Annotated in this window: 52 protein-coding genes and 2 pseudogenes (1 of these 54 only partly in view); 31 read left to right on the plus strand and 23 right to left on the minus strand. The window is 69.5% G+C overall.

Going from position 1 to position 57,306, the window contains the following annotated elements; translation table 11 throughout:
• Positions 1-1,590: 1,590 nt before the first annotated feature.
• Positions 1,591-1,782 (plus strand): annotated as a pseudogene (locus tag G6R20_RS15170) (integrase core domain-containing protein); the annotation flags it as partial.
• 254 nt (positions 1,783-2,036) lie between these two features.
• On the plus strand, positions 2,037-2,666 hold the full coding sequence (locus G6R20_RS15175) for a TetR/AcrR family transcriptional regulator (RefSeq protein ID WP_206680941.1): 630 nt from the start codon (positions 2,037-2,039) through the stop codon (positions 2,664-2,666).
• A 28-nt stretch (positions 2,667-2,694) separates the two neighbouring features.
• On the opposite strand, the gene G6R20_RS15180 is transcribed toward G6R20_RS15175, so the two are convergent.
• Complete coding sequence (locus tag G6R20_RS15180; RefSeq protein WP_163376857.1) at positions 2,695-3,480, minus strand: SDR family oxidoreductase; 786 nt, start codon at positions 3,478-3,480, stop codon at positions 2,695-2,697.
• Between the two features lie 131 nt (positions 3,481-3,611).
• On the opposite strand from G6R20_RS15180, the gene G6R20_RS15185 reads away from it, so the two are divergent.
• Genes G6R20_RS15185 through G6R20_RS15195 form a run of 3 tightly spaced genes read left to right on the plus strand, consistent with a single transcriptional unit; the run spans position 3,612 to position 6,078 of the window.
• Entirely contained in the window at positions 3,612-4,613 is a 1,002-nt protein-coding gene (locus G6R20_RS15185; RefSeq protein ID WP_163376858.1) for an NADP-dependent oxidoreductase, read from the plus strand.
• An 11-nt stretch (positions 4,614-4,624) separates the two neighbouring features.
• The gene (locus tag G6R20_RS15190) at positions 4,625-5,578 is read left to right on the plus strand and encodes an NADPH:quinone oxidoreductase family protein (protein ID WP_163376859.1); all 954 of its coding nucleotides are present in this window, start codon (positions 4,625-4,627) and stop codon (positions 5,576-5,578) included.
• A complete protein-coding gene (locus G6R20_RS15195; protein WP_163376860.1) occupies positions 5,575-6,078 on the plus strand; it encodes a thioesterase family protein in 504 nt (167 codons plus the stop codon). The genes G6R20_RS15190 and G6R20_RS15195 overlap by 4 nt, the downstream gene beginning before the upstream one ends.
• Positions 6,079-6,167: 89 nt before the next feature.
• On the opposite strand, the gene G6R20_RS15200 is transcribed toward G6R20_RS15195, so the two are convergent.
• Positions 6,168-6,638 (minus strand): MaoC family dehydratase, encoded by a 471-nt coding sequence (locus tag G6R20_RS15200; RefSeq protein WP_163376861.1) that lies wholly within the window; start codon positions 6,636-6,638, stop codon positions 6,168-6,170.
• 108 nt (positions 6,639-6,746) lie between these two features.
• Here G6R20_RS15200 and G6R20_RS15205 point away from each other — a divergent pair, with 108 nt between their 5' ends.
• The 11 genes from G6R20_RS15205 (at position 6,747) to G6R20_RS15255 (ending at position 22,234) form a co-directional block, all read left to right on the plus strand.
• Positions 6,747-7,508 (plus strand): SDR family oxidoreductase, encoded by a 762-nt coding sequence (locus G6R20_RS15205; RefSeq protein WP_163376862.1) that lies wholly within the window; start codon positions 6,747-6,749, stop codon positions 7,506-7,508.
• Positions 7,509-7,519: 11 nt separating this feature from the next.
• Entirely contained in the window at positions 7,520-8,326 is an 807-nt protein-coding gene (locus G6R20_RS15210; protein WP_163376863.1) for an SDR family oxidoreductase, read from the plus strand.
• Positions 8,323-9,849 (plus strand): AMP-binding protein, encoded by a 1,527-nt coding sequence (locus G6R20_RS15215; protein WP_163376864.1) that lies wholly within the window; start codon positions 8,323-8,325, stop codon positions 9,847-9,849. The genes G6R20_RS15210 and G6R20_RS15215 overlap by 4 nt, the downstream gene beginning before the upstream one ends.
• 16 nt (positions 9,850-9,865) lie before the next feature.
• On the plus strand, positions 9,866-11,083 hold the full coding sequence (locus tag G6R20_RS15220; protein WP_163376865.1) for an acyl-CoA dehydrogenase family protein: 1,218 nt from the start codon (positions 9,866-9,868) through the stop codon (positions 11,081-11,083).
• Positions 11,076-12,245, plus strand: coding sequence for an acyl-CoA dehydrogenase family protein (locus G6R20_RS15225; RefSeq protein ID WP_163376866.1), 1,170 nt, complete (start codon positions 11,076-11,078; stop codon positions 12,243-12,245). The genes G6R20_RS15220 and G6R20_RS15225 overlap by 8 nt, the downstream gene beginning before the upstream one ends.
• Complete coding sequence (locus G6R20_RS15230) at positions 12,242-13,312, plus strand: acyl-CoA dehydrogenase family protein (protein ID WP_163376867.1); 1,071 nt, start codon at positions 12,242-12,244, stop codon at positions 13,310-13,312. Before G6R20_RS15225 ends, G6R20_RS15230 begins: the two co-directional genes overlap by 4 nt.
• A gap of 41 nt (positions 13,313-13,353) precedes the next feature.
• Positions 13,354-14,550 (plus strand): acetyl-CoA C-acyltransferase, encoded by a 1,197-nt coding sequence (locus G6R20_RS15235; protein WP_163376868.1) that lies wholly within the window; start codon positions 13,354-13,356, stop codon positions 14,548-14,550.
• Positions 14,551-14,577: 27 nt separating this feature from the next.
• The gene (locus G6R20_RS15240; protein WP_163376869.1) at positions 14,578-17,769 is read left to right on the plus strand and encodes a carboxyl transferase domain-containing protein; all 3,192 of its coding nucleotides are present in this window, start codon (positions 14,578-14,580) and stop codon (positions 17,767-17,769) included.
• Between the two features lie 17 nt (positions 17,770-17,786).
• Positions 17,787-19,463, plus strand: a complete 1,677-nt coding sequence (locus G6R20_RS15245; protein ID WP_131885666.1) for an AMP-binding protein — start codon at positions 17,787-17,789, stop codon at positions 19,461-19,463.
• A 262-nt stretch (positions 19,464-19,725) separates the two neighbouring features.
• A complete protein-coding gene (locus G6R20_RS15250; protein ID WP_163376870.1) occupies positions 19,726-21,096 on the plus strand; it encodes an MFS transporter in 1,371 nt (456 codons plus the stop codon).
• Between the two features lie 175 nt (positions 21,097-21,271).
• Positions 21,272-22,234 (plus strand): phosphotriesterase, encoded by a 963-nt coding sequence (locus G6R20_RS15255; protein ID WP_163376871.1) that lies wholly within the window; start codon positions 21,272-21,274, stop codon positions 22,232-22,234.
• A 93-nt stretch (positions 22,235-22,327) separates the two neighbouring features.
• Here the strand turns inward: G6R20_RS15255 and G6R20_RS15260 are convergent, their stop codons facing one another.
• Both G6R20_RS15260 and G6R20_RS15265 read right to left on the minus strand, forming a co-directional pair.
• Complete coding sequence (locus G6R20_RS15260; protein WP_163376872.1) at positions 22,328-23,137, minus strand: enoyl-CoA hydratase-related protein; 810 nt, start codon at positions 23,135-23,137, stop codon at positions 22,328-22,330.
• A complete protein-coding gene (locus tag G6R20_RS15265; RefSeq protein ID WP_163376873.1) occupies positions 23,134-24,525 on the minus strand; it encodes an MFS transporter in 1,392 nt (463 codons plus the stop codon). Before G6R20_RS15265 ends, G6R20_RS15260 begins: the two co-directional genes overlap by 4 nt.
• A gap of 53 nt (positions 24,526-24,578) precedes the next feature.
• Between G6R20_RS15265 and G6R20_RS15270 the strand changes: the two genes are divergently transcribed.
• From G6R20_RS15270 to G6R20_RS15280, 3 genes are read left to right on the plus strand one after another with little or no spacing between them, the layout of a single operon-like run.
• Complete coding sequence (locus G6R20_RS15270; protein ID WP_163376874.1) at positions 24,579-25,256, plus strand: HAD family phosphatase; 678 nt, start codon at positions 24,579-24,581, stop codon at positions 25,254-25,256.
• A 30-nt stretch (positions 25,257-25,286) separates the two neighbouring features.
• Positions 25,287-26,510, plus strand: coding sequence for an acyl-CoA dehydrogenase family protein (locus G6R20_RS15275; protein WP_063935502.1), 1,224 nt, complete (start codon positions 25,287-25,289; stop codon positions 26,508-26,510).
• Entirely contained in the window at positions 26,507-27,523 is a 1,017-nt protein-coding gene (locus G6R20_RS15280; RefSeq protein WP_163376875.1) for a phosphotransferase family protein, read from the plus strand. The genes G6R20_RS15275 and G6R20_RS15280 overlap by 4 nt, the downstream gene beginning before the upstream one ends.
• A gap of 776 nt (positions 27,524-28,299) precedes the next feature.
• On the opposite strand, the gene G6R20_RS15285 is transcribed toward G6R20_RS15280, so the two are convergent.
• Positions 28,300-28,818 (minus strand): CGNR zinc finger domain-containing protein, encoded by a 519-nt coding sequence (locus G6R20_RS15285; RefSeq protein WP_163376876.1) that lies wholly within the window; start codon positions 28,816-28,818, stop codon positions 28,300-28,302.
• Between the two features lie 247 nt (positions 28,819-29,065).
• A pseudogene (gene tal, locus G6R20_RS15290) lies at positions 29,066-29,863 on the minus strand (transaldolase); the annotation flags it as partial.
• Between tal and G6R20_RS18860 the strand changes: the two are divergent.
• Positions 29,825-30,037 (plus strand): hypothetical protein, encoded by a 213-nt coding sequence (locus G6R20_RS18860; protein ID WP_275898264.1) that lies wholly within the window; start codon positions 29,825-29,827, stop codon positions 30,035-30,037. The pseudogene tal and the gene G6R20_RS18860 sit on opposite strands and share 39 nt — an antisense overlap.
• Here the strand turns inward: G6R20_RS18860 and G6R20_RS18865 are convergent.
• A complete protein-coding gene (locus G6R20_RS18865; RefSeq protein WP_163376877.1) occupies positions 29,985-30,617 on the minus strand; it encodes a response regulator transcription factor in 633 nt (210 codons plus the stop codon). The genes G6R20_RS18860 and G6R20_RS18865 overlap by 53 nt on opposite strands.
• Entirely contained in the window at positions 30,614-31,906 is a 1,293-nt protein-coding gene (locus G6R20_RS15300) for a sensor histidine kinase (RefSeq protein WP_163376878.1), read from the minus strand. The genes G6R20_RS18865 and G6R20_RS15300 overlap by 4 nt, the downstream gene beginning before the upstream one ends.
• Before the next feature lie 168 nt (positions 31,907-32,074).
• Between G6R20_RS15300 and G6R20_RS15305 the strand changes: the two genes are divergently transcribed.
• The 9 genes from G6R20_RS15305 to G6R20_RS15345 all read left to right on the plus strand — a co-directional run bounded on the left by G6R20_RS15305 (position 32,075) and on the right by G6R20_RS15345 (position 41,031).
• Positions 32,075-33,127: an FtsX-like permease family protein gene (locus G6R20_RS15305; RefSeq protein WP_163376879.1), complete on the plus strand. Its 1,053-nt coding sequence runs from the start codon at positions 32,075-32,077 to the stop codon at positions 33,125-33,127.
• Positions 33,128-33,288: 161 nt separating this feature from the next.
• Positions 33,289-33,969 carry an ABC transporter ATP-binding protein gene (locus tag G6R20_RS15310; RefSeq protein ID WP_067713178.1) on the plus strand — a complete coding sequence of 227 codons (681 nt, stop codon included), beginning with the start codon at positions 33,289-33,291 and terminating at the stop codon, positions 33,967-33,969.
• A 127-nt stretch (positions 33,970-34,096) separates the two neighbouring features.
• Positions 34,097-35,581 carry a DUF1538 domain-containing protein gene (locus tag G6R20_RS15315; RefSeq protein WP_067713112.1) on the plus strand — a complete coding sequence of 495 codons (1,485 nt, stop codon included), beginning with the start codon at positions 34,097-34,099 and terminating at the stop codon, positions 35,579-35,581.
• Positions 35,578-35,928: a transcriptional regulator gene (locus G6R20_RS15320; RefSeq protein WP_067713109.1), complete on the plus strand. Its 351-nt coding sequence runs from the start codon at positions 35,578-35,580 to the stop codon at positions 35,926-35,928. Before G6R20_RS15315 ends, G6R20_RS15320 begins: the two co-directional genes overlap by 4 nt.
• A 52-nt stretch (positions 35,929-35,980) precedes the next feature.
• Entirely contained in the window at positions 35,981-36,370 is a 390-nt protein-coding gene (locus G6R20_RS15325) for a CBS domain-containing protein (protein ID WP_067713106.1), read from the plus strand.
• Positions 36,371-36,457: 87 nt separating this feature from the next.
• Positions 36,458-37,147 carry a phosphatase PAP2 family protein gene (locus tag G6R20_RS15330; RefSeq protein WP_069388386.1) on the plus strand — a complete coding sequence of 230 codons (690 nt, stop codon included), beginning with the start codon at positions 36,458-36,460 and terminating at the stop codon, positions 37,145-37,147.
• A 117-nt stretch (positions 37,148-37,264) separates the two neighbouring features.
• On the plus strand, positions 37,265-38,656 hold the full coding sequence (locus G6R20_RS15335) for an NAD(P)/FAD-dependent oxidoreductase (RefSeq protein WP_205475907.1): 1,392 nt from the start codon (positions 37,265-37,267) through the stop codon (positions 38,654-38,656).
• A 123-nt stretch (positions 38,657-38,779) separates the two neighbouring features.
• The gene (locus G6R20_RS15340) at positions 38,780-39,343 is read left to right on the plus strand and encodes a dihydrofolate reductase family protein (RefSeq protein WP_067713098.1); all 564 of its coding nucleotides are present in this window, start codon (positions 38,780-38,782) and stop codon (positions 39,341-39,343) included.
• Positions 39,344-39,606: 263 nt separating this feature from the next.
• Positions 39,607-41,031: an MFS transporter gene (locus G6R20_RS15345; protein ID WP_163376881.1), complete on the plus strand. Its 1,425-nt coding sequence runs from the start codon at positions 39,607-39,609 to the stop codon at positions 41,029-41,031.
• 204 nt (positions 41,032-41,235) lie between these two features.
• Here G6R20_RS15345 and G6R20_RS15350 read toward each other — a convergent pair whose 3' ends face one another.
• From G6R20_RS15350 to G6R20_RS15385, 8 genes are all read right to left on the minus strand, one after another.
• Positions 41,236-41,754 (minus strand): DUF308 domain-containing protein, encoded by a 519-nt coding sequence (locus G6R20_RS15350; RefSeq protein ID WP_240341502.1) that lies wholly within the window; start codon positions 41,752-41,754, stop codon positions 41,236-41,238.
• 139 nt (positions 41,755-41,893) lie between these two features.
• Positions 41,894-42,385, minus strand: coding sequence for a carbonic anhydrase (locus G6R20_RS15355; protein ID WP_163376883.1), 492 nt, complete (start codon positions 42,383-42,385; stop codon positions 41,894-41,896).
• A gap of 99 nt (positions 42,386-42,484) precedes the next feature.
• On the minus strand, positions 42,485-43,699 hold the full coding sequence (locus tag G6R20_RS15360; protein WP_163376884.1) for a 12-oxophytodienoate reductase: 1,215 nt from the start codon (positions 43,697-43,699) through the stop codon (positions 42,485-42,487).
• A gap of 146 nt (positions 43,700-43,845) precedes the next feature.
• Positions 43,846-44,757, minus strand: coding sequence for an NAD(P)H-binding protein (locus G6R20_RS15365; RefSeq protein ID WP_163376885.1), 912 nt, complete (start codon positions 44,755-44,757; stop codon positions 43,846-43,848).
• A complete protein-coding gene (locus G6R20_RS15370; protein WP_096906493.1) occupies positions 44,754-45,011 on the minus strand; it encodes an HPr family phosphocarrier protein in 258 nt (85 codons plus the stop codon). Before G6R20_RS15370 ends, G6R20_RS15365 begins: the two co-directional genes overlap by 4 nt.
• Before the next feature lie 64 nt (positions 45,012-45,075).
• Positions 45,076-47,151 (minus strand): fructose-specific PTS transporter subunit EIIC, encoded by a 2,076-nt coding sequence (locus G6R20_RS15375; protein WP_163376886.1) that lies wholly within the window; start codon positions 47,149-47,151, stop codon positions 45,076-45,078.
• Between the two features lie 111 nt (positions 47,152-47,262).
• Positions 47,263-48,222 carry a 1-phosphofructokinase family hexose kinase gene (locus G6R20_RS15380; RefSeq protein WP_163376887.1) on the minus strand — a complete coding sequence of 320 codons (960 nt, stop codon included), beginning with the start codon at positions 48,220-48,222 and terminating at the stop codon, positions 47,263-47,265.
• Positions 48,219-48,986, minus strand: a complete 768-nt coding sequence (locus G6R20_RS15385) for a DeoR/GlpR family DNA-binding transcription regulator (RefSeq protein ID WP_163376888.1) — start codon at positions 48,984-48,986, stop codon at positions 48,219-48,221. The genes G6R20_RS15380 and G6R20_RS15385 overlap by 4 nt, the downstream gene beginning before the upstream one ends.
• Positions 48,987-49,126: 140 nt before the next feature.
• On the opposite strand from G6R20_RS15385, the gene G6R20_RS15390 reads away from it, so the two are divergent.
• Together G6R20_RS15390 and G6R20_RS15395 are read left to right on the plus strand one after the other, a co-directional pair.
• Positions 49,127-50,896, plus strand: a complete 1,770-nt coding sequence (locus tag G6R20_RS15390; protein ID WP_163376889.1) for a putative PEP-binding protein — start codon at positions 49,127-49,129, stop codon at positions 50,894-50,896.
• Between the two features lie 113 nt (positions 50,897-51,009).
• A complete protein-coding gene (locus tag G6R20_RS15395) occupies positions 51,010-51,765 on the plus strand; it encodes a dienelactone hydrolase family protein (protein ID WP_240341503.1) in 756 nt (251 codons plus the stop codon).
• Positions 51,766-52,046: 281 nt separating this feature from the next.
• Here the strand turns inward: G6R20_RS15395 and G6R20_RS15400 are convergent, their stop codons facing one another.
• The 7 genes from G6R20_RS15400 to G6R20_RS15430 all read right to left on the minus strand — a co-directional run.
• Positions 52,047-54,218: a DUF2156 domain-containing protein gene (locus tag G6R20_RS15400; RefSeq protein ID WP_163376890.1), complete on the minus strand. Its 2,172-nt coding sequence runs from the start codon at positions 54,216-54,218 to the stop codon at positions 52,047-52,049.
• Positions 54,219-54,302: 84 nt separating this feature from the next.
• Positions 54,303-55,256: a dihydrodipicolinate synthase family protein gene (locus G6R20_RS15405; RefSeq protein WP_346010051.1), complete on the minus strand. Its 954-nt coding sequence runs from the start codon at positions 55,254-55,256 to the stop codon at positions 54,303-54,305.
• Positions 55,205-55,735 (minus strand): bifunctional adenosylcobinamide kinase/adenosylcobinamide-phosphate guanylyltransferase, encoded by a 531-nt coding sequence (locus G6R20_RS15410; protein WP_163376892.1) that lies wholly within the window; start codon positions 55,733-55,735, stop codon positions 55,205-55,207. The genes G6R20_RS15405 and G6R20_RS15410 overlap by 52 nt, the downstream gene beginning before the upstream one ends.
• Positions 55,732-56,028, minus strand: a complete 297-nt coding sequence (locus G6R20_RS15415) for a hypothetical protein (RefSeq protein WP_096906501.1) — start codon at positions 56,026-56,028, stop codon at positions 55,732-55,734. The genes G6R20_RS15410 and G6R20_RS15415 overlap by 4 nt, the downstream gene beginning before the upstream one ends.
• Positions 56,028-56,243: a hypothetical protein gene (locus tag G6R20_RS15420; protein WP_120285546.1), complete on the minus strand. Its 216-nt coding sequence runs from the start codon at positions 56,241-56,243 to the stop codon at positions 56,028-56,030. Before G6R20_RS15420 ends, G6R20_RS15415 begins: the two co-directional genes overlap by 1 nt.
• A 27-nt stretch (positions 56,244-56,270) precedes the next feature.
• Positions 56,271-57,191, minus strand: a complete 921-nt coding sequence (locus G6R20_RS15425; RefSeq protein ID WP_240341505.1) for a cytochrome c oxidase assembly protein — start codon at positions 57,189-57,191, stop codon at positions 56,271-56,273.
• A 6-nt stretch (positions 57,192-57,197) separates the two neighbouring features.
• Positions 57,198-57,306, minus strand: the 3' end of a protein-coding gene (locus G6R20_RS15430; RefSeq protein WP_163376893.1) for a DUF2243 domain-containing protein. 422 nt of this gene lie beyond the right edge of the window; 109 of the gene's 531 nt are visible here — the last part of the coding sequence; its start codon lies off the right edge, out of view; its stop codon occupies positions 57,198-57,200.

A 57,306-nucleotide genomic window follows, 5' to 3' on the forward strand; every position in this document is an offset into this window, starting at 1 on the left:
CTCCATGGCCGCGTCAGTGGTCACAGTGATCGTCATGCTGGGTTCTCCTTCTGCTCGCGCCCCAGCCTCTCAACCAGCCAGCCCGGGTGTCTCACCTCAGTCTGGCGGATAGGGAGGGTGCAAGCGAGTGCACACCCATCCGATTGGCCGCCCCTCATCAACCGCGACATCGACGTTCTCAGGTTCGTTGTCAAGCACTTCTGACAGGTCCTTGAGCTGCCTTTCGCGCCACCCATTTGGGTAGAACGCGCTGTACACGAAACCCGGCACTTCGTTCCTCACTATCGGGAAGACTGGTTTCCAAGCCCGGAGTGAGAGGTCTAGTAGCGCAGACCGGTGCTCTGGGGCGTAGCTGATGATTCGGTGCATCCAGATCTCCTAAGGTGGACACGCTCTCGAAAGAAAGCCACCGTGGCCGTGATGGTGTGACCTTCAACTTCGTTTAGAGGGATTTCTCAGCTTCATATGGCGGCACTTTTCTGATAGGCCGAGAAGCTCGAAGGTGAGCGCCTGTTGCACGCAATCTAGTCGGGCCGCTGACTGGTAGTCGCACCCGATCTGCTCAGGCCCAAGGTGAACGGATAGCCGAGACTCGCAGCGCTGCCGTACGGATAGCCCTGGCCGCAGGGAACGAGCGGTCCGGTCGAATGTCCAGGCCAGCGACCTTCGCGATTTCGTCGGCGACCTGTTGCACGGTCCGGTTGCCTGTGTCGATATGCACCCCGAACTCCGGCGCAGATAACGCATCGAGTGTGGCGTCAGCATGATGCTGGGCGTACGACGCGATCACGTCGCCACGAGATCGGAGTCGCCTACGCAGTTCGTGGAGTTGCAGTGACAGCGTGACGTGAACAACCCGGTGCTGCGATTCCCGTACGGGATCGAGTACATGAGATAGGAGAAGGCTGTCGGCGACAGTTTGGGGAGCAATGATSGTCGCCCCCGTGTGATCGAGAATGTCGATCAGAGTGGATGGGACGGCAGAGGTCCAGGCATCCAGGGTTCGGTAGTCAGGCCTCACTGTTCGCGGATACATCCGGCGTAAGCCGAAACGAACATGTTCCGGATCGGCGAGGTGGGGTGCGGCACACGACGGACCAGGTCAGCGGCAACATGAGTCTTGCCACTGCCATGGGCACCGTTGATCCATAGAAGCGTGCCGCGTCGCTGGTCACTCATTACGTAGTCAGTACTCAATTCGACTGAGACTGGGGCGCTGTTACAMGACATATCGATATGGGTACCAAGGTCCTTCGAGGTGGTTTACCGCTAACCCTTTGACCTCGGGATCGAAGGTGGGTGGGACCAGCCACTCTTGTGAAAGAAGGCTCCGGAGTCGGTCGAGCCGAACGAAGTGCAGCCCTCTCGGAGACGCTGGAAAAACTGTCAGGAACGAGGATTCTGCCAACTTCGTGACAATCGGCCTCTGAAAATTTGCTGACAACGTGCTGCTGGATCGGCACGAAGCTGACAAGTTGGATGAGAACCGACACTCGTCGTCGGTTGTCAAACAGTTTTGCAGTTTGCCAAACCCGTGTCAGTGAACCTCCCTGGATCTGTCGGAGGGTTCCGATCTAACAGGGAAGACGCGTCGGCGACGACTTGGACAACGCCCTCATGGAGTCCGCGATCGGGCTGTGCAAGACCGAGCTGATCGACCTGGAGACCACGCGCAGGTGGACCGGCCGCAACGAGGTCGAGCACGAGACCGCGGACTGGGTGAAGTGGTTCAACGACGAGCGACTGCACTCGGCGATCGAATACCGACCACCCATCGAGTAAGAGGAGATGTACTGTTCCAACCAGGCGACCGAACCTCAGGCCGCCTGATTCAGCAAGACCCTCCGACGGGGCCAGGGCGATTCAACCGAATCAAACCCTGCCTCTGACCATCCGCATACACAGGGATCTTGACAGGCTCCTCCGTGCAGCGCCTGACCCCCGACGAACAAGTAGAAACACCCGCTAGCATTATCGCCATGCCCGGCGACAGCGACACCAGCACGGAGGCCCCCGACCTCGTCGACGCCGCACGTATGGGCACCCAGCCGCAGCCGCAGACGGCGCGGGGTCGGCGCACCCGCGAGGCGCTCATCGCGGCGGCCCGCACGGTCTTCGAGCGCGACGGCTACGTCGACTCCCGGTTGATCGACATCGCCGCCGAGGCCAAGTGCTCGATCGGCAGCTTCTACACGTGGTTCGACAGCAAGGACGAGGTCTTCGCCGCCGTCCTCTACCAGGCGCAGAGCGACATGCTCCACCCCGGGACGGGCCGCATCGAGGCGAGCGATGACCCCGTGGCGATCATCGCCGCGAGCAACCGCGCCTACTTCGAGGCGTACCGGCGCAATGCCCGCCTCAACATGCTCCTCCAGCAGGTGGCGGCGCTCAACCCACGCTTCCGCGACCTGCGCAACGCGCGCTCGATGGCGTTCGTCACGCGCAACGCACGCGCCATCGCGGACCTGCAGGAGCGGGGTCTCGCCGATCGCGGTGTCGATGCCTCGATGGCCGCGATGGCCCTGTCCGGGATGGTCGCCCGACTGGCCTACGAGGCCTTCACCGGGGGCGCGGTCGTCGAGTCCGTCGACGACCTCGTCGAGACAGCGACCCGGCTGTGGACCAATGCCCTGGGGCTGACGACGCCGGAGCTGCGCGAGGATTGAGCCGTCCGGCGCGCAGCCCCGTGCGCGGTCAGCGGGCGATGGTGACCCCGCCGTCGACGGTGAGGGTGCTGCCGACGACGTAGTCGCCGGCGTCCGAGGCCAGGTAGACCGCTGCGCCCGCCATGTCCTCGGGGCGGCCGATGCGTCCGGAGGGGATCTGCCCGGTGATCTCGTCGCCGTGGTCGCGGGCCTCCTTGTTCATGCTCGAGGCGAAGGCGCCGGGGGCGATCGCGCTGACGATGATGCCCTCGGGCGCCAGGCGCACCGCCATCCGCTTGGTCAGGTGGACGATGCCGGCCTTGCTCGCGTGGTACGAGTACGTCTCCATCGGGTTGAGTGAGAGTCCGTCGATCGAGGCGATGTTGATGACCTTGGCCAGGTGGCCGGTCCGCTCGCGGCCGGCGAGCAGCAGGCCCTTGGCGGCCTGGGTGAGGAAGAAGGGTGCCTTGACGTTGAGGTCCATGACCTTGTCCCAGCCGCTCTCGGAGAAGTCGTCGAAGGGCTCGCCCCAGGCCGCCCCGGCGTTGTTGACCAGCACGTCGAGGTGGTCCTCGTGCTCGCGGAAGGCCTCCAGGAGGGCGGCGATGCCGGCGGTCGTCGAGATGTCGTGGGGGAGTGCGACGCACCGCCCGTCGCCGTGGATCGCGGACAGTTCGGCCGCGGTGGCCCGGCAGGCCTCCTCCTTGCGTGCGGTGATGTAGACGGTCGCACCCTGGGCGAGCAGGCCCTCGGCGATCATGCGGCCGATGCCGCGGGAGCCGCCGGTCACGAGGGCGACGCGTCCGTCGAGTGAGAAGAGGGCAGAAATGTCCATGGTGGTCCTTCGTGTCGGGTGGTGGTGGGTCGACGGTAGCCGTACTTGAAATGGGATTCAATAGTAGTTGAACCTCGATTCATGTTGTGGGAGGGTGGCGAGGACATCCGATCGAGCACAGGAGCCGCCCCATGACACGGACCTCGCAGGAGATCCGACTCGCCGCCCGCCCGCAGGGCCGCCCCGACGCGAGCACCTGGGACCTCACGACGAGCGAGGTGCCCGACCCCGGACCCGGCGAGATCCTCGTGCGCGTCGACCTCGTCTCACTCGACCCGGCAATGCGCGGCTGGCTCAACGACGTGCGCTCCTACGTCCCCCCGGTCGGCATCGGCGACGTCATGCGGGCCCTGGGCGCTGGCGAGGTCATCGCCTCGCAGCACCCCGACTTCGCCGTCGGCGACGTGGTCAGCGGCAGCTTCGGCGTATGCGAGTACGCCCTGTCGGACACGGACGGGGTCACCCACCTTGACCTCGACGTCGCGCCGATGGGCACCTGGCTGGGCGCACTCGGCATGCCCGGCATGACCGCATACTTCGGTCTCGTCGACGTCGGTCGGGTGCGGGCCGGTGACACCGTCCTGGTGTCCGCGGCAGCCGGCGCGGTCGGCAGTACCGTCGCCCAGCTGGCCAAGGCCATGGGGGCCCGGGTCATCGGCGTCGCCGGCGGCCCGGACAAGGTCGCCTGGTTGCGTGAGCTCGGTCTCGACGAGGTCATCGACCGGCGGGACGGCGACCTGCTGCGCCAGGTCCGCAAGGCGGCCCCCGACGGGATCGACGTCTACTTCGACAACGTCGGCGGCGAGCTCCTCGACGCCGCACTGGCCAACCTGCGCCGCGGTGCCCGGGTCGTCCTGTGCGGCGCGATCTCGGCCTACAACGACGAGACCCTCGCCGAGGGCCCTCGGCGCTACATGTCGCTGCTGGTCTTCCGCGCGACGATGCAGGGCTTCGTCGTGTTCGACTACGCGGACCGCTACCCCGAGGGCGTCGCCGAGATCTCCCGACTCATCGCCGAGGACCGCCTCGTCCCGACCGAGACCGTCCTCGAGGGCGGGGTCCCCGCCTTCCCCGACGCCCTGCTCGGCCTCTTCGACGGGGTCAACACCGGCAAGCTCCTCCTGAAGATCTGAAGGGACCCACCATGCGCGCCATCCACATCTCCTCGCTCGACGGCCCGGACGCCGTCGAGGTCGTCGACCTGCCCGACCCGCAGCACGGGGACCTCGTGACCATCGAGGTCAAGGCGGCCGGGGTCGCCTTCCCCGAGCTGCTCCAGACGCGCGGCCTGTACCAGGTCAAGCCCGACCTCCCCTTTGTCCCGGGGGCAGAGGTCGCCGGCGTCGTCACCGCCGCCCCCGAGGGCAGTGGGCTGTCCGTCGGTGACCGCGTCGCCGCCCTCACTCTGCTCGGGGGTTTCGCGGAGCAGGCCCTGGCCCGCCCCGACCTCACCTTTGTCCTGCCCGACGAGGTCGGCTTCGAGGAGGGGGCCTCCTTCATCTTCAACTACGCGACGGTCTACTTCGCGCTCGTCGAGCGCGGCCACCTCGCCCGGGGCGAGACCGTCCTCGTCCACGGTGCCGCCGGTGGCATCGGGACTGCGGCCATCCAGATGGCCAAGGCCTTCGGGGCGGGCAAGGTCATCGGAGTGGTCTCCACGCAGGAGAAGGGGGAGATCGCCCGGTCCGCGGGTGCGGACGAGGTGGTCCTCGCCGACGGGTTCCTCGAGGCCGTCGGCAAGGCGAGCGTCGACGTCGTGGTCGATCCCGTCGGTGGCGACCGGTTCACCGACTCGCTGCGCTCCCTGCGCGAGCACGGCCGCCTCCTCGTCATCGGGTTCACCGCCGGCTCGATCCCCGAGGTCAAGGTCAACCGGCTACTGCTCAACAACGTCTCCGTCGTGGGGGTCGGCTGGGGTGCTTACGCCCTGTCCCGTCCCGGCCACGTCGGTAAGGAGTGGGAGGCGATGCTCCCGCACCTGCGCAGTGGAGCCCTACGGCCCGTCGTCGGGGCTACTCACCCACTCGGGGACGCGGCGGCGGCGCTGCGCTCCCTCGAGGGCCGGACGGTCACCGGCAAGGTCGTGCTGGTGCCGTGAGCGGGAGTCTGCCCTCCATCGAGGAGGTCGACCGAATCCCGGCGGCCTGCAGCACCGTCGCCGGGCGCGAGTGGGAGGACGGCAACGGCCACGTCAACGTCGCCCACTTCTACGGCTTCCACATCCGGGGGGCCGAGGAGGCGCTGCGCCGGGTGGGGATCGACGACGCCTACCGCACCAGCCGGCGCCTGGGGGTCTTCAGCATGGAGCAGCACCTGCGCTTCTTCCACGAGGTGCACATCGGCGAGGAGGTCTCGGTACACGTGCGGTGGCTCGACCGCGGGGACAAGGTCTTCCACGGCATCTCGGTCCTCCTCAACCGCACGACCGGGCGCATCGCCAACACGCTCGAGGTGATCGAGGGCCACGTCGACCTCGCCACGCGCCGCGCCGCATCCTTCCCGGCCGACGTCGCGCAGCGGATCGACGACGAGGTGGCCGCCCACCGGGCCCTCGGGTGGCAGCTGCCGCTCTCGGGGGCCATGGGCGTGCGCCGCTGACCGGACCTCGGCCCTGACGAACGAGGACCGCACCTGCTCGGCAGGTGCGGTCCTCTCGTGTGTGCAGGGGTCTGACCGTGAAGTAGGGGTCAGACGGTGAAGCGGCCGATCGACTCGGCGATGAGGATCGGCTTGTCGATGCCCTCCGCCTCGACGGTCAGCATGGTGACGACCTTGACCGCGCCCGGTGACGTCTCCTCGACCGACGTCAGGCTGGCGCGCAGCCGGATCCGCGAATCCACCGGCAGCGGGTGGATGAAGCGGACCTTGTCGTAGCCGTAGTTGAGGCTGTGCGCGAACCCGTCGAAGGCCATGAGCTCCTCGAGGAAGGCGGGCGTGCGCGAGAGGCTGTAGAGGCCGTGCGCGATCGTCGACCCGAAGGGGGAGTCCGCCGCCCGCGCGGGGTCGACGTGGATCCACTGGTGGTCGCCGGTGAGGTCGGCGAAACCGTCGATGCGCGACTGGTCGACGACGTGCCACTCGGTGGGGCCGAGCTCCACCCCCACGAGGTCCTGGAGGTCCTGCACGGAGGTCGGGCGGCGCTGGGTGGTCTGGGTCACGATGAGCTCCTTCGGTCGCGGACGATTCTCCCCGAATCTAGTTGAACCTGAAGCCGGATTCAAGTATGTTTCGAGTCATCCGGCAGTCGAGACCACAGGAGTTCTCACATGACCACTGACCACCAGCGCATCGCCGTCGTCACCGGCGCGGCCCGAGGTATCGGCGCGGGCGTCGCCCGTCGCCTGGCCGACGACGGGATGGCCGTCGCCGTCCTCGATCTCGACGAGTCCGCCTGCGTGGGCGTCGTCGAGGAGATCGTCGCGAACGGGGGCCGGGCGCTCGCCGTCGGCGCCGACGTGTCGGATCCCGAGCAGGTTGAGGCGGCCGTCGCGCGCGTCGCCGACGAACTCGGTGCGCCCACGGTCCTGGTCAACAACGCCGGCATCATCCGCGACAACCTGATCTTCAAGATGTCCGTCGAGGATTGGGACGCCGTCATGGCGGTCCACCTGCGCGGGGCCTTCCTCATGACCAGGGCCTGCCAGGCGTACATGACGCAGGAGCGCTTCGGTCGAATCGTCAACCTCTCCTCGACGTCGGCGCAGGGAAACCGCGGCCAAGCCAACTACTCGGCCGCCAAGGCCGGCATGCAGGGTCTCACCAAGACCCTGGCCATCGAGCTCGGCAGGTTCGGCGTCACCGCCAACGCGATCGCCCCCGGCTTCATCGAGACCGAGATGACCGCGGAGACCGCGGCGCGCATCGGCATCGCCTTCGATGATCTGAAGAAGATGGCGAGCGAGCAGGCGGCCGTGGCCCGCACCGGCACGCCGCACGACATCGCGCACGCCGTCTCCTTCTTCGCGAGCGAGGGCGCCGGCTTCACCACCGGCCAGGTCCTCTACGTCGCCGGCGGGCCGTGCGACTGATGGGCGTCCCGATGCAGGTACACGACAAGGTGGCCGTGGTCACCGGCGCTGCCGGTGGCATCGGTGCCGCCCTCGCGGAAGCGCTCCTCGAGGCCGGCGCGCGGGTGGTCGTCTCCGACCTCGACGAGAACCGGCTGACCGCTACCGCTGAGCGTCTCGGCGCGATCGCGGTCGCGGGGGACGCCTCCCGCGAGGAGACGATCAGCGAGATGATCACCGCAGCGCAGGATCACTACGGCCCGGTCGATCTCTTCTTCGCCAACGCCGGGGTCGGCGACGGCTCCGGCCTGGCTGCCACGGACGAACAATGGCAGCTCGCACTGGACGTCAACCTGCTCGCACACGTGCGTGCCGCGCGACAGCTCGTACCGGGGTGGGTCGAGCGGGGGAGCGGGTACTTCGTCTCCACCGCCTCGGCAGCGGGATTGCTCACACAGGTCGGTTCGGCCACGTATTCCGTGTCCAAGCACGGCGCTGTCGGCCTTGCGGAATGGCTCGCCGTCACCTACGGCGCCGACGGTATCGGCGTCAGTTGTCTGTGCCCGATGGGTGTCGACACCGACATGCTCCGCTCCGGGATGAGTTCGACGGGCAGCGACGGTGGCACGGTGGCCGCGGCCGCCGTGACCAACGCAGGCGACGTCCTCGCTCCCCGCGATGTCGCCGATCAGGTCCTTGCGGCGATCGCCGAGGGAACCTTTCTCATCACGCCGCACGCGAACGTGCGGGAGTTCCTGAAACGCAAGGTGGACGACCCCGATCGTTGGATTCACGGCATGCAGCGATACCAGCAACAGCTCCGAGGAGGGACCCGATGAGCAACGCCGCCGGACTGGTGTGGAAGTGGGCAGACGAGACACCCGACGCCGTGGCGCTGCGAGAGGGGGAGAGGTCCCGGACGTTCTCGCAGCTGCGGTTCGAGATCGGCGGGGCGATGGCGAAGCTCGCCCACCTCGGCGTCGAGCCGGGCGACCGCGTCCTCATCGTGGTGCCGACGAGTGAGGAGTTCGTCCTGGCGTATCACGCGGTCCTCGCACTCGGCGCAACCGCCGTGACCGTCAATCCCCTGTGCACGCAGCGTGAGTTGCTCCACTTCGTAGAGGACGCGGGATGCACCTGCGTGCTCGGGTGGCATGAGAGTCGCGGGCCGGTGGAGGCAATCGCGGACACGTGCGGTCTCCCGCTGTGGCTGCTCGAGCCCGGATGCGTCACCGCTGCGCAGGAGCGGCCTGCCCTCGCCGACGTCTCGACCGAGGACGCCGCAGTGCTGCTCTACACCTCAGGGACCACCGGTTCGCCGAAGGGCGCCGTCCTGACCCACGGCAACCTGCTCGCCTGTGGCGCCGCCTTCGCCGACGCACTCGAAGTGACGAACGCGGACCGGATGGGCACCGCCCTTCCGCTGTTCCACGTCTTCGGCCAGGCCGCGGTGATGTTCACCGTGTACACGCCCGGCGGCAGTATGTCGCTGCTGCGGCCGTTCGATGCGGCTTCGCTGCTGCGCATGGCAGCCGATCAGAAGCTCACCGCTCTCGCCGGAGTCCCGACGATGTGGAACGCCATGCTCCACGCCGACACCGACGTCACCGCCGAGGATCTGAGCAACCTGCGGTTGGCCTGCTCCGGCGGCGCCGCTCTGCCTTTCAAGGTCGCCCGGGCTTTCCGCGACCGCTTCGGCGCGATGGTCCTCGACGGCTACGGGTTGAGTGAGACCACCGGGGCGGCGAGCTGCAACCGTGCCATCTATCCCCGCAAGGAGATGAGCGTCGGTCGGGCCCTCGCCGGGTGCCGCCTGTCGATCGTCGACGATGACCGCAACCACCTGCCTCCTGGTGAGGTCGGCGAAGTGGCGATCGCAGGCCCGGTGGTCATGCGCGAGTACTGGGGCAGGCCCGAGGCCACGGCCGCCGTGCGTGACGGCGAGTGGTTCTTCACCGGGGACATCGGTCGGATGGACGAGGACGGTGACCTGTGGATTCTCGACCGCATGAAGGACCTAGTCATCCGTGGTGGCTACAACGTCTATCCCCGCGAAGTCGAGGAGGTCCTCTACAACCACCCCGATGTCCTCGAAGCGGCGGTGATCGGAGTCCCCGACGAACAGCTGGGCGAGGAGATAGCGGCCGTGGTCACCCCGCAGCCCGGCTCGACGATCGTCCCCGCCGACCTGCGCGCGTGGCTCTCCGAGCAGCTCGCCGCCTACAAGGTCCCGCGGATCTACCGGGTAGTCGAAGCTCTCCCCAAGGGGGCGACCGGAAAGATCCTCAAGCGTCAGATCGACCGCGGCGACATCGCGACAACCGGTGAACGGCCCGCCCGGACCGCCACCCCCACCACCTGAACGAAGGGAGCGACCCGTGGATTTCACGACGGACGCCAGGACCGCCGAGCTGCAGGAGCAGCTCGACGTCTTCATGGATGAGCACGTGTACCCGATCGAGGCGCCCTACCAGGAGCAGCTCGACGCGGCCCCCGACCGCTGGTCGCCGCCGCCGATCATCGAGCAGGCGAAGGAAGAAGCCCGCCGGCAGGGATTGTGGAACCTCTTCCTTCCGGGGCGGGACGGCGCCGGATTGACCAACCTCCAGTACGCGCCGTTGTGCGAGACGCTCGGGCGCAGCCTGCACATCGCCCCGGTTGCGACCAACTGCGCGGCCCCGGACACCGGCAACATGGAGGTGCTGCACATGTTCGGGACCCCGGAGCAGAAGGAACAGTGGCTACAGCCGCTTCTCGCCGGGGAGATCCGATCGGCCTTCGCCATGACTGAGCCACGCGTGGCCAGTTCCGACGCGACCAACATCGAGAGTTCGATCGTCCGCGACGGTGATGAATACATCATCAACGGTCGAAAGTGGTACATCTCCGGTGCGATGAACCCCGATGCCAAGGTCTTCATCGTCATGGGTAAGACCGACCCCTCGGCCGCACGTAACAAGCAGCAGTCGATGGTCCTCGTTCCACGCGACACCCCGGGGGTCGACGTCCGCCGCGGGATGAAGGTGTTCGGTTATGACGACCGCGACCACGGTGGACATGCGGAGATCGACTTCACCGATGTACGGGTTCCGGTGAGCAACCTCATCGGCGAGGAGGGGGCGGGATTCGCGATAGCCCAGGCCCGGCTCGGGCCCGGCCGCATCCACCACTGCATGCGCCTCATCGGGATCGCCGAGCGCTCGCTCGAGCTCATGGTCGCCCGGGCCGCGAGCCGCGTCAGCTTCGGCAAGCCGTTGTCGGAGCAGGGAGTCGTCCGTGACTGGATCGCGGAGTCACGGGTGCGAATCGAGCAGCTCCGTCTACTCACCCTCAAGACCGCCTGGTTGATGGATACCGTGGGGAACAAGGGGGCTCACACGGAGATCCAGGCGATCAAAATCGCCGCGCCCGCCACGGTCGAATGGATCCTCGACAAGGCGGTTCAAGTGCACGGCGCCGGCGGTCTGAGTCAGGACTTCCCGGTGGCGGAGTGGTATGCCCAGGTCCGCACCCTCCGCTTCGCCGACGGTCCCGACGAGGTGCACAAGAATGCGCTCGCCCGCAACGAGATCCGCAGGATGACGGCCGATGTCTGATCTGCACGAGCGGGTCGAACAACTCCTCGCGAGCTACGACCCCCAGACCACGACGGGTGCAGAGTTCCTCGCCGCACAGTTCGACCAAGGGCTGGCCTGGGTTCACTTCCCCGAGGGGAAGGGCGGGCTGGGCCTGGCCCGGGGACGACAGCTGGAGGTCGACGCACTGCTCGACGCGGCGGGAGCGCCGCGACCGGACCTCGGACGCAACAGCATCGGCCTGGGTATGGCCGCACCGACGATTCTCGCGTTCGGTAGCGAAGAGATGCAGCAGCGCTACCTGCGGCCGTTATTCGCGGGCACCGAAGTCTGGTGTCAGCTGTTCAGCGAGCCCGGCGCCGGATCGGACCTCGCGGCCGTCGCCACCCGCGCGGTCCGCGACGGCGACGACTGGGTCGTGGACGGGCAGAAGGTGTGGACCTCCGGGGCTCATAACGCCGATCTGGCGATCCTCCTCGCCCGCACCGACACCTCCGTTCCCAAGCATGCAGGGATGACCTACTTCATTCTCGACATGACGGAGCCCGGCGTCGACGTACGGCCGCTGCGCCAGATCACCGGCGAGGCCGAGTTCAACGAGGTGTTCCTCTCCGGCGTCCGGGTGCCCGACAGCAACAGGGTCGGCGACGTCGGTCAGGGGTGGAAGGTGGCCACGACGACGCTCAACAACGAGCGTGTCGCCATCGGCGCCGGCAACGTCCGCGAGGCGGGCCAGATCGGTCTCGTGGCCCGGCGCTGGCGCGAGGACGTGTCCGTGCGCACGCCGGGCCACCACGCCGAGCTCATGCAGTGGTGGGTCGACACCGAGGTGACCCGGCTGGCCGGAGAGCGTCTGAGTCAGTCCCTCGAGGCGGGCCAGCCGGGCCCGGAGACCTCCGCGATGAAGCTCGCCTTCGCCCACCAGGCGCAGCAGGTGAGCGGATTCGCTCTCGAGGTAGCGCCAGAGGACGGTCTGACGTACCACGACTGGACGATGGTGCGGCCCGAGGGAGGTTCGTTCCTCGGGCACGGCCCCGGCTACCGGTACCTCCGCGCCAAGGGCAACTCGATAGAGGGAGGCACCAGCGAGATCATGCGCAACGTCATCGCCGAGCGAGTGCTCGGCCTGCCCGCCGACCACCGCCCTGACAAGGGGATCGCCTTCAAGGACGTGCCGCGATGATCGACCTACTTAATTCTGATGTCGAAGAGTCCCTGCGCCTGAGCGTCCGTTCCGCTCTCCGGCGCACTCACGATGACGCGCTTCTCACCCGTCTGGCCGACGAGCCGGATACCGACGTCACCACCATGTGGCGGGTACTCGCCGAGCAGCTCGGCCTCGCCGGCCTGCTCGTTCCCGAGAGCCTCGGGGGGTCTGATGCGAGCGCCCGCGAAGCCGCAGTCGTATTGGAGGAGCTGGGGGCCTCCGTCGCGCCCGTGCCCTTCCTCACCAGCGCGGTCATCGCCACCACCGCCCTCGTTCACGCTGGCGACGAGGTTCTCCTCCCGGCGCTCGCAGCGGGTGAGCGCACAGCTGCGCTCGTTCTGCCGTGGACCGCCCGGCGGGGGTCGTGGTCGCCGGTGGACCACGACGCTGCTCCGGTCGCCGGGGCGCTCGGGGCCGACCTGTTCCTCGTCCCGGTCCGGGACGCCGATGGCGGCACCTCCCTACGCGCCTACGACCGGGACGAAGTGGATCTCACGCCGATCGTCTCGCTGGACGTGACCCGGCCGCTGGCCCGGGTCGTCGTTGCGGGCGCCGGCACCGAGGTCGCTTCCGGACGCACGGCCACCGAGTCCGTCGACGCCGCCCTCGCGGCAGGAGCCGCGCTCCTGGCCTCGGAGCAGCTCGGACTGACCCGGTGGAGCCTGGAGGCCACCGTGGACTACACGAAGAACCGTGTGCAGTTCGCCCGGCCGATCGGTTCCTTCCAGGCGATCAAGCACCGGCTGGCCGATCTCTATCTGCTCCTCGTCAACGCCCAGGCGGTCGCCCGATATGCCGCCGCCACGCTCGCCGAAGACGACCCCGACCAGTACGTGGCCCAGGCCCTCGCCCAGTCTTTCTGCTCCGATGCGGCCGTTCGGGCCACGGAGGAGGCCCTGCAACTGCACGGCGGCATCGGCATGACGTGGGAGGCGCCGGTCCACACCAGGCTGAAACGAGCGAAATCTGATCAACTCGCCCTCGGCACGCCGGACCGTCACCGCACCGACCTCGCTGAACTCGTGGATCTCCCAGTGAGCTGACAACCCGTTCCGAGACCACTACACACCACAGAGGACCCACCATGCGTGAAGCAGTCATCGTCTCCACGGCCCGAACCCCGATCGGCCGCGCCTACCACGGCGCCTTTAACGACACCCAGGCCCAGGAGCTCATCGGCCATGCCGTGCGGCACGCCGTCGACCGCGCCGGCGTCGACGACGCGCGCGTCGAGGACGTCGTGATCGGCGCGGCCCTGCAGCAGGGTTCGACCGCGATGAACATCGGTAGGCAGGCCGCGATGCGTGCCGGGCTGCCGGTATCCGTCGCCGGTATGTCCGTCGACCGGCAGTGCGCCAGCGGCCTCATGGCCATAGCGACCGCGTCGAAGCAGGTCGTCATGGACGGAATGGACATCGTCGTCGGAGGAGGCGTCGACTCGATCTCGCTCGTACAGAACGAACACATCAACGACTACCGCGCGCAGGACCCGTGGCTCGTCGGACATGTGCCCGCGCTGTACATGTCGATGCTCGAAACGGCGGAGGTGGTCGCGCAGCGCTACGGCGTCAGCCGGGAAGCCCAGGACGAGTACGCGCTGCAGTCCCAGCAACGTACCGCATCGGCCCAGGCGGCCGGCGCCTTCGACGACGAGATCGTCCCGCTGCCGTCGACGATGCTCACGAAGGACCGCACGACGGGTGAGGTCGGGTCACGGCAGGTGACACTCGCCAAGGACGAGGGCAACCGCCCGGGAACAGCCATCGAGGACCTGCGCAAGCTCGATCCGGTCCTCGCCGGGGCAGGCTCGGAGGGAATGTCGATCACCGCGGGTAACGCATCGCAGCTCTCCGACGGAGCCTCCGCCGCGGTCGTCATGGAAGCCGCGGAGGCCTCACGTCTGGGACTGAGTCCGCTCGGTGCCCTGCGCGGCATCGCTGTCGCCGGATGCGAGCCCGACGAGATGGGCATCGGTCCGATCTATGCGGTGCCGAAGCTGCTCAAGCAACACGGCTTGACCGTCGACGACATCGACCTCTGGGAGCTGAACGAAGCCTTCGCCGTACAGACCCTCTACTGCCGCGACATCCTCGGCATCGACCCGGAGAAATACAACGTCAACGGCGGAGCCATCTCCATCGGCCACCCCTACGGCATGAGCGGTGCCCGTATGGCCGGGCACATCCTGATCGAGGGCCGTCGCCGTGGCGCCAAGTACGGCATCGTGACGATGTGTGTCGGAGGCGGCATGGGTGCAGCCGGCTTGTTCGAGATCTTCTGAGACGTCCAACCCTACTGAGGAGCCCGAGTGCCCGAGTCCGTTTTCGTTGCCAACCGTGGAGAAGTGGCCCTGCGCATCGTGCGGGCCGCCCGTGAGCTCGGTCTCGACGTCGTCGTCGCCGTCACCCGCGCCGAGGTCGACTCCCTCGCCGCTCGGCTCGCCACGGCGGTCCACGTCCTCCCGGGTGAGGGCGCGGCGGCCTACCTCGACGCCGACGCCCTCGTCGCCGGGGCGACGGAACACGGGTGCACCCTGCTGCACCCCGGCTACGGCTTCCTCAGCGAGAGTCCTGCACTCGCCCGGGCGTGTGCTGACGCGGGCGTCACCTTCGTCGGTCCGGATGCGTCGCTCCTCGAACTGTTCGGCGACAAGGGCAGCGCCCGGTCGGCGGCTCAGGAGGCCGGGGTGCCGGTTCTGCCCGCCACCGATGTCGGTGTCACACGCGAGCAGGCGGAGGCCTTCGCCCGCGAGCAGGAGCCCGCCGGCGTCATGATCAAGGCGGCGGCCGGAGGGGGCGGTCGTGGCATGCGCGCAGTCCCCTCCGGGGAGCAACTGGGTGAGGCATGGGAGCGGGCCCGGTCGGAAGCCGAGCGTGGTTTCGGCTCCGGGGCCCTCTTCGCCGAGCTCTACGTCGAGAGGGCGCGCCATATCGAAGTGCAGGTCATCGGGGACGGCGACAAGATCACCCATCTCGGCGAGCGGGACTGCACCGTGCAGAGACGTTTCCAGAAGATTGTGGAGGTCGCGCCCGCCCCCGGCCTGCCCGACGCGGTACGGGCCGATCTCCACGCGGCGGCCCGCCGGCTCCTGTCCGGCCGTGGCTACCGCGGTCTCGCGACGGTCGAGTTCCTCGTCGACGCCGACGATCCGACCCGTTGGTGGTTCATCGAGGTCAACCCGCGACTGCAGGTCGAGCACCCGGTGACCGAGTTCGTCACCGGTGTCGACCTCGTTCTCACCCAACTGCGTCTCGCGTTGGGCGGGACCCTGACCGATCTCGGTCTGGCATCGCCTCCCCGCGTCGTCGGTGCGGCTGTGGAACTGCGGGTGGCGGCCGAGCGCACGGGCAGCAACGGCGAGGTCCTCCCGGCGAGCGGCGTGGTCTCCGCCCTCGCCCTGCCGGCCGGGCCGGGGGTGCGCGTCGACACTCACCTCGTAGAGGGCACGCGCGTGGACGGCTCCTTCGATTCCCTCGTCGCGAAGATCATCACCCACAGCCAGGAAGGGCAGGCCGGGGCGCTTTCCAAGGCGCGCTGGGCTCTCGATGAGTACACGGTCGGGGGCCTGGACACCAACTTGGCCACGTTGCGCGAACTGCTCGCGCATGCCGACCTGCCCACGTGGTCGGTGACGACGACGTGGTTCGACTCCGCTGGCCTGACGCGGTCAGCGGGGCCGTCGGACCTGACGGACGGAGAGATTCTCGCCGAGATGAGCGGGACAGTCATCGCTGTGCTCGTCGAGGAGGGACAAGACGTCGCCGCAGGCACACCGCTCGTGATCATCGAAGCGATGAAGATGGAGCACCTCGTACCGGCGCCGGCTTCCGGGGAGGTGACGGCGGTCCAGGCCTCCGCAGGCGCGAGCGTAACCGCCGGCGACCTGATCGCGAGGCTCAGGCCGTCGGCGGACCAGTCCGCGGCCGGTGTCGCCGAGGACGGCCCCGACCTCGACTCGGAGCGGCCCGACCTCACGCGGCTGCTCGAGCGACGTGCCCGGCTCATGGACGACGCCCGGCCCGGGGCTGTCGCCAAGCGCCACACCCGCGGCCAGCGGACCGCTCGGGAGAACATCGCCGACCTCGTCGACGAGGGCAGTTTCGTCGAGTACGGCGGATTCGCCGTGGCGGCCCAGCGTGCCCGCCGGACCGAGGAAGACCTCATAGCGAACACACCGGCCGACGGCATCATCACCGGGATCGGCCGGGTCACGGCGGCGCCGGCGGAGGACACCCGCTGCGCAGTCCTCGCCTACGACTACACCGTACTCGCAGGCACCCAGGGGTACCTCAACCACAAGAAGACAGATCGCATGCTCGAACTGGCAGAGCAGCAGCGACTGCCCGTGGTCCTCTTCGCCGAAGGTGGCGGTGGTCGTCCCGGCGATACCGACACGACCGTGGTCAGTGGCCTCGACGTGCCGACCTTCGCGACGATGGGGCGCCTCAGCGGGCAGGTGCCCACGATCGGCATCGCCGCCGGCCGCTGCTTCGCGGGCAACGCCGCCCTCCTCGGGTGTTGCGATGTCGTCATCGCCACCCGCGACTCGACCATCGGGATGGGCGGCCCGGCGATGATCGAAGGCGGTGGCCTCGGGCTCTACTCTCCGGACGAGGTCGGCCCCATCGACGTTCAGAGCGGCAACGGCGTCGTCGACGTCGTCGTGGCCGACGAGGCGGAGGCGGTCGCGGTGGCCCGGCGCTACCTCGGCTACTTCCAGGGTGTGCAGCCGGAGTGGGCCGCAGTCGATCAGCGTGCACTGCGCCATGTCGTCCCAGGGAACCGGGTCCGGGCCTACGACATCCACGCCGCGATAGAGGCGCTGTCCGACGAGGGCTCGGTGCTGGAGCTGCGAGCAGGCTTCGCGCGTGGGGTGGTCACCTGCCTGGTGCGCATCGAAGGACGCCCGATGGGTCTTGTCGCCAACAACCCGCGCCACCTCGGTGGGGCGATCGACGCACCGGCCGCCGACAAGCTCGCCCGCTTTCTGCAACTCTGTGACGCCCACGGGCTACCCGTCGTCTCGCTGTGCGACACCCCGGGATTCATGGTGGGGCCCGATCACGAGCGCACCGCCACCGTGCGGCACTTCGCCCGTCTCTTCGTCATCGGGGCCCACCTGCGGGTCCCGATCGTCACCGTCGTCCTGCGCAAGGCCTACGGGCTGGGGGCGCAGGCGATGGCTGCCGGCGGATTCCACCGACCGGCCGCGACGCTCGCCTGGCCCACCGGCGAGGTCGGAGGGATGGGGCTCGAGGGGGCCGTGCGGCTCGGCTTCCGCCGCGAACTCGAGGCCATCGCCGATCCGGCCGAACGACGCGAGCTCGAAGAGAAATTGTTGGCCGACATGTACGAGCGCGGGCGGGCCGTCAACGCCGCTGCCGCTGTCGAACTCGATGACGTCATCGACCCGGCCGACACCCGCCGGTGGATTCTCACGGCGGCAGCGGCGACCCCGGCCGCGGTCGACACGTCTACCCGCTACATCGACACCTGGTGAAACGAAGGAGCGCAGGAGTGAACCACACCCGACACGTAGAGGACGTCCGACGGCGCCAGGAGAGAGTTCGTCCCGCGGACACACCGCGCGATGTCGTCCACCCCCTGGGCGATCTCACCGTGCCCGAGTATGTCGACGCGTGGGCCCGAGAGCGCCCCGATCGGCCAGCCGTCATTCACGGTGATGTCAGGATCGACTACCGTTCTCTCGCCGACCGTCATGCCCGGTGGGCCGGTTGGCTGCGGGCGCACGGGGTGCTACCCGGGGAGCGCGTGGGCGTTCACCTCGGTAACGTGCCCGAGTTCATCGTGGCTTTCCTCGGGACCCTGCGGGCGGGATGCGTGCACGTCCCTGTCAATCCGATGTTCCAACACGCCGAGCTCCGCCATGAGCTCGGTGATTCCGGTGCCCAGGTGGTCGTGACCAGCGCCGCCCTGGCGGACAGACTCTGCAGCATCGCCGCCGAGACCGAGGTGCGCACTGTGGTGGTTCTCGGGGGAGAGGGGGACCCACTGCCCTCCGTCGACGGGGTCGAGGTGGTCCGTTGGTCCGAGACGGTCGACGCGGAGCCGTTGTCCGAGCCCGCACGAGACCTCGACGCTCTCGCCGCGCTCAACTACACCGGCGGCACGACCGGGCTGCCCAAGGGATGCGAGCACACCCAACGGCACATGGTCTACACCGCGGTCAGCGGGGCGGGGGCCAACGGTCTCGTCGACGACGACATCGTGTCACTGTGTTTCATCCCGGTCTTCTGGATCGCGGGGGAGGATCTGGGCATCCTCATCCCGCTCGTGCTGGGGGGCACGACGGTCCTGCTCGAACGGTGGGACGCGGCCGCGGTCGTCGACCTCGTCGAACGGCACCGGGTGACCATGACGGCGGCGACCGTCGAGAACTTCCTCGACATCCTGCGCGTGCCCGGGGTTGAGGAACGTGACCTGACCTCTTTCGTCGCGCCCATGGCGATGTCCTTCATCCAAAAACTGACTCCCGAGATCCGTAGGCGATGGTCTGATGTCATCGGTGAAGGGTCGGTCTTGCGGGAGGGGTCCTACGGCATGACAGAGAGCCACACAGTCGACGTCGTGCCCTACGGCTTCCATCTGAACGACCACGACTTGCTGACAGAACCCGTCTTCTGCGGGTTGCCGGTTCCGGGGACCGATGTGATCGTCGTGGACCCGGTGACCGCCGACCCGATGCCCTTCGGTGAGGCGGGGGAGATCCTCCTCCGGAGCCCTTCGATCATGAACGGCTACTGGCGTAATCCGGAAGCCAGCGCCGCGCAGCTGCGCGATGGCTGGCTTCACACAGGTGACACCGGTTATCTCGACGACGACGGTTGCCTGCATTACCTGGCGCGAAGCAAGGACCTGATCAAGGTCAGGGGCATGAGCGTATTCCCCGCCGAGGTGGAGATGATTCTCGCTGACCATCCCGACATCGGCTCGGTGGCGGTCGTCCCGGCCGAGGACTCGGTGACGGGACAGCGGCCGGTCGCCTTCGTCAGTGCCCGAGCCGGCGGATCGCTGTCCGCGGAAGCGGTGGAGGAGTGGGCTCGCAGCCGGATGGCGAGTTACAAGGTGCCGCTCGTCGAAGTGGTCGAGTCCTTTCCGCTCACCGATACGGGCAAAATCCGCAAACTCACGCTGCTGACCCGTGCGCAGGAGCTCGCCGACACTCTGGACTGAGGGTTTCCCGCGTCGCGAATTCTCATGCCCATTCGAGGGCGAGGCGCCCACGCATGCCTTGGGAGTACGAGGGCAGACAGTCCTGCCCCATCCTGATCAGAACTGGTCAGGATGGTTCCGCCGTGTCTCCGGCACGTCACGGGCAGCCGTGTGGGGGAGGTGGTCTGTGCGCCGGGCGAAGTCGACTGATGTGACCCTTGACACAACCTGAATCTAGGTTCAATATTGGGACTTGAATCAGAATTCGAGTACAGGAGTCGGGATGACAGCACCAACAGCGGCGTCAGACATTGTGCACGCGAGGGCGACCAGGAAAGTTTTCCTGCGACTGGTGCCCCTGCTCATGGCGGCCTACTTCATGGCCTTCGTCGACCGGACCAACGTCGGTCTGGCCAAGAACGCGCTGGAAATCGACGCAGGGATCAACGCAGCGGCGTACGGGCTCGGTGCGGGCCTGTTCTTCATCACTTACGCGTTCCTCGAGGTGCCGAGCAACCTGATCCTGCACAGGATCGGGGCCAAGGTGTGGATTAGCCGCATCGCTGTCACCTGGGGCCTCATCACCATCGCGATGATGTTCATCTCGAGCCCCATGACCTTCTACATCCTGCGTCTACTGTTGGGCGCGGCCGAGGCCGGTCTCTACCCCGGGATCATGTACCTCATCACCACCTGGTTCGCGCAGAAGGATCGCGCCACGGCTGTCGGCCTCATCCTCACCGCCTCATCCGTCGCCTTCATCGTCGCCAACCCCATCGGCGGTGCAATCATGCAGTTGGACGGCATCGCGGGTCTGCACGGCTGGCAGTGGCTTTTCGTGCTCGAGGGCATCCCTACCGTGATCCTCGGCGTCATCTTGTTCTTCATGCTGCCCAATTCGCCGGAGAAGGCACCGTGGCTCGAACCGGAGGAGGCGCGTGAACTGACCCGCCGCGCCGTCGGGAACGAGACCGAGGAGTCGAACCCGGGCGCAATCGTCCGTACTGCGATGTCCAAGCCTTTTCTGCTGGCCATCGCGGGAATCTACTTCATCAACCAGATTGCGACCTACGGCGTGATCTTCTTCGTCCCTTCCATCGTCGAAGCCATGAATGTGACCGACAGCTTCATGATCGGGCTCATCTCGGGTGTCGTGGGCATCGGTGCCGTCATCGGCGTGGTGTTCATCCCCCGTGTACTCAAGCGCAATCCCGGCACGGAGGTGCGGCTCATCGGCATCACGACCGCGGCCGTGACCGTCCTGGCAATGCTGTTCATCTTGGTCGGGAATCCGGTGGCCAAGATGCTCATCCTCAGCGCGGCCATGCTCTTCATCGTGGGGGTTCAGCCTCTCTACTGGTCCGTCCTCATGGCTCGCCTGGGCGGTGTCGCCGCAGCTGCCGGCCTGGCCTTCGTCAACACCATCGGACTCACCGGTGCCTTTGTGGGGCCGTACGCCTTCGGGCTCGCGGAGACGGCGACCGGCTCACCGTCCTCCGGACTGTGGGTAGTCGTGGGCACGACCTTCCTCGGACTGTTGCTTGTCCCCCTGCTGAGGAAGCTGCTCGAGCGCCACGATAGTGAGAACCCGACGCAGGAGCTGGTCGAGCACAAGACCGAGAAGCCCGCGGTCATCCTTGGACACGCGCTCTGACCCGGCGGTTCGCCCACGATCTCGTACGGCGAATTCTGACAACCCACATGCCCGGCGATAGGACAACGGTCCCGAGCCGCGGGTGTGATCCTCGCGGAAACGCGGGCTCGACCAGCGCCTGTATCCCGCATTCAACTACCGCTTTTTTACACCTGAGAGCCAGAAGGAGAAAGCTATGGCGACCGTCCCGACAGTGACAGGGGATATCGACTCCGCCGATCTCGGCCGAGTGCTGGCCCACGAACACATCTTCGTGCTGGGGGAGGAGTACCGGGAGAACTACCAAGACGACTGGGACGAAGATGCCAAAGTCGCCGAGGCGGTAGCAGAACTCGGACAACTGCCCGACCTGGGAATCAACACGATCCTCGACCCGACCGTACTGGGACTGGGTCGCTACCTACCTCGAGTGCAGCGGGTAGCCGAACAGGTCGACGTCAACATCGTCGTCGCCACCGGCTTGTACACGTACAACGAGATCCCCTTCCAGTTCCACTACGCGGGCCCCGGTCTCCTCTTCGACGTCCCTGAGCCGCTGACGCAGCTCTTCCTCAAAGACCTGCGCGAGGGCATAGCCGACACGGGCGTGCGTGCCGGCTTCCTCAAGTGCGCCATCGAGGAGCAGGGTCTGACCCCGGGCGTCGAGCGGGCGATGCGGGCAGTCGGTGCCGCCAGCGCCGAAAGTGGCGCTCCGATCACGGTGCACACCAATCCACATACCGGCTCGGGCCTTGTGGCCCAGAGCGTGCTCGCCGAAGAGGGCGCCGACCTGTCGAAAGTCGTGATCGGTCACAGTGGGGACACCACTGACGTCGACTACCTCTGCGAGGTCGCTGATGCGGGGTCCTACCTGGGTATGGATCGGTTCGGCCTGGACGTACTCCTGCCCTTCGAGGATCGGGTGGCCACGGTGTTGGAGATGCTGCGCCGCGGCTACGCCGAGCGGATGGTTCTCGCACATGATGCGGCGTGCTTCATCGACTGGTTCGACCCCGAAGCCAAGCGCCAGGCGGTCCCGCGGTGGAACTACCGGCACATCAGTGAGGACGTCATCCCTGCGCTTCTCGAGGGCGGGGCGTCACAGGACGACATAGACACGATGCTCATCAAAAATCCGCGCGCGTACTTCGAAGGGTGATCCATTCTGTTTCTGCGGTGACGCCGAGTAGAGCCAACGTCCTGCCCCGCCCCGCCCCGACTCAGGCGGGGCGGGGCAGGAATCTGATTGCAGTCAGCGTGCGAAGACCGGGGGGCGCTTCTCGACGAACGCCCGGGCAGCCTCGACGTGGTCGTCGGTCAGTCCGCACTCTTTGTGTCGCGGCACCTCTCCCGACATGGACTCCGAGAGCGTCTGGTGCGGGGCCTCGCGCAGGTTGCTCTTGATGTACCGCAGGGTCAGTGCCGGGCCGTTGGCCAGACGGGTCGCGAGCTCTGTGGTCATCCGCGTGAGTTCATCTTCGGGGACGAGTTGGGTGAGCAGGTTCAGGTCGAGACATGCTTGTCCGTCGAGGCGGGGATTCAGCAGTAGCAACTCGTGAGCGCGCGCCGGGCCGACCAGTCGGTCGAGCAGCCACGCGACGCCGAAGTCGCCGGACAGTGCCACTGCGGCGAAAGCCGTCGCCATGACGGTCCGTGGTGTTCCGATCCGCAGATCGGTGGCGAGGGCCAAGCCCAGGCCGGCGCCGGCTGCAGCGCCGGGAATGGCCGCGATCGTCGGCTTGGTGAAGGCGTGCAGACGCCCGACGGTGAGTTCCTGGTGGCGGAGCTGCTCGGCGACCGCCTCGGGGTCGACCTCGGTGGCGCCGCCTCCTTCTCCGCCGTCCTCGTCGAACTGCTGGACGTCGCCACCAGCGCAGAATGCGCGTCCCGCGCCGGTGAGGACGAGAACGCGCACGGCGGGATCCTCGTCGGCGTGTGCGAGTAGTTCGCCGAGTCGCTCGATCATCGGCACGGACATGGCGTTGCGCCGGTCGGGCCGGTTGAGTGTGATCGTCGCGATGCCGTCGGTCAGCTCGTACAGGACGTGATCGGTAGTGGTCATGGGTTCTCCTGGGGTCGTGGTCGGGTTGACGGGAGTGGACGGGCAAAGGCGAGGGCGGCCGTCAGCGGGAGGACGGCCAGGACGAGCAGGGCGCGGGGAAAGCTGATGGCCTCACCGAGACCGCCAACCGCGGCTGCGCCCAAACTGCCGCCCAGAAGGAAGACCAAAGTCAGTAGACCGAGGGCCCCGCCACGGGTGTTCACGGGCACCGAGTCGGCTACGAGCGCGGTCATCGCGGGCTGCCCCAGGCCGAAGGCGAGCACGAGAACGAGTGTGGCAGCGATGAGGGCGACGGCGTCTACCCGGGCGGCTCCCATGGCGGCCAGCGCTATGGCCAAGGTGGTTCCGCTCGTCGCGAGAAGTTGGCTGCGCGGCGCGCCGAACCTGATGAGCAGCGGGCCGGTGATGCGCGGCGTGACGATACCGAGCGCGGCGCAGGGGACGAGAAGTAGTCCGACTCGCGCCCCGGACCATCCATCGGCGATGAGGACCGTGGGTACAGAAACCAGGATTCCGAACCACGCCGCTGGGAGGCTCACCGCGGTGAGCAGGCTCCGGCGGGCTATTCGGTCGCTGACGAGTCCGGCGGGCACGACCCCGTGCGGCCGCCAGCGCGAACGCAGGACCGCGGTGGGGCCGCAGACGAGTAGGAGCGCGCCACCTGCGGCCGCCACGATCGGGCCCAGCGTCGCTGCCTGAAGGGACATCACGGCTCCGATAGCCGCGCCCCCGATGAGGGCCACTCCGGAGGGGTCCAGCGTGGCGCCCGGCTGGGGATCTGTCGGCAGGTCGCGCCTCACGAGGGGAACGATGAGGAGGGTGAGCGCCGGAATGGCGACGACCGGCCGCCAGCCGAAGGGGTCGACGAGCAGGGCCCCGGCCACCGGACCGAGTGCGTTGATGGTCGCTCCGATGCCTGAGTACGTCGCCATGGCGCGCGCTCTCGAGTCGCCCGAGAACAGCGCTTGGACTGCGGCGATGGTCAGCGCCGGGACAGCTGCTGCTCCCAATCCCTGCAGGGACCGTGTAGCGATGAGGGCGGGTAGAGAATCGACGAGCGCGCCCGCGCAGGCCGCGGTGACCATGATCGACATTCCTACGAGAAGGGGCAGCCGGATGCCGAAAAAGTCGCCCAGGCGTCCGAAGAGCGCGCTGCCCACTGCGAGGGCCAGCGAGTAGCAACTGACGACGAGAGCGGCACGGCCGGCCGTGAGGTTGAGATCGTTCGCGATCGCCGGCAGGGCGACAGCGACCGCGGCACTTCCGAGGCCGGTCACGCCGAAGAGCACGGCGATGGCCCAGGCGAGCGTCCCGCGGTGCGGTGCCGGCGGCGGGCTGGCGCTGGGGATGGTGGCTCCTCGGGTAGCGGCGATCCGGGACTTGAACATGAATCTGAATTCAAGTATACCTGTAGCCAGACCAACCGTGAAGGAGCCCCGCTATGACGTCGATGTCCCCGGTGACGGCCCCGTCCGACGAGCGCCGTGTGCGGGCAATTCTGATCGACTACGGGGGAGTGCTCACAGCTCCGCTGGGTTCAGCCTTCCGTGGAATCGCCGCCGACGCGGGACTCGAACCGAGTCAGGTGATTGGCGTCCTCGGCACCCATGAAGGGGCACGCTGTGCGCTAGTGGAGCACGAGGTGGGACAGCTGGATGATGAGGGTTTCGAGGATGCGTTCGCGGCAGCCCTAGTCGAGGCAGGGGGAAAGGTCGAGGCGCGGGGGCTGCTGGCCAGCCTGGGCGCCCACCTCGAGCTGGACCTGCCGATGATCGACATGGTCCGCCGGATCCGTGCTGCAGGCGTACCGGTGGCGCTCGTCTCCAACTCCCTCGGTCAAGATTGTTATTCCCGCATCGACCTCGACGAACTCTTCGATGTCAGTGTGATCTCCGCTCAGGTGGGTGTACGTAAACCATCACGCGAGATCTACCGCATCGCGTGTTCTCGGCTCGGTGTCGCACCGGATGAGTGTCTGCTCGTCGACGACCTCGAGCACAACCTCGTCGGTGCTGCCCGTCTGGGAATCACCGGCGTCCTCCACCGAACCGCCGAGGAGACGATCGGCGTCGTTCACGAGCTCTTGCACCTGCCCGCCCCATCCGTCATCGGCCAGTAGCCGGCACACCATCAGAAAAGGACCACCACGATGTTTGAACTCAGCGAGCGCGGACAGGACTACCGCGACCGTCTCCTCACCTTCATGGAAGAGCACGTCTATCCCGCGGAGAGCGTCTACCACGAGCAGATGCGTGCATCAAACGACGCGAACCACCAGCCGCAGGTGCTCGAAGACCTCAAGGCCGAGGCTCGTAGCCAGGGTCTGTGGAATCTGTTCCACCCGCATCCGGAGTGGGGACCGGGCCTGACCAACCTCGAGTACGCGCACCTGGCCGAGATCACCGGCCGCAGCCTCGAGATCGCACCCGAGGCCATCAACTGCAACGCCCCGGACACCGGCAACATGGAGGTGCTCACCCTCTTCGGCACCGAGGAGCACAAAGAGAAGTACCTGCGGCCGCTTCTCGCGGGCGAGATGGCCTCCGCGTTCGCCATGACCGAGCCCGCCGTCGCGAGCTCCGACGCGACCAACATCGAGACCCGCATGGAGCGCGATGGTGACGAGTATGTCATCAACGGGCGCAAGTGGTGGACGTCGAACGCCTTGCACAAGAACTGCAAGGTCATGATCGTCATGGGCAAAACCGATCCAGACGCCCCCATTCACCGGCAGCAGTCGATGATGGTGGTCCCCCTCGACACCCCGGGAGTGAAGATCGAACGCGGTCTCCCGGTCTTCGGGTACATGGATCGGGAAGGTCATGCGGAGGTGACGTTCACCGATGTGCGCGTGCCCCGCTCCGCTCTTCTCGCCGGCGAGGGGGATGGCTTCATGATCTCCCAGGCACGACTCGGCCCGGGTCGTATCCATCACTGCATGCGAGCGATCGGTGTGGCCGAGCGTGCTCTCGACCTGATGATCGACCGCGCACAGTCGCGGGTGACGTTCGGCGAGCCGGTGGCGAACCGGGCCAACATCATGGATTGGGTCGCCGAATCGCGCATCGAGATCGAGATGGCCCGCCTGCTCACCCTGAAGGCGGCACACATGATGGACACCGTCGGCAACAAGGTGGCGCGCACGGAGATCGCCGCGATCAAGGTCGCGGCTCCAGCTGTCGCGTTGAAGGTCATCGACCGCGCCATCCAGGTGCATGGCGGCGGCGGCGTGAGCGACGACTTCCCTCTCGCGCTCTGGTACGCCCATATGCGCACCCTGCGTCTCGCCGATGGTCCGGACGAGGTGCACAAGATGACCATCGCGCGTCGCGAGTACCGTCGGCGCGATCCCGAGTGGGGGCGGAAGAAGTGATCGAGGGCATCGACACGGAGGCGATGACGGAGTGGCTCGCCGAGCGAGTGGAGGTCGAGCAGCCGTTGACCTACGAACGTGTGGGTTTGGGTCAGTCCAACCTGACCTACCTGGCGACAGACGTCAGGGGTCGCCGGTTGGTGTTACGCCGTCCACCGATGGGCGAGATCCTCGCCTCCGCGCATGATGTCGCGCGGGAGCACCGGATTCTCTCGGCTCTCCAGGACACGCGGGTGCCCTTGCCTGTCGTCCACGGATTGTGCGAGGCCCCGGCGGTCGCCGACCGTCCGGTACTCGTAGTGTCCTTCGTCGACGGGCTGGTGCTCGATGATCGAGCGGATGCGGAGCGGCTCTCCGCGGCTGCTCGGCACGCTGTGGGGCTGTCTCTGGCGGAAACCCTGGCACGCATCCACGCTGTCGACCTGGAGGAAGTCGGTCTCGACGACCTCGCGAGCCGCAAGCCTTACGCCGCGCGCCAGCTGCGCCGGTGGAGCGGGCAGTGGGAGCTCTCCCGCACCCGCGATCTCGCCGATCTCGACCGGCTGACGGCCCGGCTGCGCGAGCGCGAGCCGGCGCCCGGTGAGATCACCCTCGTGCATGGCGACAGCCATCTACGCAACGTCATCGTCGACCCGGACGACGCGCAGGTGCGGGCGATCCTCGACTGGGAGCTGGCCACACTCGGCGACCCGCTTGCCGACCTCGGGACCCTGCTCGCCTACTGGCCCCAGGCGGGGGACCCGCCCACGATGCGATTCGATGCCTCGACCGTGCCTGGCTTCGCGACTCGGACCGAGCTCGTCGAGCACTATGCCGAGGTGTCGGGGCGCGATGTCTCGGATGTGCCCTTCTGGCATGGTCTCGGCCTGTGGAAGCTTGCGATCATCCTCGAGGGGGTCCGCCGGCGCCAGCTCGACGACTCACGCAACCTCACGGCGATGGGGCACATACCGGCGGGGGCGGTCGACGAGCTCGTGACCTGCGCGCACACGGTGCTCGACGAAGCGGGCTAGATTGACGGCGGGCAGGGAGGAGTGGCTGCCCCTTCAGGGCTGACCTCGTGACTCTGCCCGCCTGGTATCGGTATCGCCCTCACCGCGGGCCTGGCACTTAGGTGTCCGCTCAAGACGTGTACGGCACCGTTTGGAGATGCCGCCGAATATCAGACGGCCGCCAGCGGTGAAGGCCGCGCCGGGATGGCACGAGGTCGTCAATGATTACGTTGGGCGCTGATTACGTTGGGCGCTCTCCCCTCTCGACTCTTAGTCACCGTCGCGACTGCGGCGAATAGCCTGTTGAGGACATCTGCGGGGTCGCGAGGGTTTTCCAGCTCGTGCGTGGACGGTCGATCACCTCAAGTCGCCGCCGGGTACCGCACACCTGGTGCAGTGCCGCCTGGATGCCGTGGGCGGTGATCATGGTGGACCGGATACTCGGACCCGCCCCCCGCGTTGGCCGTGCCGCACCTCTCGCTGCGATTCTCGTCTGGCAGGGTCAAGGCCGAATGCGAACTAGCGCTACCCAACGGGCGGACCTCGCGAAGTGTGCCTCGGTCGACCGCCACAAAACCATGGGAACCCGATAGGTGAACAATTGACGGCAAACCATATTCGCGTAGGCCCGGCATTCGTTCCACGGCCGGTTTCATCTATCGCTTTGCCCCGGTTGGCAGTCTCAATTTTCGCCGTGCCCGGCAGTAGCTTCCGCCGAAGCTTTGCGCTATCGGGCTGGATCGGCATCTCGGATTGACCGGGGGGCATATTCACCAAGTGGGTCCACAGTCCAGTCCTCAGATGGCGGACCTGTGCCGCCTGACGGCCTCGTAGTTGCCACATCGGGCGCTGCAATAAGCCCGTCGCCCGTTGCGGCTGGTGTCGACGAAGGCCTCCGGGCAACCATGCCGGTTGCATGCGCCGAGCCGACCGCCTGCGGACTCCACCGCGAAGATCGCCAGGCCGCCCGCGGTGATCGCCTTGGTCCGCGCGACAGCATCATCGTGATCGGCCGTGAAGTGGAGATGGGGCTTCATCCCGTCATGGGTACTCAGAAAGGCCCTTGAGGTCGCTGCCTCCAGGAGGCAGTTAATTGCTGCGCAGGTCGATTCGACGTCGCCAGCCTCGAACGGCTCTCGTAATCCATGCGACCACTCGAGAAGCTGGTGCGACTGTGCACGGGAGAGTGCAGGGTCGCGCACTTCGAACTTGTGTAGTGCCGCTGCGGCTGCCTGGGTATCCCAGCCGCGGCCGGCGAGAGAAGCGAGCTCGCCGGCAAGGAGCGGACCGGTCATATTGTCATGGTTGAACTGCACCGACCCATTGCACCATCGTCAACGTATGCGGAAAGCCGACAACACGCGTTCAACGATTCGCCCCCACGCCGTGGGGGCGGAGTGCGTCCTCGACGTCGATCACAGGTGGGTGGGCGATTCGCGGCATTCGACCAGTGAGGGCGTCATCGTCTACGAGTCCTGCTCCTGCGGGGCCCGTCGCATCCGCCGCGGAGGCGTGCCCATCGCGCAGACCTCCGGCATGCCGCAGGCTCGAGCCCGCGCGTCGTCACCGAGACGCTAGTTGTGCGCCCATCGCTGTGATCAGTTCATTCCAGGCCGTGTCGAACTTGGCGACGCCCTCGCGCTCAAGCTGAGCGAAGACGTCATTCATGTCGATCCCGACCTCACCGAGCGCCTCGAACAGCGCTGCAGGCTCGGCAAACCTTGTGGTGCTCGATTCCGAAGAAATGACTCCGTGGTCGGCGAACGCCTCCATGGTCGCCGTCGGCATCGTGTTGACCGTCGCCGGTGCGACCAGCTCACTGACATAGAGGGTGTCGCTGTACCGCGTGTCCTTCACGCCGGTGGACGCCCACACCGGCCGCTGCGGTCGGGCGCCGCGGTCGGCCAGGCTCCGGAGCCGGTCGGAGCTCTCGAAGTGCTGCTGATACTCGGCGTAGGCCAGCCAGGCATTGGCCAGCGCGGCCTGGCCCTTCAGGGCCAGCGCGGCCGGTGTGCCGATGGCCTCGAGTCTGGCATCGACCTCGGTATCGACCCGCGAGACGAAGAACGACGCCACGGAGTGGATGGACGACAGGTCGTGGCCGGCCAGGGCGGCGGCATCCAGACCGTCCAGGTAGGACTGAACGACCTGTGTGTAGCGCTCGACAGAGAAGATCAGTGTGACGTTCACGCTGATGCCTTCGGCCAGTACCCGACTGATCGCCTCCAGTCCGGCCGTGGTGGCCGGAATCTTGATCAGCAGGTTGGGTCGGTCCACGATCTGCCACAGCTCCTTCGCCTGTGCCACCGTGGCCTCGGCATCGTGAGCCACTACCGCGTGTGGCGCGACCTGGGTTACGCGGTCGGCGCGGTGTTCGGGGGGATCGTCGCCGACGCCATGGGGATGCACGCCGCGGTGTGGGCCGCCGCCGTGGTCAGCGCGGTGTCGGCGGCCGCCGTGGCGATCCGCATGTACGAGACCCTCACACCAGGCCCAGCTCACGTGCCCGCGCCACCGCCGCGGTCCGCGAGGTGACGCCGAGCTTGTCGAAGACGTGGACGAGGTGGGTCTTGACCGTCGCCTCCGACACGTGCAGCGACGCGGCGGCCTGCCGATTGGTCGCCCCGGTGGCGACGGCGCGCAGGACCTCCGCCTCCCGCTCGGTCAGCACCGGCCGCGGGTCGCGCATCCGGCTGATCAACCGCGCGGCGACAGTGGGGGACAGCGCGCTCTCGCCGGCGGCGGCGGCGCGCACCGCGCCCAACAGCTCGTCAGGGCCGGCGTCCTTGAGCAGATAACCGCAGGCCCCGGCCTCGATGGCGCCGAGAATGTCCGCGTCCGTGTCGTGGCTCGTCAGCACCAACACCTGCGGAGGGTCGGCCAGGTCGCGGATCGCGGCGGTGGCCAGCACACCGGCGGTGGCATCCCCCGCGAACCGCAGGTCCATCAACACCACGTCCACGTCCCCGATCCGGCACCGCTCCACGGCAGCGCCGGCCGCCGCCGCCTCGGCGACCACCTCGATCGCGGGATCGGCGGCGAGCAGTGCACGCAGCCCGGTTCGCACCACCGCGTGATCGTCCGCGATCAGGACACGCGTCCTCGTCGTCGTCATCTCTCGTCCCCCGACCGGGTTCCGGGCGCTATCTCCCACATCGGTAGCTCGGCACGGACCACCGTGCCCGACCCCGGCTCGGAGTCGACCTCGAACCGCCCGCCCAGGTCGCCCACCCGCCGCGCCATGCCGTCGAGCCCGAACGAGGCGGCGGTGCGCGGGGCGGCGACGTCGAAACCGCGGCCATCGTCGGCGATCTCCAGGACCACGGCGGTGGGGGAGCCGGACAGGGTCAGTGTGATCCGCTGCGGCGCACCGTGCCGCACGGCGTTCGCCAGCGCCTCCTGCGCTACCCGGACGAGCACCGCGGCGAGCTCCGCCGGCGGCTCGGTGGAGGACTCGGTGGCGTGCTCGCCGGCGTTCTCGGTGGCCACCGACACCTCGAGCCCGGGATTCTCGGCCCGGCACCTCGCGGCCACACGGCCCAGCGCCCCGGCCAGCGACACGCCGTCGAGCGGCGCGGGCCGCAGGGCGGCGATGAGCCTGCGCGTCTCGGTGAGGTTCTCGCCCGCCACCTCGCGGGCCAGGCGGATCTGGTCGACGGCGGGGCTAGACGGCGCGGTGCGCTCGGCCGCGTGCAGCAGCATCCCGATGCTCGCAAGCCCCTGCGCGATGGTGTCGTGGATCTCCCCGGCCAGTCGCGCGCGCTCGGCCTCCCGGCCCACCTCCCGTTCCCGCGCGGCGAGCGCCGAGCGGGTGGCCACGAGCTCGGCGATCACCTCCCGCCGGGCCTGGGACTCGCGGTGCAGTGCCCGCACACCGGCCCCCAGTCCGAGGGCCACGAGCGCTCCCACCGTCGGGCCGATGACCCCGGCGGGAGTGAACCCGTGATGCAGGCCCAGGGCGATGACCGCCACGGCGGCCAGCGCCGCCACCGCCGCGGTGCCGGCCCACACGCCGAGCAGGAACTGGACCAGGAAGAACAGAGGAAATACCAGGTAGGCGGCCTCGGGAACCCGGACCACCAGGCACGCCCACAACGCCAGGACCGCGACCAGCCAACCGGCCCGGACGGCGGCGGTCGTCGGGCGACGGCGCGCCCACACCGTCCCCGCGACGTACACGACCGTGAACCCCACGGCGGCGGCGACCGCCGGCGGATCGGGCATGCCGGAGGTGTCCCGGTGCGCGCTGACCAACGTGAGGGCCAGCAGTGCGGCCACCAACGTGTGCAGCGCCACCTGGAGCTGCGCGAACACCGCACGCACCCCCGCCGACTCGGGCGGGAGCTCGGCGGCGGTGGTCGGCGCAGGGGCAGGCGCGGCGGCGGACGCGGGCGCGGGGATCATCCGGTCGACGCTAGTCGCCGGTGGGGCACCCGGCATCCATCGAACGATGGAGGCCGGCCCCACCGTTCGACGCCGCGGAACCACCCTCGTGGCCGATCCGGTGCGGCGTCGGCGGGACGAGCCTGGAGGCAGACCTCCACGACAGGTAGACCCCACGAAAGGGACCCCATGTTCTTCGCACTCCGCGAGCTCCGCACGGCGCGGTGGCGCTTCGCCCTCATCACGGGCGTCGTACTGATGCTGTCCGTCCTGGTGGCGGGCCTGCTCGGCCTGACCGCCGGGCTGGCGCACCAGAGCGTGTCCGCGCTCCGGGCGCTCGGCGCGGACGGCTCCGGCTTCGTCCTTCCCGCCGACGACTCCGGCGCCGTCGACCTCGACCGCGCCGCACTCACCGCCGACCAGGTGGCCGCCGTGGCCGCCGGGGACCCGTCGGCCGTCCCGGTGGGACTCGCCCGGATCACCCTGGACGACGGTACCGAGACCGGCGTCTCCGTCGTCGCCGTGGGACTGGCCGACGAGGTGGGATCGGTGGCGCCACCGGCGCCGGGGGAGGTCCTGGTCTCCGACGGTGTCGACGACGAGGTGGGCGCCGACGTCGGCGTGATCAGCCTCGGGGGCAGCGCGTTGGCGGTCGCCGGACACACCGGTGATCTCTGGCATTCGCACACCCCTGTCGTCGTCACCGACCTCGACACCTGGCACTCGCTCGCTCCGCGCGGCGGGGCCGCCACCACCGTGGCCGTGGCGGCGGACGTCGACCCGGAGGCCGTCGCCTCCGACGCCGGCCTCACGCTGGTCGAGGCCGACGGACTCGTCGGGGCACTGCCCTCGCACCGCGCCGAGAACACCTCGCTGAGCACGATGACCACCATGCTCCTCGCCGTCACCGCGCTGGTCGTGGGCGCGTTCTTCGCCGTCTGGGGGATGCAGCGCCGTCGTGACGTCGCCGTGCTCAAGGCGCTCGGGGCGTCCACCGCCGCGGTCGTCCGCGACTCGGTCGGCCAGGCCGCGGTCGTCCTGGCCGTGGGCGTCGCGGGCGGGGTCGGGATCGCCGCCCTGGTCGGCCTGGCAGTCGGCGGCACCGTGCCGTTCGTCGTCTCGGCCGGGACCACCCTCGTGCCGGCCGCGCTGCTCGCCGTGCTCGGCCTCGCGGGCGCCGCCGTCTCACTGCGGCCCGTGCTGACCGCCGACCCCAACTCGGCACTGGGGGCGGCCCGATGAACGGCTCCGAGTCCGGCACCTGCTTCACCTCGTCGTCGTCGACCCCGGCGTCCTCACCGCGACCCACCACCAGGAGAACCGCCATGCCCCGTACCGCACTGACCCGTACCGCCCTCCACGATGCCCCCGTGACCACCGCGCCCGTCCCGACCGCCCTCGGGATGGAGAACGTCGTCCTGACGTTCCCCGACGGCCACGGCAGGGTCACCGCCGTCGACGACGTCTCGCTCTCGATCGGGCGGGGCCGCAGCCTCGCGGTGACCGGCCCCTCGGGATCGGGGAAGTCGAGCCTGCTCGCCGTCGCCGCAACGCTCGCCCGACCGGACTCCGGGCACGTGTGGCTGGAGACCGGGGACGGGGCGGTGGACCTGGCCGCGGTGGACGCGCGCCGGGGGGCCGAGCTGCGCCGACGCGAGATCGGCATCGTGTTCCAGCAGGCCAACCTCATCGAGTCGCTCACGGCCCGGGAACAGCTCGAGGCCATGGTGTGGCTGGGGTCGCGGCCGTCCCGCGCCCGACGGCTCCACGCCCGCGAGCGCGCCGACGAGCTGCTCGGCGTGGTGGGACTGGGTGACGCCGCGGACCGGTCGGTCGGGGCGCTGTCCGGCGGGCAGCGGCAGCGGGTGGCCGTGGCGCGCGCCCTGATGAGCGGGCCGTCGCTCCTGCTCGCCGACGAACCGACGAGTGCGCTGGACTCCGCGTCCGGTCGGGTCGTCATAGACCTCCTGCTCGGTACCGCGCGCGAGCTCGACGTGGCACTGATGCTCGTCACGCACGACGCCACGATGGCGGCCCGGTGCGACGCGCAGGTCCACCTGGTCGACGGCGCCGTCACGCACTGATCACCCGGAAGGACGCACCCCCGCGGTCAGCGGGCGCGGCGGTTTCGCCCACGCCCGCGACGCCCTGCGGGAGACTGGGATCCAGCCCGCCTGTCGACACCGACACCGGAAGAGGACCCCAGCCGCGATGGAGCATCTCAGCCACTTCGCCCAGGAGTTCCGCAAGGCGCTGAGGAACCTGTTGCCCATCGTGGCGGTGGTGGTGGCCTTTCAGCTGCTGGTCTTCCGCCGGATGCCGGAAGATCCTCTGCAGCTGGTGGCCGGTCTGTTGATCGTGGGTGTCGGCATCGCCCTGTTCCTCCAGGGGCTGGACCTCAGCGTGTTCCCGGTGGGAAAGAACCTCGCCAACCAGTTCACGCGCCGCGGGGCCCTGGGGCTGCTACTGGCCTTCGGCTTCTTCATCGGTTTCGCCGCGGTCGTGGCCGAACCGGCCCTGATCGCCGTGGCGGAGCAGGCGGAGCTGATCAGCGAGGGGCGGATCAACGGGATCGTGCTGCGGGTCGTCATCGCGGTATCCGTGGGGCTCGTGCTCGTCGTGGGCATCCTGCGCGTGCTGCGGGGCTGGGCGGTCCACCGGATTCTGATCGGCGGTTACGTGGTGGTTCTGGCGGCCACGTTCGTGGCCCCGCCGGAGATCGTGGGTCTGGCCTACGACTCCGGCGGGGTGACCACCAACGTCGTGACGGTGCCGCTGATCGCCGCGATCGGGATCGGGCTGGCGAACTCGATCCGTGGACGCAGTGCTCTGACGGACGGCTTCGGTCTGGTGGCGTTGTGCGTGATGGTGCCGATGATCGGTGTGCAGCTCTACGGGATCTGGGTGTACACGTTCGGTGGCGGCGGCGGGGAACCGGCCCCGGGAGCGCAGCAGTCCGACGGTGTCCCCTGGTGGCTGGAGCACGTGGTGGGCCTGGCGGAGATGGTCCGCGACGTGGCTCCCATGGTGCTCGTGGTCCTGTTCTTCCAGTACGTCGCGCTGCGTCGCCGGCTGTCCCACCCGCTGCGGGTGGCGGTGGGGTTCGTCATGGTCCTCGTGGGGCTCTACGCCTTCGTGGTCGGCCTGAAGATGGGGCTATTCCCGCTGGGCACACAGATGGCAGAACAGCTCATCGGACTCGACGTACCGGTTCTGATCCTGCTCTTCGCGCTGCTCATCGGCTTCGCCACCACCATGGCCGAACCGGCGCTGCTGGCCATTGCCGGACAGGCCGCACACGTGTCACCGGCCGGGATCAACGCCACCGCCATCCGACTGGTCGTCGCCTCCGGGGTCGCGGTCGGCATCACCCTGGGGGTGTACCGCATCCTCGTCGGCGCGCCGCTGCACTACTTCATCATGGTCTCCTACGCGGTCGTGATCGCACTGGTGGCCCTGGCTCCCAAATACATCGTCGCCCTGGCCTTCGACCTCGGCGGGGTCACCACCTCGGAGGTCACGGTGCCACTGGTCACCGCGCTGGGGATCGGCTTGGCCAGTGCGATCGAGGGCCGAAGCGCCCTGGTCGACGGGTTCGGGCTGATCGCCTTCGCCTCGATCTTCCCGATCATCTCCGTCCTGTTGTACGCACTCGTCCTGGAGAAAATCCCCCGCCTGCGGAAGGAACCGTCATGAAGTTCACGGCCGTCGTCGTCATCGCCCCGCCTGACCTGGAGGACACCGCCATCGAGATAGCCCAGCGCGCCGGCGCTACCGGGGTGACCATTCTGGACGGCAAGGGGATCGGAGGGGAGGAGAAGAAGACCTTCTTCGGCCTGACCTTCGAGGGCTCCCAGTCGGTTCTCCTCATGGTCGTGGGGACGCACCTGGCCACCCCGATCCTCAAGGCCCTGCACGAGATCCTGGTCGACGGGGACAACTCCCGAGGCATCGCCTTCAACGTTCCCGTCGAGCACCTGACCGGGATCGACGCCCGGCAGCTGGTGAAGTTCGAGGAGTTCATGCGCCGGGAGGACACCTGAACCGCCCGGCACCCTACGCCCCATCCCGACACGAACCCTCCAGGAGGACCCCATGCTGACCGTCCGACAAGTCATGGTGCCCGACGTGGTCACCGTCTCCCCCTACGCCACTCTCCGCGAGGCGTTGACGGAGATGCGCGCCAATCGGGTCAAGAGTCTCGTGGTGGAGCGGCAGCATCCCCACGACGCCTACGGCCTGCTGAGCTACAACGAACTGCTGCGCGTCGTCGTGGCGGAGGAGGGCGACGTGGACCTGCTCAACGTCTACGACGCCGCGGTGAAACCGGCTGTCACGGTGGGCGAGGACCTGTCGGTGAACCAGGCTTCCACTCTAATGGACCGGTACCACCTGAACCGTCTGGTCGTGGTCCGCGGTAACGACCTCGTCGGGCTGCTGGCGATGAACGACATCATCTCCCGGTTGATCGACGAGCTCGCCTGAGCCGCGACCGAGCCGGGGCCGGGGGGCGGCCACACAGCGTCGGTAGTTTTTCCTGATTTTCCCGGTGCGCGTCCCTACGCTGGGGCGATGACCATCGACGACGGCACCCGGCCCTCCCCCGGGGCGTCCCGGTGGAGGGCACCGGCGGCGGGCGCCGGGTTCCTCCTGGTCCTCCTGGCGGTCTTCGCCGGGCTGGCGTTCGCCGTCTCCGACGACGAGACCGTCTCCCTGGACCGGCCGGTGATGATGTGGGTGCACGGGGCGACGACGCCCTGGCTCACGGCCGCGGCGGAGACCGCGAGCTACCTCGGCGGACAGTTCGTGCTCGCGGCCTCCGTCGTGATCGCGCTGCTGCTGTGCGTCCTGCGCAGATTCGGGGGCGCCTTCCTCGTGCTGGCCGCGGTGTACGGGTCGTCCAGGCTCAACGTCGCCCTCAAGCCGGCCTTCGAGCGATCGCGCCCGGATTTCTGGGAGCACCTGTCGGCGGAGAACACCTTCTCCTTCCCCAGTGGGCACGCGATGGGGTCGATGTCGCTCGCGGCGCCGCTGGTCGTCCTGACCTGGGGCAGCCGGTACCGGTGGGCCGCGCTCGCGGTGGCGGTGGTCTACGTCCTCGCGGTCGGCGCGTCCCGCGTCTACCTGGGGGTCCACTTCCCCAGCGACGTCCTCGCGGGCTGGTGTCTGACCTTGCTGTGGGTCGGGATCCTCGCGGTGATCCTGCTACTCGTGACCCGCGTGCTCCACCGGTACGCGCCGACGCTCGCGGACTGGGTCTGACACCGGCCCGGCAGGGTTTGGCGGCTCGGGACCCCGGTCCGTTCGGCCGGTCTAGGATCGGCGGGAGAGGGCCCCGCAGGGCTCGGAGCCCGGACAGTAGTGGGTCGAGGAGGCGCCATGACCATGAACTCTCATCCGGTGACGGGTGCTCGGACCCCGGCGGATCGTCGCCACCGCGTCGTCATCATCGGGTCGGGTTTCGGGGGCCTCGCCGCCGCCCGCGCCCTCGACAAGGCGGACGTGGACGTCACCCTGGTCGCCAGGACCGGCCACCATCTCTTCCAGCCCCTGCTGTACCAGGTGGCGACCGGGATCCTGTCGGTCGGAGAGATCGCACCCGCCATCCGATTGGTCCTCCGCGACCAGGAGAACGCCACCGTCGCCCTGGGTGAGGTGGACCGGATCGACGTGGCCGCGCGGACCGTCCACGCGGCCGCCGGGCACGTGGACTTCGAGCTCGAGTACGACAGCCTCATCGTCGCCGCCGGCGCGAACCAGTCCTACTTCGGGAACGACCACTTCGAGCGCTGGGCTCCCGGCATGAAGTCCATCGATGACGCCCTGGAACTGCGGAGCAGGATCATGGGCTGCTTCGAACAGGCCGAGGTGACCGAGGACGACGCGGAACGTCGTCGCCTCCTGACGTTCGTGGTGGTCGGCGCCGGTCCCACGGGCGTGGAGATGGCCGGACAGATCGCGGAGCTGGCGCAGCGGACCCTGAAGAACAGCTTCCGCCGGATCGACCCGGGCCGGGCCCGCATCATCCTCATCGATGCCGCCCCGTCTGTCCTGCCGCCCTTCGGACCGAAGCTCGGCAACGCGGCCCGCAGGCGGCTGGAGGAACTGGGTGTGGAGATCCAGCTCAACGCCATGGTGACCGATGTGGACTACAGCGGAATCGAGGTCAAGGACCCCGACGGATCGCTCCGCCGGATCGACTCGACCTGCAAGATCTGGTCGGCCGGCGTCCAGGCGAGCCCACTGGGCCAGATGCTCGCCGACCAGACCAGCGCCGAGGTGGACCGGGCGGGCCGCGTCCTGGTGAATCCCGATCTCTCGTTGCCCGGGCACCCGGAGATCTTCGTGATCGGCGACATGATCAACCTCGACAACCTGCCGGGCGTCTCCCCCGTCGCCATCCAGGGCGGCAAGTACGTCGCCAAGCAGATCGTCCGCGAGGTCGAGGGGGGACGGTCCCCGTCCGAGCGCCCGCCGTTCAAGTACTTCGACAAGGGGTCGATGGCGACGGTGTCGCGCTACAGCGCGGTGGCCAAGATCGGGCCGCTCGAGCTCCACGGCTTCCTCGCCTGGGTTCTGTGGCTGGTGGTGCACCTGGCCTTCCTCATCGGCTTCCGGAACCGCGTCATCACCCTGCTGTCCTGGGGGCTGCACATCGGTGACCACCGCTCGCACCTGAACTCCACCGCCCGGTGGGTCTACGCACGTCAGGCCATCGCCGAGGCGCAGGAGCGGGAGCGTCGGGACGCCGACCGCGCGGTGTCCGACTGACCCGACGCCGCCGCGGGCGCCGGACACCGAATCGCGGGAAACGCTCAGTCTGGAACCTGCGCACGGCACTACACTGCCCTCATCACGACCGCCCACATCACGGACAAGGGCTGGAGGACGGCCATGGGCACGCTGACCTACACCGCGACCGTCTCGGTCGACGGGTACGCCGCGGACGCGAGTGGCGACTTCAACTGGTCCGCCCCGAGCGGCGAGGTGTTCCGGTTCCACGTGGAACGCCTGGGGCCCGTCGTCCACGAGGTGCTCGGCCGGCGGACGTACAAGCTGATGGAGTACTGGCTGTCCCCACCGGAGGACGACTCGTGGAGCCCCGACGAGCACGAGTTCGCGGAGCGGTGGAAGGCGATACCGCGCACCGTGGTGTCCTCGAGACTGACCGCGAACGACCTCGTGTCCGATCGTGATCGCCTCGTCCCGCGACTCGACCTGGACACTCTGCGCCGCATCGTCGATGAGGCGCCGGGCGAGGTGGAGATCTTCGGACCCACCACGGCCGGCGCGGCGATCCGCGCGGGGCTGGTCTCGGATCTCCGGTTGTTCGTCGTCCCCAGGGTCGTGGGCGGCGGACTGCGCGCGCTGCCCCCGGACACGACGCTGGACCTGGAGCTCGCCGCCCACCGCGTCTTCGCCGGCGGGACCGCCTACTCGCACTACCGGACACGCTGACCCGGCGCACGGCATCACCCGCACGACCCCTGCGCGCCGCATCGCCCGCGCGCCGCACCGCCCGCACCACCCCCGCACGCCCCGGCGGCGGGGGTGGGATTGGACACCGTGCGCAGCGATCGCGAAAATCGACGGGCTGATCTGTGCCACGTGCACAGCCACCACCGGTCAGGGTGACCCACATCACCTGGCCGCCTACGCTTGTCGCGGTCGACGGTCGGTGGTCGACAGTCGATGCGCCGTTCAGACGTCCTAGGAGGAACATGGCAACGCCGGACGGGTCCACAGGGCCCCACGGGACGGGTACCGCGGTCCCCGAGACGATCTCGGCCGAGCCGGTGCCCCGGCGCCGGATCATCCTCGCCTCGCTCATCGGGACCACGATCGAGTTCTACGACTTCTACATCTTCGCGACGGCCGCGGTATCGGTCTTCCCGCTGCTGTTCTTCGCGGGCGGTGACCCGGGCACCGCGTTGCTGGCCTCGATGGCCACCTTCGGTACGGCGTTCATCGCGCGGCCGCTCGGGTCCATCGTCTTCGGTCACTACGGGGACCGTCTCGGCCGGAAGGTCACCCTGGTCGGCGCGCTACTGACCATGGGTATCGCGACGTTCCTCATCGGCCTGTTGCCGACGATCCACCAGATCGGTCTCTGGGCGCCGGCGATGCTGACGATCCTGCGCTTCTTCCAGGGCATCGGCCTGGGTGGCGAGTGGTCGGGTGCCGCGCTCCTGGCCTCGGAGACGGCGCAACCGGGCAAGCGCGCGTTCGCCGCCATGTGGCCGCAGCTCGGCGCGCCGTTCGGCTTCATCCTCGCCAACGGCATCTTCCTGCTGCTCACGATCTGGTTCTCGTACGATTCCACCGCCGCGGAACTGGGCGACCCGTTCCTGGTGTGGGGCTGGCGTCTGCCCTTCCTGTTGTCGATCGTGATGGTCGCCGTCGGCCTCTACGTACGGCTCCGCATCGAGGAGACGCCGGTCTTCGCCCGGGCGATCGCCAACAACGAGCGGGTCAAGACCCCGGTCTCGGAGGTGTTCCGCAGGAACTGGTGGGAGATCATCCTCGGCACGTTCATCATGCTGGCCACGTACGGCCTGTTCTACCTGATGACCACGTGGATCCTGTCGTTCGCGATCGGCGGCGCGGACGCCGGCGGGCTCGGCTACGGCTACCAGTCGTTCCTCATCATCCAGGTGATCGCGATCCTGCTGTTCGCCGCGTTCGTCCCGGTGGCCGGCCTGCTGGCCGACAAGCTGGGCCGCCGTCGGATGCTCATCGGCGTCACCGCCGCCATCATCCTGTTCGGCCTGAGCTTCGGTTGGTGGCTCGACCCGGACGCGATGGGTACGGGCGAGGACCTTGACGTGGTGCGGATGCTGCTCTTCCTGTGCGTCGGCATGATGCTCATGGGGCTGACCTTCGGGCCGATGTCCGCGGTGCTTCCCGAGTTGTTCCCCACCCACACGCGCTACACGGGCTCGGGAGTGGCGTACAACTTCTCCGCGATCCTGGGCGCGGCGCTGACCCCGTTCGTCGCGGTGTGGCTGGTGCAGAACTACTCGGTCGCCTACGTCGGCTACTACCTGGTCGGCCTGAGCGTGCTCACCATCATCTCGCTGATCCTCGCCCCCGAGACCAGCAAGACGTCCATGTACTCGGACGAGTCGGGCATCCGGACGAACTGAGTACCCGGTCGGTCTGACCCCGCGGGGCCGACCCGACCGCGACGGCAAGACCCCGGGAAGGCACGACCCCGCGACACGAGACCCCGGGACCGATGTGGTCCCGGGGTCTCGTGTCGTCTGGATGGTTGCGGTCGCGGATGGGTGGGGGGCGACGACGAGGTTTTCACCGACGGCGCCCGGCGGGGCCGAGAGCGCGGCCGCCGCTCAGCCCCTCAGTGGGAAAGCGCGGGCCACGTTGAGGACGCCGAGGACGACGAGGGAGATCGCGAAGAGCCACCAGAGGAACCCCGCGCCCCACACCGGGGTGCTGAGCAGCGCGAACCCGGCGAGGACGGAGATGATCGCGAAGAGGATCGTCACCGCGGTGGAACCGGTCTCGCCGAGGGTGAACAGTGCGGTGAAGCCCTCGACGATCCACATGACGCCGACCATGACGCTGACGAACAGGGCGAGGAAGACAGCGGATTCCTCCAGCGAAGCGAACGCGTAGGCGCCGGCGATGACGAACAGTAGGCCGAGGAGCGCGTGCCCGATCCTGCTACCCGTGCTCTGCCATCCGGCGATGACCGCGACCGCGATGTACACGATTCCGGAGACGATCGCGTACACGGCGAGCAGCCCGGTCACTGCGAGGGCGGTCTTCACGGGCCAGAACAGGACCGCGATGCCGAAACCGGCGGCGATGAGGCCGCCGATCAACAACGCGACGCGAAACGGATTCACGGTGCGGGTGGTTGCGGACGCGTGACTTGGTGCGGACACGGCGGGGGCTCCGATCGGGCTGGAGGGGGAGGTTCGACCAAAAGTGAACGAATATTTAACTTACCCGATCTCGGTCGTACCGCGTTCCCGTGGCGTGTCGTCAGTCGCGCTCGACCTCGCGCAGTTCGCCGACGTCGTAGACGAAGCCGCGGACAGCCGTGTTGTGCAGCAGGAACGGATCGGACTCGACCCGGGCGATCGACTGGCGTACGTCGGCCTCCGGCTCGGCGAACGACTCCGGCGCCCAGCGGGGCCGCAGGCCGGTGTCGGACTCGATCTGGTCCTTGAGGTCGTCGTCGCGGAAGGTGAGCATCCCGCAGTCCGTGTGGTGGATCAGGACGATCTCCTCGGTACCCAGCAGACGCTGGCTGATCGTCAGCGAGCGCAGGACGTCGTCGGTGACGACCCCGCCGGCGTTGCGGAGGACGTGCGCGTCGCCCTCGGTCAGGCCCAGCAGTCCGTACGGGTTGAGACGGGCGTCCATGCAGGCCACCACGGCGATCTTCCGCCCGGGCGGCATGGGCAGGTCGCCCTTGTCGAAGTCGGCCTGGTAGGCCTTGGCGGCCTCGAGCAGTTCGTCGGTGACGGTCATGGCCGAAGGCTAGTCCCGTTTCGGCGGCCCGGCCAGGGTTCGTCTCGCGCTGCCGGACACCCGGCGCGGGGGGTCAGATGCCCCCCACGGCACGGCAGGTCAGGCGGGGGAGCGCAACGGCATCTCGTGGACCTCGCGCACGAACTCCGGCAGTGGCCCGGCCGTGCGCAGGACCTCGGCGATCGACGGATCCGCCAAATGCAGACGACCCACGGAGATGAGGTCGAACTCGCCGCGCTCCATGCACTCCACGACCGCATCGATGTTGTCCGCGGCGATGGCCGGTTTGCCCGACTTCTGCTCGCGCAGGGACGTCCCGATCCCCACCCCGCCCACGGCGCCGGATGGCAGGCCGGTGAGCCTGCGGGCCCATCCGGCCAGGGTCACCTCGCCGTCGTCACCTCCCAGGTCGGGGAATGCCGCGTCGCCGAACCGCCTGGTCGAGGCGTCGAGCAGATCGACCCCGGCCTCGGCGAGTGCGCCCAGGTAGACGCCCAGTTCGTCGGGAGTGGTCGCCTTGCGGACCGTGTAGTCCTGCTGGGTGTGCTGGGAGAAGCGGTAGAACAGCGGCGCGTCGGGACCGATCGCGGCGCGGACGGCGGACACGACCGCGGCAGGGAAGCGACTGCGTGCGGCCAGGTCGCCGCCCCAGTCGTCGGTGCGGCGGTTGGTGTCGGCCCAGACGAACGCGTCGAGCAGGTACCCGTGGCCGCCGTGCAGCGTCACGCCGTCGAAACCGGCGTCCATCGCCAGGCGCGCGGAGCGGGCGAACGCATCGATGACCTCGGAGATGTCGGTGTCGGTCATCGGCGGCACCTCGGGCGACCAGCGGGCGACGCTCCGCTCGGAGTACGTGGTGACACCCGGGGTGCCCCACCGGCCGGACGGGCGCATGGGGTGCATCTCCATCAGCCGGTCGCGGTGGGCCCGGTCGAAGCGGGCGTTCGCGCCCCAGAGCGGGCCGACGTGCCAGAGCTGGGCGATGATCCGGCCGCCGGCGGCGTGGACGGCGTCGGTGACCACACGCCAGGCCGATACGGATTCCGGCGTGTCGAGGCGGGGGATCCACGAATGGTCGACCGAGGTCGGGTGGTCGACGCCGATGCCCTCGGTGACGACGAGCCCGGTTCCGCCTGCGGCCCGGTCGGCGTAGTAGTCGCGATTGACCTCGTCCGGCAGGCCGTCGGGGCATCCCATGCGCGTCATGGGGGACATGACGAGGCGATTGGCCAGGTGGAGTGACCGGACCTCGAGGGGACGGAACAGGGCCTCACGGCCCGGGGCGACCGGCGGGGTGGCGATACGCGACGTCATGATGCGCGACCTCTTTGTTTCCTCGGGCGGTCGTCTCGGGCCTCGATCTCGAGACTCTCGCGGATTGACGAGTGTCAGTTGTGATCGAGGTTACCTAAGCGGGTCGGCGGATGCCGCATCGGCGGTGGCCGCGCTGGACATCCCACCTAACCTGCGGCGTCCGCGAGCGCGACCCGGATCGCGTCGTCGACCCCGGTCATCCGCCACCCCTCCGGGAACAGGTCCGCGGCGGGATCGCCGACCACCATGTCGTGTTGCAGGCTCTCGATCAGCGCACTGACCGTCGCTCCGTCCTGATCCACCAGGGGTGCCAGTCCGGCGGCGACGAGGTCCCACGGCACCCCGGGCACGGGGAGGCGCACCGTCGGCAACCCGGCGATGCGGGAGTAGCGCGCGAGCAGTGCGGGATAGGTCAGGGCCTCCCCGCAGCCGAGGTCCGCGTGGCCGGTCCGGGGCTCACCGTCCAGGGCATGGCACAGGGCCTCCACGACGTCCCGTTCGGCGACGGGCTCGACCCTCCGGTGCCGCATCCATCGGGGCACGGGCTGAACGGGGAGCAGTTCGCAGAGCGTGCGGAGGACCTCGAAACTCGTCGAGCCCGCGCCCAGGATCACCCCGGCCCGCAGCGTGAACACGGGTGTCGGCCCGGCCGAGAGCAGCGATTCCACCTCGAGCCGCGACGCCATGTGTTGCGAGAGCGGCAGCCGGTCATCCCCCGAGGGGGCCAGTCCGGAGACGTAGACACATCGCTCCGTGCCGGCGGCGGCCATCGCCTGGCGCATCGCCTCCGCGCCCTCGGCGTCCTCGCGGCGGAAGTCGGCACCGCCGCCCATCCGGTGGACCAGGTAGACCACCTCGTCGACCCCGTCGAGGGCGGCCGCGAGACTCGCCGGGTCGAGGACGTCGCACCGCACGGTCTCGACCCGATCGGACCAGGGGTGCGTCGCGGCACGGCCGGGGTTCGTGACGCCGGCCCGGACGCGGTGACCGCGATCGAGCAGGGCGGGTACCAGGCGCGAGCCGAGATACCCGCCGGATCCCACGACCAGGACGGTCATTCCGCGTCGAGATCCTGCTCGATGAGCGCGGCGATCTCGGCCACCGCGTCGGCGTCCTCTCCGCTGACGGTCACCGTGGCGCCCTTCTCGGCGCCGAGCGCCATGATGAGCATCGCGGAGGCGGCGTCGGCCTCCTCGTCGTCGTAGGCGATCTCGATGTCGGTCTCGTACTTCTCGGCGGCCTCGGCGATGATCCCCGCGGGGCGGGCGTGGAGGCCCTCGGCCGATCCGACGGTGACGGTGGTGCTGGGCATGGTGACTCCTCTGTTGTATTCGGGTGGCCCGGGGGGTTCCCCCGTCATCGTGCAGGCTCGCGCCTCAGGCCGCGACCGGCTGTGCCGCCGCGGCCGGGGCCGGGGTGGGCTCGCGGCGGGTGGTCTTGGCGACCACCACGGCCGCGCACGCGACGAGGGTGCCGGCGAGGATCGCCAGGAGGTAGCCCCAGACCGGGTTGATGGCGAACACCACGAACAGCCCGCCGTGGGGCGCGTACGACTCGACCGAGAACGCCATGATGAGCGCACCGGTCACAGCACCACCGGCCATCATCGACGGGATGACGCGGAGCGGGTCGGCGGCGGCGAACGGGATCGCCCCCTCGGTGATGAAGCTGGCGCCCAGCAGGAACGCGGCGCGGCCGTTCTCCTGCTCCACCGGGCTGAACAGGCGCTTGCGCACGACGGTCGCCAGGCCCATCGCCAGTGGCGGAACCATGCCGGCGGCCATCACCGCGGCCATGATCCGCAGCGTCGCCGGGTTGTCGGCGACCAGCCCGGCCGTGGCGAACGTGTACGCCGCCTTGTTGATCGGCCCGCCCAGGTCGAAACACATCATCAGACCCAGGATGACGCCCAGCAGGATCACCGAGGAGCCGGTCATGCCGCCCAGCCACGACTCCATGGCGGAGGTCAGGGAGGCCAGCGGACGGCCGAGCAGCAGGAACATCAGCAGGCCGATCGCCAGCGAGCCGATGAGCGGGATGAGGACCACCGGCATGAGACCGGCGAGCCAGCGCGGCGTCTTCCAGGTGGTCATCCACCGCACGAGGTAGCCGGCGAGGATGCCGGTGACGAGCGCGCCGATGAACCCGGCGCCGAGGGTCGCCGACAGCGCGCCGCCGACGAAGCCCGGTGCGATGCCGGGACGGTCGGCCAGGCCGTAGGCGATGTAGCCCGACAGGACCGCGATCATGAAGCCCATCGCGGCCTGGCCGATCGCGAACAGGACGGCTCCCATGTAGAGCCGCAGCCCGGAGTGGGTGAGGGCCTCGGCCCCGGCGGTCCCGGCGGACACGATCTCACCGTCGAGGTACCACACCTCGCCGGGCAGGTCGGTGAGTGAGAACCCGGTGGCGAGCTCCTCCCACACGAACGCCACGTCGTACCCGGCGAACAGGAACCCCAGCGCGAGCAGGAGCCCGCCGGCGGCGACGAAGGGGATCATGTACGACACACCGGTCATGACGGCGCGCTGCAGACCGCGAGCCCAGTGCTCGTCGGAGCCGGACCCGCCCGAGCCGGAGCCGCCGTCGGCGGCGCCGGAGTCCGACGACACGCGCCGCGCCCGGGGGTCCTGGGCTGCGGCCAGCGCCTCGTCGAGGACCTGGTCGGGCGCGTCGATGGCCTTCTTGACCCCGTACTCGACGACGGGTTTGCCGGCGAACCGGCCGCGGTCGCGCACCCCGACGTCCGTGGCGAACACGACCGCGTCCGCGGCCTCGATCACCGCCGCGTCGAGGGGGGTGGCCCCGGCCGAGCCCTGGGTCTCCACGTGCAGTTCGACGCCGCGCGCCTCCGCGGCCTGGGCGAGCGAGTCGGCGGCCATGTAGGTGTGGGCGATACCGGTGGGGCAGGCGGTCACCGCGACCACCCGGGCCGGCGCCGCGCCCGATGCCGCGCCGGGGGTCGAGGCCGAGGACGACGACGACGAGGTCTTCTCCTCCGGCCTGAGCACGCCCTCGATGACCGCGACCGCCTCGTCCGGCGTGGCGGCCGACCGGAGGGAGTCCACGAACTCGGAGCGCACCAGGTTTCGGGCGAGGGTGGCCAGGATCTTCAGGTGCTCCTTGCCGCCGCCCGCGGGGGCGCCGATCATCAGCACGAGGTCGGCGGGCCCGTCCTTGGCGCCGAAGTCCACGGGCGGGTCGAGCCGCGCGAAGGCCAGGCTCGGTTCGGACACCGCCTCGGACTTGCAGTGCGGGATCGCGATCCCGCCCTTCATACCGGTGGCCGCCTTGTCCTCGCGGGCGAACAGATCGCGTACGAGCGCGTCGTGATCGTCGGCCCGGCCGGCGTCGACGAGGGTCCGGGCCAGCGCCCGGATCACCTCCTGTTTGGTGGCGCCGAGGTCGGCGTCGAGCCGCACCGCGGCGGTCTCGATGATCGGCTGGTTCATTGCCGTGCTCCGTGTTCTTTCGAGGGTGCTGGGTGAGAGGGGCTGGGTGAGAGGGGCTGGGTGAGAGGGGCTGGGAGGCGGTCTGCGGGTGCAGGACGCCGGTGCGGCGGGTCAGTCGAGCCGCCGGACCGTGGCGCGGAAGGTGGTCGGGTCGAGGCCCAGCGGCAGTCCGGTACCGGGCAGTGAGGCGGCGACGCTGCCGTGGTGGACCGCCCAGACCAGCCGGTCCCGCGGCGGGAGTCCGCGGGCCTCGGCCAGCAGATATCCCGCGAGCGCGGAGTCGCCGGCCCCCACGGTGGATCTGACCTGCACGGCAGGAGCGTTCGCGAACCACGCCTCGTCGTCGTCGACCAGGACGGCACCGGCGCCGCCCAGGGTGACCAGGGCCGCGCCCACGCCGCGGGCGCGCAACGCCCGCGCGGCATCCACCACGGGGTCCGTGTCGCCGGCGGCGGCGCGACGCTCCAGCTCGGAGCCGTCGACGCCGGCCAGCTGCCCGAGCTCCTCGCCGTTGGGTTTGACCAGGTCGGGCGCCGCGTCGGGCAGCCGTGCCGCGAGGGCGGCCAGTGGCGCGTCGGAGGTGTCGACGGCGAGGCGGGCCCCCGCGGGGCGGAGCGCACCGACCAGGTCCGCGTAGAAGTCGTCCGGCACACCGCGCGGCAGGGACCCGCACAGCACCACCCACGTCGCGTCACCGGCGAGGGCGGCGATCGTGGAGCGGGCCCGGTCGATCGTGGCGCCGTCGAGCTCGGGCCCGGGGGCGTTGATCTTGGTGGTGGTTCCGGCGGGGTCCGCGAGGGTGAGGTTGATCCGCACGGCGCCGTGCGCGGGGACGACGGACGTCGCGACGCCTGCCCCGGCGCACATCGTCACGAACGGGTCGTCCGCCGGGGCCGGGAACACCGCCTGCGCCCGGACCCCTCCGCCGGTGAGGACGCGGGCGACGTTGACGCCCTTCCCGCCCGGGGAGTCGTCGACGGCCGCGATGCGGTTGACCCCGCCCACGGTGAGCGGCGCGGGCAGTTGCGCGGTCCGGTCCACCGACGGGTTCATGGTGAGGGTGACGATCATGGCAGCACGACCTCGATTCCGTGGGTGTCCAGTGCCGAGGCCAGCGGGCCCGGCGGGGGAGCGTCGGTGACCAGGACGTCGACCCCGTCCAGCGGGGCGAACGAGACCAGGAACTCGTGCCCGAACTTGCTCGAGTCCGCGAGTACCACCACCCGGCGGGCCGCCCGGCACATGGCGTTCTTGACCGCCGCCTCGTCCGGGTCCTGGGTGGTGAGGCCGCGCTCGGGGTGGAGGCCGTTCGTGCCCACGAAGGCGACGTCGACCCGGATCGACTCCAGCGCCCGGAGCACCGACGGACCCACGCACGCCCCCGTGAGGCCGCGGACCGTCCCGCCGAGGACGTGGAGGTCCTCCGACGCCGCGCGGTGCAGGCCGTCGGCGATGGGGACCGAGTTCGTGATGAGGGTGAGGCCGTGGTCGGCGGGCAGCGATTCGGCCAGGCGGTCCGTGGTGGAGCCGGCATCGAGCAGGGCCGCGCCCCCCACGGCCGGGAGCAGCCGCAACGCAGCCCGGCCGATCGCGGACTTCGCGTCCACGTTCTCCGACCGCCGCGCGGCCAGGGTGCGTTCGACGCGGCCACCGGGCACCGCCGGGACCGCCCCGCCGTGGGTGCGTTCGAGGTGCCCCTCGGATTCCAGGAGCGACAGGTCTCGGCGGATCGTCTCGGCACTCACGTCGAGGTCGGCCGCGAGTTCGGCGACGGTCACCCGCCCGGAGGCGGCCAGCGCCTCCGTGATGTGTCGCCGTCGTTCGCTCCCGTACATGGGCTCCGACCTCTCCGCTGTGGTGACCGATTGTGTTGGATTCTGCCCGATACGGTTGGAAAGTCAAGCCGATTTAGTTATTCTCGTCACATAACCGATCGATGAGCCGGACGAGGGCGTCCGGTCCGCTAGGAGTTCCCATGACGCAGCAGTCGAAGTCCGGGACGGTCATCCGCGGCACCGGCGTGGTCGCCGGACTGGCCTACGGGCCCGCCCGGTGGGTCGTCAGGCAGGATGTCCTCGACCCGGGGGCCGCGGGCGCGGCGGTCGACCCGGGGGCCGCGGGCGCGGCGGGAACCGGGACGGCGACGGGAGCCGAGGCAGCGGGTGCGCCGGACGAGGCGCAGATCGAGAAGGGCCGCGAACGCTTCGTCGCAGCGGCCCGGACCGTGGCCGACCGACTGGATCAACGGGCCGCCCTCGCCACCGGCGTCAGTGCAGAGGTCCTGTCCGCCAACGCCGTCCTCGCCCGGGACCGTGGCTGGGCCAAGGCGGTGGTCAAGGAACTGAAGAAGGGCGTGGCGGTCGAGGCCGCGGCGGTGGCGGCCACGGAGACCTTCGCCGCGATGTTCGCGCGTGTCGGCGGTCGGCAGGCCGAACGCATCACCGACCTCCGCGACATCTGCGCGCGCGTGGTGGCCGAGCTGCGCGGCCTGCCCGAACCGGGCGTCCCCGACTTCGACGCGCCGGGCGTGCTCATGGCCGACGACCTCGCCCCGGCGGACACCGCCGGGCTCGACCCGGCCATGGTGCTGGCGATCGTCTGCGAGCACGGCGGGCCCACCTCACACACGGCGATCATCGCCCGGCAGCTCGGCATCCCGTGCATGGTCGCCGCCGGGGGACTCGCCGCGATCGCCGACGGCGCCGACGTGCTGGTGGACGCCGCCGCGGGCACGGTCACCGTCGATCCCGAGGAGGGCCCGGCCCGAGCGGCGGCCGAGGCGGACCGGCGCGCCCGGGCCGCCGCCGCCGACTGGAGCGGCCCCGCCGTGCTGGCCGACGGGCACGCCGTGCGCCTGCTGGCCAACGTCCAGGACGGTGAGGGGGCCGAGAACGCGGCGTCGGGCCCGGCCGGCGGGATCGGCCTGTTCCGCACCGAGCTGGCGTTCCTCGACCGGGCCGCCGAACCGACCCACGACGAGCAGGTCGACCTCTACGCCCGGGTCCTGGCCGCATTCCCGGACGGCCGGGTCGTCACGAGGACCCTCGATGCGGGCTCGGACAAACCGCTGGCGTTCGCGGGCATGACCGAGGAGGACAACCCCGCTCTGGGCGTCCGCGGCATCCGCGTGGACCTCATCGACCCCGGGCTGCTGGACCGGCAGCTCGACGCCCTCGCCGCGGCCGGCCGCCGGGTGGGCGGGGCACAGTCCTCACCGTGGGTCATGGCCCCCATGGTCGCCACCGTCGACGAGGCCCGCGACTTCGCCGACCGGTGCCGTCGGCGCGGCCTGACCCCCGGGATCATGGTCGAGGTGCCGTCGGTCGCGGTGGCCGTCGACAGGTTCCTCCCGCACGTGGACTTCCTGTCGATCGGCACCAACGACCTCACGCAGTACGTCATGGCCGCCGACCGGATGTCGTCCGACCTGGCAGCCCTCACCGACCCCTGGCAACCCGCCGTGCTCCGGCTCATCCGGGCGGTTGCCGAGGCCGCGGGCCGGTCGCCGGACGGTCGCACGATCCCGGTCGGGGTGTGCGGTGAGGCGGCGGCGGACCCCAACCTGGCGTGCGTCCTGCTGGGGCTCGGAGTCAGCTCGCTCTCCGTGGCCACCGCCGCGCTGCCGTTCGTCGGGGCGGCTCTGGCAGGGGTCACCCTCGAGCAGTGCCGGGAGCTCGCGGCCCTGGCGTTGGACAGTGACACGGCGCTCGAGGCCAGGGACGCGGTGCTGGCCGCCCGGAGCTGACCGTCCCGCTCGGCGCGGCCGTCCCGCTCGGTGCGACCGTCCCGCTCTGCGCGACCGGGCTGTGGTGCCCGGATCGCGGAGGTACCGTCGATGACGACGGAAGGGATTCGACTGTGGACCTGACCATCGACACGGCGGACGGCACCGCGGAGGCGTTCGTCTCGCGGCCCGAGACCGCCGAGCACGACGTGCCGGGCGTGCTGCTGTTCCCGGACATCGTCGGTCTGAGGCCGCAGATACGCACGATGATGGATCGCATCGCGAGCTGGGGTTACGTCGTCCTCGCGCCGAACGTCTTCTACCGCTCCGGCACCGTCGACGACCTGGCCCCGACCGTCGATCTACGCGAACCGGGCGAGCGGGACGGCTACATCGCGAAGGTATTCCCTCTGAGGGAGGGACTCACCTCGGACCTGTCGCGACCGGACACCGCCGCCTACCTGGACGCGCTGCTGACGCTGCCCGGGGTCACCGGCGACGTGGGGGTCATCGGCTACTGCATGGGAGCGCGACTCGCGTTGCGCGCGGGCGGGGACCACACGGACCGCGTCGCCACCGTCGGGGGATTCCACGGCGGCGGGCTGGCGACGGACGAGAGCGACAGTCCCCACCTGAGTCTCGCGACCACCCGGGCCGCCGTCCTCCTGCGTCACGCTGACGACGACCCGTCGATGCCGCGGGAAGGGATGGACGTCATCGCGTCCCTGGCCCGGGAATCCGGTGTGCCCCTGGACCAGGACGTCTACCCCGGTGCCCCCCACGGGTACTCGATGGCGGATACGTCGATGTACGACGAGACCGCCGCGGAACGGCACTTCGAGGACCTGCGCGAGCACCTGGCACGGCGCCTCGCGCGCCACGGCGAATGAGCTGAGCCCGGACGGAGACCCCCGGCCCACCGCGGCCCTCACGGCCCCTCGGTTACTCCCGCCCGTCACGATGAACTCTCGCCTGCCCGCCGGGGCACGCGAGACGCCAGGCGCGGGAGCGGCTGCGTGGTGGGCGGTCAGGCGGGGGCGCGAGACGCCAGGCGCGGGAGCGGATGCAGGGCGGGCCGGTGGGCAAGGCGCCAGGCTCGGGAGCGAGACGCCAGGCGCGGGAGCGGATGCCGGGAGGTCCGGGGCGCAGTGGTGCGTCCCGCCCCGGGACGTCAGACGTCGACGGTCTCCGAGGGGCCCGAGCGGGCCAGGGCCGCGAGCTGGCGGGTCGTCGCTCCCGGCAGGTACGCCCGGCCGATCGCCACCCCGATTCGCGGCAGGTCCGCCTCGTCGCGGAAACACAGGTAGACGGGCTCGATCCTCGGATTGAACTTCGACTTGAACTGGTGGAGCGACCGGAACCCGTAGTAGGGCTCGAGTGCCTGACCCAGCAGATCGAGTCCGCGGTCGAGGACGGCCACCTCGTCGTCGTCGCCACTACGCGCCAACGGGGCACCGGACAACGAGACGTAGTCGGCGCCTTCGTCCTTGAACTCCAGCGCGGAGCGGGCGATGAGGAACTCGACCATGTTGTTCGCGCCGGGGCCGTTGCGCTTGCGCATGAGATCCAGGGTCCAGCCGCGTACCCCACCGTCGGGCTCGCCGCGGTAGACCGGCAGCCAGGACAGCGCCGCCTGGACCACCCCGCCGGAGTCCACGGCCAGCGCGATGCGGACGTCGTCGTCGAGCGCCTCCTCGACCGTGCCGAGCGTGAAGCCCATTTCCGGCAGCTCCTTGTCTCCGACCCACTGCTCGGAGATCTCCCGCACCTGCGCCAGCACCGCCGCTGGTTGCTCGCGCAGCAGTCCCGAGACGTAGGTGGTGCCGCTCTTGTCCGCCTTGTTCATCGCGGACCGGATCTTCTGCCACTTCTTGCCCGCGAAGGCCAGGTCGGGAAGATCCATGATGGTGTCCTCGGCGATCTGCAGCGCCCGCCACCCGTGCGCGCGCATCCGGTCGGCCGTCTCCCCGGATACCGAGAACAGGCACGGGACGGCGGCCTGCGCCTCGGCGAAGTCGACGAACGAACTCAGCAGCACGTCGCGATCGGCGGGGTCGGCGACCGGGTCGGCCAGCGCGATGATGGTGCCGACGTGCATCCGGTACCCCACGACGCCCGCCGAGTCGGGGCCCGCGGTGCTGGTGCCCGCGCCGAAGAAGTAGTTCATCGGCTGCCACGTGATCATCCACGACATCGTGCTGCCGCCGTGGCGCCGGATGAGCTCACGGACGCGCTCCACCACGTCGTCGGAATGGACGCGCGACCCGGTCACCCGTCGCCGCACCCGCACGCCGAACGCGCCCCGGCCCACCACCAGCAGCACGGCCTCGCCCACCCAGAGCAGACCGGTACCGAGGGTGACGGCGCCGAGGGACTCGAAGTCCGCGGCGACGACCAGGACCGTGACGACGAGGGTGACCACCGCGGTGACCAGGGCATAGGCGAGGGCCACGCCCCACGCTGCCCGGTAGCCACGGCGCAGCAGCTCCGCCGTGGCCGCGGCGATGAGGACGGACAGGAGCATGCCGACCAGGTTCACGTCCTCGGCCTCGGTGGGTCCGAGGGGGCCGTCGGAGGGCAGGAAGTACACCACCACGTGGACCGCGGCGATGAACCACATGCCCGCCGACACCACGAGCCGGGTCTCCCGTCGCGTCCGCGGCCGCAGGCCGTGCTCGGTGCCGGAGAAGAACCGCTCGCCGACGGCGAGGAACACCACGAACGCGATGAAGTGGGTGAGGTCGGCCAGGCTCCCGACGAACAGGAACGACACGATCACATAGCCGTAGAGCAGCGCCCGCGCGCGCAGTCGCCAGGGCGAGACGAGGGTGGCCGTGGCGGCGGCGAGCACGGCGATCACCGCGGTCGAGCAGCCGACGTCCAGCACCACCGACAGCTCCGTGGCCCACTCCCAGCCGACCGCGTCGCCGGGGACGATCACGGCGACCGCCCCGAGCACGCCGATGAGCTGCCCGACGGCCGCGGTCAGCGCGGTCCGCACCGGGCCCAGGCGCCACTCGCCCATCCCGATACCGGCCGCCACCAGCACCAGCAGGGACACGTGCTGCAGCGGGGTGAGCCCGAGCCAGGGCCCGGTCACGAGTGTCCACCAGCGGCCGCCCTCCAACGCGGGCACGCCATAGGCGACCTCGGGGAACCAGGTGGCGTCGCCCGCGCTGCGCCACAGGGCCTCGAACACCACCCCGGTGACGAGCAGCGCGGCGACGATCACCGCCGTGACGGGGAGCCGCCGCGCCGCCGTGGCGACCGCGCGGGCGACGGCGGCCACGGGCGAGGGTGCGGCGGGCTCGTCGGACTTCTCGGTCAACTGGTCGGTGCTCACGAGGTCCTCCGGGGGCGGCGCACGGCGAGGGGCCGGGGTGGGGGCGGATGGTCCAAGTATGGAGCCGTCGGCATGAGTGTGCGGTTATTTCCCCAGCGAAAGGGCTGTGACCACCGTCTCTACGGACGTCCGGTCGGCACCGGTGAGCCCGAGCACGGGCCGGGGCAGACAGTTCTCCGCGGCCAGCCCGAGGATCTCGGCGACGGCCGCGACCACCCGCAGGCTGCCGTGCGCGGAGAAGAGTTCCCACAGCGGCGCCAGCCCGGCGGACTCGGCCAACGCCTCCTCGGCCCGACCGGACAGCGCCGCCCGCGCGATCGCCAGGGCGGGGCCCGGGACGGTGCCGGCCAGCACCGAGTACCAGCTGTCGCAGCCCGCGAGCAGTGCCGCCGCGGCCGAGGGGTCGCCGGAGACCCCCAGGCCCACACGCTCGGGCACCGCGGAGCGCAGTCGGGCGAGGTGCTCACGCGCCGCTGCGGGCTCCGCCGGCGGCGGCGGGATCTTGATCGAGGCCACCTGCGGGAGTTCGACCAGTCGCAGGTAGAGCTCGGGCGTGAATCCGAAACGGGTGGTGCCGGGGTTGTCGTAGACCACCAGTGGCACGGAGAGTTCACCGGCGACGTCCGTGTACAGGCCCATCACGTCGTCGTCGGTGAGCGGCTGGTAGCTCATGGGCGCGAGCATCACCGCCGAGGCGCCGGCCGCCTGCGCGTCGTGGGCGAGGGCCTGCGCGTGGGAGGTCCGCAGGGCACTGATCCCGACGATCACCGGAACCCCCGCCGCGTGTCGGACGGTCGCCTCGGCGACCCGGCGCCGCTCCTCGCGGTCGAGGTAGGCATACGAACCGGTGGAACCGAGCGCACCGATCGAGTCGACGCCCGCGCGTACCAGTCGCTCGATGATCGCCGCATAGGCGCTCTCGTCGACCCGGTCATCGCTCATAGGTGTGAGCGGGAAGGCGCTCAGGCCGGTCGTCACGTGCCCGGTCACAGCGTGAGGACCCGCCCGCACACCACCAGGTGCACCTCGTCGCAGCACTCGGCGACGGACTGGTTGAGCGCGCCCAGCAGGTCTCGGAACACGGCGCCCGAGCGGTACGGGGGCACGACCCCGGATCCGACCTCGTTGGTCACCAGCACCACGTCGTCGCGGGCGGTGAGGGCGGCGCAGAGGGCGTCGGTCCGTTCGTCGACGGCGGCGCGCGCCTCGTCGGCGGGGGCGTCCCACAGTCCCAGGTCGTCGACGGTGGCGGTGAGCCAGGTGCCCAGGCAGTCGATGAGGACCGGGCCGGGGGCGTGGCGCAGCGCGGAGGCCACATCGGGGGACTCGAGGGTGCGCCACCCCGCGGGCCGGTGTGCCCGGTGGTGGTCGACGCGTGCTGCCCAGTCGGGGTCGTCGAGCTCGTCGGCGGGGCGGCCCGGCGCGACGAACGTCACCGTGTCGGTGCCGCCGAGCAGTCGCACCGCGTGCCGGGACTTGCCGGATCGGACGCCGCCGGTCACCAGGACGCGCGTCATCCCCGCCGCCCCCGGCCGCCGGCGAGGGCCGGGCCGGAGAACAGGGCCAGTCCCACGACGAAGCCGAAGTCGTACCAGTTGCCGTTGTTGTTCACCTCGTAGATCGTCACGGTGTCGGTGAACAGGGAGATGACGAAGGTGACGGGGAGGATGATCCCGTGCCACAGGCCGAGGAGGAACCCCGCGCCGGTGGGGGCGACGTCGACGTTGGGTCCGGCCGCGCACGCGCCGAGGGTGAGGACGACGACGAGGAGGACACCGGCGGCCAGCCCGGCCCGTGACCGGGTGTTCACTACCGCCGCCCGCGGGTGAAGTAGAGGAGCGGCCCGATGAAGTTGATCGCGATGATCGCGGCCCACTTGCCCTTGGAGCCCCGCACCTTCGCCGCGGGCCGGGAGGCGAGGTCCGCCCACGCGGTCGCGGCGAGTGACACCTGCACCGAGATGAGGGTGAGCAGGACCGTCTTCTGCGTGTCGGTCAGGTCGTTCCAGCGCTTCTTCGTGGCCACGGCGTACCCCTCCGGATCGGGTTTTTCTTATCCTAGGCGCTGCCCGGCGCGAGGGATACGGCGTTCGCGGCGTCTGCGGCTTTTTCGCGCGGGGTTACCGGGCAACAGCCGGGTTCGGAGGCCCGAGCCGGGGTACCACCCGGCGGACAGCAGGATGAGGATGACGAGGTCGACCACGTCGCCCCCGTAGTACATGAGCTGCGCGCCGGCGCGGGCGTCGGCCGGGTCCACGCCGGCGGGCGGGGGCGCGTAGAGCCACTTGGCGAGGATCGAGTGGGCGGCGATGAACACCACCAGCACGGTCGCGCGGACGCGCAGCGAGGCGCAGTGCGGGTTGGGGTCCGGGCCGATCATCGCCACGGTGAACGCGATCCCGGCCAGCAGGACGTGGACGTGGACCAGCAGGTGCAGGGCCATCGACCGGTGCATGAGCTCGAAGAGGTCGGTCGCGTAGAGGAGCCACAGTCCGCCGCCGTTGAGGATGGCGGCGACGACCGGGTGGGTGACCACCCGTGCGGGCGGAGAGCGCAGGACGGCGGACACGGTGCACGCGCCCGCCGTCGGGAGCGTCCGCAGGGCCAGGGTGACCGGGGCCGCCAGCACGAGGAGCAGCGGGCCGATCATGCCCACGAGCAGGTGGGTGGCCATGTGGGCCGTGAAGTCGTGGCGGGCCGCCTCCGCGAGCGGACCGGCCCAGCCGACGCCCACACTGGTCAGCCCGGCGATCCAGACGGCGGTGCGCCACCCGGCCCACGGTCCGCGGTCGCGGTGCCGGTACACACCGAGCAGATAGACGGTGAGGGTCAGGACGAGGACGGCCGGTCCGACGGACTCGAGGATCCACCACTCGGCGGCGACGGGGGTCGAGTGGTCTCCCGGCGAGGTGTCGACCACTCCGGCGCCTCCCGACGTGGCGTCGTGACCGTGGTGCGCGTGTCCGGCGTCCACCGTCGATCAGCTCCGGGGCCGCCGAATCGTGGGGGCCGGCAGAGCTGTGTTCCTGGTCCGGCGCAGCATGACCAGGCCGATCGTCAGCAGGATGATCGCGGAGAGGATCCACACC

The organism is Dietzia sp. Alg238-R159, from assembly GCF_900537145.1.
Lineage (GTDB): Bacteria > Actinomycetota > Actinomycetes > Mycobacteriales > Mycobacteriaceae > Dietzia > Dietzia kunjamensis.

Excerpts from the sequence above, each read along its gene's own strand:
- G6R20_RS15335 (WP_205475907.1), top strand. The coding sequence starts at position 37,265 with ATGACCATGAACTCTCATCCGGTGACGGGTGCTCGGACCCCGGCGGAT.
- G6R20_RS15265 (WP_163376873.1), bottom strand. The coding sequence starts at position 24,525 with ATGTTCAAGTCCCGGATCGCCGCTACCCGAGGAGCCACCATCCCCAGC.
- G6R20_RS15250 (WP_163376870.1), top strand. The coding sequence starts at position 19,726 with ATGACAGCACCAACAGCGGCGTCAGACATTGTGCACGCGAGGGCGACC.
- G6R20_RS15315 (WP_067713112.1), top strand. The coding sequence starts at position 34,097 with ATGGAGCATCTCAGCCACTTCGCCCAGGAGTTCCGCAAGGCGCTGAGG.
- G6R20_RS15345 (WP_163376881.1), top strand. The coding sequence starts at position 39,607 with ATGGCAACGCCGGACGGGTCCACAGGGCCCCACGGGACGGGTACCGCG.
- G6R20_RS15380 (WP_163376887.1), bottom strand. The coding sequence starts at position 48,222 with ATGATCGTCACCCTCACCATGAACCCGTCGGTGGACCGGACCGCGCAA.
- G6R20_RS15355 (WP_163376883.1), bottom strand. The coding sequence starts at position 42,385 with ATGACCGTCACCGACGAACTGCTCGAGGCCGCCAAGGCCTACCAGGCC.
- G6R20_RS15210 (WP_163376863.1), top strand. The coding sequence starts at position 7,520 with ATGCAGGTACACGACAAGGTGGCCGTGGTCACCGGCGCTGCCGGTGGC.
- G6R20_RS15275 (WP_063935502.1), top strand. The coding sequence starts at position 25,287 with ATGTTTGAACTCAGCGAGCGCGGACAGGACTACCGCGACCGTCTCCTC.
- G6R20_RS15385 (WP_163376888.1), bottom strand. The coding sequence starts at position 48,986 with ATGTACGGGAGCGAACGACGGCGACACATCACGGAGGCGCTGGCCGCC.
- G6R20_RS15270 (WP_163376874.1), top strand. The coding sequence starts at position 24,579 with ATGACGTCGATGTCCCCGGTGACGGCCCCGTCCGACGAGCGCCGTGTG.
- G6R20_RS15370 (WP_096906493.1), bottom strand. The coding sequence starts at position 45,011 with ATGCCCAGCACCACCGTCACCGTCGGATCGGCCGAGGGCCTCCACGCC.
- G6R20_RS15305 (WP_163376879.1), top strand. The coding sequence starts at position 32,075 with ATGTTCTTCGCACTCCGCGAGCTCCGCACGGCGCGGTGGCGCTTCGCC.
- G6R20_RS18865 (WP_163376877.1), bottom strand. The coding sequence starts at position 30,617 with ATGACGACGACGAGGACGCGTGTCCTGATCGCGGACGATCACGCGGTG.
- G6R20_RS15310 (WP_067713178.1), top strand. The coding sequence starts at position 33,289 with ATGGAGAACGTCGTCCTGACGTTCCCCGACGGCCACGGCAGGGTCACC.
- G6R20_RS15205 (WP_163376862.1), top strand. The coding sequence starts at position 6,747 with ATGACCACTGACCACCAGCGCATCGCCGTCGTCACCGGCGCGGCCCGA.
- G6R20_RS15320 (WP_067713109.1), top strand. The coding sequence starts at position 35,578 with ATGAAGTTCACGGCCGTCGTCGTCATCGCCCCGCCTGACCTGGAGGAC.
- G6R20_RS15190 (WP_163376859.1), top strand. The coding sequence starts at position 4,625 with ATGCGCGCCATCCACATCTCCTCGCTCGACGGCCCGGACGCCGTCGAG.
- G6R20_RS15360 (WP_163376884.1), bottom strand. The coding sequence starts at position 43,699 with ATGACGTCGCGTATCGCCACCCCGCCGGTCGCCCCGGGCCGTGAGGCC.
- G6R20_RS15390 (WP_163376889.1), top strand. The coding sequence starts at position 49,127 with ATGACGCAGCAGTCGAAGTCCGGGACGGTCATCCGCGGCACCGGCGTG.
- G6R20_RS15365 (WP_163376885.1), bottom strand. The coding sequence starts at position 44,757 with ATGACCGTCCTGGTCGTGGGATCCGGCGGGTATCTCGGCTCGCGCCTG.
- G6R20_RS15185 (WP_163376858.1), top strand. The coding sequence starts at position 3,612 with ATGACACGGACCTCGCAGGAGATCCGACTCGCCGCCCGCCCGCAGGGC.
- G6R20_RS15180 (WP_163376857.1), bottom strand. The coding sequence starts at position 3,480 with ATGGACATTTCTGCCCTCTTCTCACTCGACGGACGCGTCGCCCTCGTG.
- G6R20_RS15330 (WP_069388386.1), top strand. The coding sequence starts at position 36,458 with ATGACCATCGACGACGGCACCCGGCCCTCCCCCGGGGCGTCCCGGTGG.
- G6R20_RS15235 (WP_163376868.1), top strand. The coding sequence starts at position 13,354 with ATGCGTGAAGCAGTCATCGTCTCCACGGCCCGAACCCCGATCGGCCGC.
- G6R20_RS15225 (WP_163376866.1), top strand. The coding sequence starts at position 11,076 with ATGTCTGATCTGCACGAGCGGGTCGAACAACTCCTCGCGAGCTACGAC.
- G6R20_RS15215 (WP_163376864.1), top strand. The coding sequence starts at position 8,323 with ATGAGCAACGCCGCCGGACTGGTGTGGAAGTGGGCAGACGAGACACCC.
- G6R20_RS15410 (WP_163376892.1), bottom strand. The coding sequence starts at position 55,735 with ATGACGCGCGTCCTGGTGACCGGCGGCGTCCGATCCGGCAAGTCCCGG.
- G6R20_RS15325 (WP_067713106.1), top strand. The coding sequence starts at position 35,981 with ATGCTGACCGTCCGACAAGTCATGGTGCCCGACGTGGTCACCGTCTCC.
- G6R20_RS15255 (WP_163376871.1), top strand. The coding sequence starts at position 21,272 with ATGGCGACCGTCCCGACAGTGACAGGGGATATCGACTCCGCCGATCTC.
- G6R20_RS15340 (WP_067713098.1), top strand. The coding sequence starts at position 38,780 with ATGGGCACGCTGACCTACACCGCGACCGTCTCGGTCGACGGGTACGCC.
- G6R20_RS15230 (WP_163376867.1), top strand. The coding sequence starts at position 12,242 with ATGATCGACCTACTTAATTCTGATGTCGAAGAGTCCCTGCGCCTGAGC.
- G6R20_RS15260 (WP_163376872.1), bottom strand. The coding sequence starts at position 23,137 with ATGACCACTACCGATCACGTCCTGTACGAGCTGACCGACGGCATCGCG.
- G6R20_RS15175 (WP_206680941.1), top strand. The coding sequence starts at position 2,037 with ATGGGCACCCAGCCGCAGCCGCAGACGGCGCGGGGTCGGCGCACCCGC.
- G6R20_RS15300 (WP_163376878.1), bottom strand. The coding sequence starts at position 31,906 with ATGATCCCCGCGCCCGCGTCCGCCGCCGCGCCTGCCCCTGCGCCGACC.
- G6R20_RS15375 (WP_163376886.1), bottom strand. The coding sequence starts at position 47,151 with ATGAACCAGCCGATCATCGAGACCGCCGCGGTGCGGCTCGACGCCGAC.